Origin of the sequence: Alistipes sp. ZOR0009, assembly GCF_000798815.1 — a bacterium.
Lineage (GTDB): Bacteria > Bacteroidota > Bacteroidia > Bacteroidales > ZOR0009 > Acetobacteroides.
The window spans coordinates 1-48641 of the sequence record NZ_JTLD01000048.1 but is presented as its reverse complement, the minus strand read 5'-3'; the positions used below and the strand labels follow the sequence as shown (position 1 = coordinate 48641).

The following is a 48641-nucleotide window of genomic DNA, read 5'->3' as shown; positions in this document are numbered from 1 at the left end:
TGTAGTCCATAGGGGAATCGAACCCCTGTTACAAGAATGAAAATCTTGCGTCCTAACCCCTAGACGAATGGACCGTCGTTGAATTCGGGTGCAAAAGTACAAACAATTTCTAGATCTGCAATAGCTGCCACAAAAACATTCCGATGCAAAAGCCTACCACAAGGCTCCAAACCGCGAATATTTCAATAGTCATCCCTGTTTATCAAACCATTGCCAAAAAGCATTCTCACCTCTAAAAAAAGCACAAAATCTAGATCACAGGCTTTACGACGGCTTCTGCCAACACGCCAACGGCCCCATTCGCCTTTATTTTTCACAAAAAAGAACGTTACATCCCCAAAAAGATTTGAATGTAAAAAGCAAAACATGCATTTTTGTCCTATAAATGTTTAACCCTTAAAAAGGAAGATACCATGGATAGCAAAGAAAAGATCGTTAGCGCATTTAAGAATGCAGGAAAGCCTTTAAAGGCTGGCGAAGTAGCTGATGCTGCACAGGTTGACAAGAAAGAGGTTGATAAAATCATTAAGGAACTTGTAGGAACAGGTGAAGTTATTTCTCCTAAAAGATGCTTCTACGAGCTTAAAAAGTAATTCACAACAAATAAAACGACGGATTACTGCATGTCACTAGCTCTTGAAAATATTGATTTTACAAAAGTATCTCTGGTTGGTGATCGTATTCTTGTAAAACCCAAGAGCGAACAAGAACGAACCAAAACAGGTCTATTTCTTCCACCGGGAGTGCAAGAAAAGGAGGTTATTCAGGTTGGCTACGTTGTGAAAGCAGGGCCTGGCTACCCTATTCCAGCCATTACCGATAGCGAAGAACCTTGGAAAGATAATAAGGAGGAGGTGAAGTACGTTCCTCTTCAACCAAAAGAGGGCGACTTGGTTGTCTACCTACAAAATAGCGCTTGGGAGCTTAAAATTAACGATCAAAAGTTGTTTATTTTACCGAATAACGCTGTTTTGCTAATTGTTAGCAACCAAGATCTGTTTAAGTAATGAACGCTCCTTTAGTAGATTTACACACCCACAACAGGGATAAGGGAGATCACCTCAAGGTGGTTTCCCTATTCTTGGGTGATAGTAAACCTAAGGAACTTCCGTTTTCGGTTGGCATCCACCCCTACCACGCCAACACCTCTTTAGACGATCTACCTCTGCGCTTCGAAATGTACCAGGAGATGGTGGCCGTTGGCGAAATTGGGCTAGATAGAACAATCGACATCCCCATAGATGTGCAGCACCGTACATTTACGAAGCAGATAGAAATAGCGATTGCCCGCAACCTTCCGGTTATACTGCATTGCGTAAAAGCATATGCAGATATGCTTAGCATACTAAAGCGCTACCCCAACCATCCTTTTATATTTCATGCCTTCGATGCAAAGGGAAACATCCTTGAGTCATTACTAAAATACAACTGCTACTTCTCGGTAGGAATGCGAGAACTTACACGCCCAAAGGCGGCCGAACGAATAAAAAAAATACCAATCGACAGGCTCTTCTTAGAAACTGACGATGGAAATTCTCCCATACTTACCGTGTACGAATGCGCCTCGAGCCTGCTTGACACGGAAGTTGAACCCCTCGCAAAACAACTTTACATCAACTATAAACGACTTTTTAAATGAGCAACTGGACCGAAAGAACGCTACTACTAGTGGGAGAAGGAAACTTCGAAACGCTTAAAAATGCCCACGTGCTTGTTGTTGGGCTTGGTGGCGTTGGCGCATATGCTGCCGAAATGATTTGCCGCGCTGGCGTTGGGGAAATGACCATTGTTGATGCAGATGTTGTGATGCCCTCCAACCGAAACAGGCAGCTCCCTGCACTAACCTCCACCCATGGGCTGCTTAAGGCAAACGTTATGGGCGATAGGCTGCTGGATATCAACCCAAACCTTAAGCTGCACGTTGTAGCCAAATACATTAAGGAGGAAGAAACCGACCAGGTGCTAGACTCGGCCAAATTCGATTTCGTGGTAGACTGCATAGACACCCTGGCCCCAAAAGTAAACCTCATTAAAAAGACGCTAGAACGAAAAATCCCGCTTGTAAGCAGCATGGGAGCAGGTGCCAAAACCGATCCTTCGAAGGTGGAGGTAAAGGATATCTCCAAGTCGCACCATTGCCCATTAGCGCATATGCTGCGTAAGAGGCTAAGCAAGCAGGGCATAAAAAAGGGATTTCAGGTCGTATTTTCGTCCGAAATAACCCGCCCCGAAGCCGTAATTCTTGTGGAGAACGAGCAAAACAAAAAAACTACGGTAGGAACCATCTCCTACATGCCGCCAATATTTGGATGCTTCTGCGCATCTGTAGCCATACGAACATTGCTTGGCGAGGTAGAAGTAAAAAAGGAGGGTTAGCCCTCTTTTTTGTAAAGTATCTCAAACGAGCCATTAGCCAAGCGCTTTATCTTACCTTTGCCCTATGGAAAACCGTAATCAAATAATTGCCGATGGGCTACAAAGCATGGGAATAGCGCACCTTACCCCCATGCAAAACGAAGTTATTGCCACCATCGAAGGAAGCAACCAGGTAGTTGTGCTCTCCCCTACTGGATCGGGCAAAACGCTGGCCTTTCTAATCCCCATCATACATCAGCTTAAAAGCAATGCTGGCTTCATTCAGGCCATCATCATCACCCCAACGCGCGAGCTTGCGCTTCAAATCGAGCAGGTTTTTCGCCATCTTAAAACGGGATTCAAGGTGGTTTGCTGCTACGGAGGTCACCCCTTTTGGATTGAGGCCAACAGCCTCAAAGAGCCACCTGCAGTTCTTGTAGGTACCCCAGGCCGCATTGCCGACCACATCCGAAGAGGCACCGTAGTCCCCGAGTCTATTACCTTTTTGGTACTCGACGAATTTGACAAATGCCTCGAGCTGGGCTACTCGGAGGAGATGGAGCAGGTAATAGGGAGCTTAGAATCGCTACATAAAATGGTGCTTACCTCGGCTACCGATGCGGTAAACATCCCCCCATACGTACCTATCGATAACCCTACCCGCATATCATACCTCAAGGAGACCGACCAGGAAGAGCGGCTATCCATCAAAATAGCTAGGGCAAAGCACCACGATAAGTATGGCGCGCTAGTTGACCTCATAGCCCAGCTGGGCGACACCACCATGCTCATCTTTGTAAACCATCGCGACGCGGCCGATAGGCTTAGCGCCCTACTTCTCGAAGACGAAATTATCTCCGACGTATTCCACGGTGGACTAGAGCAAAGCGAGCGAGAACGGTCGCTCATCAAATTCAGAAATGGCAGCATCAAGATCCTAGCCGCTACCGATCTCGCGGCTCGTGGGCTAGACATCCCCGAAATTGAGTACGTGGTACACTACCAGCTGCCCGAACAGGAGGATGCCTTTATCCACCGAAATGGACGAACAGCCCGCATGAAAGCCAACGGCTGCGCCATCCTGCTGCTAGCCGAAGACGAGGAAATCCCCCGCTACATAGACTCCGACTACGAAACCATCGAAATCGTAGAAAACATGGAGCTACCACCTGCCCCTGAGTGGATGACCATCTACATTGGCGCAGGCCGAAAGGATAAGATTAGCAAGGTGGATATTGTTGGATTCCTTATCCAGAAAGGCGAAATTGAAAAAGCGGATATTGGCAGAATTGACGTGCTAGATAAAACGTCGTTTGTTGCCGTAAAGCGCCATTTAGCCAACGACGTTGTTAAAAAAATTAGGCGCGAAAAGATAAAGAAGCAGACCCCACAAATAAACCTCTCGTGGTAAAGCAGCCTGCAATACTGGTCTAGCCAATGCAGCACCTCGACATTACAGCATACGCATTCCATCTTTTCGGAAGATAGGAATGCGTTTTTGCTTTAGGGGAAATCAGGGAGAAGCGTACTCACCAAAACACCTCCAGCCTCATTCCGACCACCTCAGAACCTCATCGACCCGGTTCCGAACCCCGTCGGATACGTTGCACAACCACTCCAGATACGTTATGCAACCCCAACGGATACGTTGCTCAACCCCGTCGGATACGTTCCGAACCCCGACCGACCACCTCAGAACCCCTCCGACCCGGTTCCGAACTCCGTCGGATACGTTATACAACCACTCCAGATACGTTATGCAACCCCAACGGATACGTTCCGAACCACCCCAGATACGTTGTATAACCCCAACGGATACGTTGCACACCCCCGTCGGATACGTTCCGAACCCCGACCGACCACCTCAGAACCCCTCCGACCCGGTTCCGAACTCCGTCGGATACGTTATACAACCACTCCAGATACGTTATGCAACCCCAACGGATACGTTCCGAACCACCCCAGATACGTTGTATAACCCCAACGGATACGTTGTATAACCCCAACGGATACGTTGCACAACCCCGTCGGATACGTTCCGAACCCCGACCGACCACCTCCGAACCCCTCTGACCCGGTTCCGAACCCCGTCGGATACGTTATACAACCACCCCAGATACGTTATGCAACCCCAACGGATACGTTCCGAACCACCTCGGATACGTTGTATAACCCCAACGGATACGTTGCTCAACCCCGTCGGATACGTTCTGAACCCCGACCAACCACCCCTATAGGTGGTAGCAACCACCTCTGAGGTGCATTGAACCACCTTGGTGGGTGTTCTCGACCACCCTTGCTGGTATTCCGTACCACCTTAGAGGCCCAACCGACCACCCTATAGGTGGTAGCGACCACCTCTGAGGTGCATTGAACCACCTTGGTAGGTGTTCCCGACCACCCTTACAGGTATTCCGTACCACCTTAGAGACCCAACCTACCACCCCTATAGGTGGTAGCGACCACCTCTGAGGTGCATTGAACCACCTTGGTAGGTGTTCCCGACCACCCTTGCTGGTATTCCGTACCACCTTAGAGAGCAACTGCGACTCATGCAGTTCGAATTCGAGGTCTAACTCCCTTTATTGTAGCTATCGAAGATGGGAAACGCCAGCAGAGAATATGCTGGCATAGCTGTGACATTGGTGCTAAACCGAAAAGAAAGGAGGATTGAGATCCTATAGCCATCAAAAGAAGATAGAGAAACGGAGATGCAAGTGTCGCAAAATAGGATCAAATCCCCCTGCTTATCGCAAGCTGTGATGCCAATGGTTTTGCGGTTGCCTAACCTCCGTTTCTCTATGCCGAATCATTCAGGGAAAGGGAATATCTTTTCCTAAAAAGGGATTAAAAAGAACCGTCGTAGTCGCAACGAAAGTTCTTTTGTCCCTAAACTTACACTTTATCTACTTTACCGCTTTTTTCAAAGCATCGGCTAAGGCAGCCTTAAATATGTTATACGACCAGGTTGCCCCCGATATGGCATCAACCTTATCAATATCTTTAACCTTTACGAGCATGCGTGGGTACTTTTTCACTCCAGCAAGGTCGTTTCGGCACTGCTTTATGTACTCGTCGTTTCCCTTATAGTACTTCTCGTAATCCTTATCGAAGTCTACCTTTTTCTCCTTATCCACAATCTTGTAGGCAACCTCGGCTATTTCGCCCTTCGCAATGGTAACCTTAACCTGCCCAAAGTAGGGTTCGGAGGTGTACTTGCCTCTCGATTCGCCAAAGTAAACCCCATTCTTAAGGCCCTTTTGAGGAGCGGTACCCAAGGAACCAAGCGCCACGATAAGCGCCATTAGAAGTAGTGCTGTTTTTTTCATTTATAAGCGAGCATTTGTTTTATGTGTAGATACGTAAAGGGCATTTTACCCTACGATAATTTGCTATTTTTTTCAAAAAAAATGTGGCGAGCCTCCTAAAACGAGACACCCGCCACAGCTATTCCGCGATTACCCTGCTGCTCTAAGAGGTTGGAAAGGCCATACTAGCCGTTCCTTACCAGATAGCGCAGGGTGCAGCTTTCTAAACGTCCTTCCGCTTTCGTTTTTTATGATGCTTATACACCAGCACCTTGTCAATCCGATTGCCGTCCATATCCATAACCTCGAAGGTAAAGCCCCTCCACACCATCTTGTCGGTAGCCTTCGGAATTACCTTAAGGTGATGCAGCATAAAGCCAGCAATGGTGTTGTACTCGAGCTGTATTGGCTCATAGTCGTCAATCTCCATCGTCTCTATCATATCCGAGAAAAGCGCCTTTCCATCCATCAGGTAGCTCCCATCTTCCCGCTTTATGATGGAAGGTTCCTGCTCGTTGGTGATATCGCCCACCAGCTCGTCGAGAATATCGTTAATGGTAACAATACCCTCCACCTCGCCGTACTCGTTTACCACAAAGCCAAAGTGGATTTTGGTCTCCTTAAATTTTTCGAGCACCTTGTAAGCCTTTTGGTTGGCTGGCAGAAAAAGAGCAGCTCTAACGCACTCCCTCAAGTCGATTGGTTCTTGCGCCGCAATCTTCTTAAACAGATCCTTCGTAAAAACAACGCCTAAAACATTATCCACCGATTTATCGCAAAGCGGATAGATGGAGTGCTCGTTGTCTACCATCTTCTTTAGGTTATCGCTAAGAGGATCGTTCACATCCAGCCAGGCGACATCGCTGCGCACGGTCATCAGCTTTTCGATGCGCAGATCGCCAATAAAGAAGACATTCTCCACAATATCCTGCTCTATTTCGTCAATAGTTCCGTACGATGCACCCTCCTCTACCAGCGCCTTAATCTCCTCCTCGGTTACCTGCGAGGCCTCCGATTTTTTGACCCCAAATAGGCGGATAAAAAAATCGGTGGTGATTCCTAGAAGCCACACAAATGGCGCAGTAATCTTAGAGAGTAGAATCATCGGCTTGGCCGCCAGCAGCGCAATGGATTCGGGGTTGGTCATTCCGATACGCTTAGGAAGAAGCTCCCCTATAACGATGGACAGGAAGGTGATGATAACCACCACCAAGGTTATGGCCAAATCGTTGGCGTACCTAACGCTCACGCCCATATCAATAAGAAAGCCACCAATCATTTGAGAGATGCTTGCACCTCCAAATACCCCGGTCAAAATACCTATAGAGGTTATTCCGATCTGCACGGTAGACAGAAACTTGTTGGGATGCTCCGCCAGGTAAAGCACGTTTTTCGCGTTACGATTTCCCTTTCGTAGCAGCTCCTCCAACCTCGATTTCTTTGCAGATACAATTGATATTTCGGCCATCGAAAACAGCCCATTAAGAACAATAAGAATAACAATAATCAGAATTTCCTCTGCCATTTTACATCAGCTTTTCGTCGTACCTAAGATATGCCGATTTAAGTTAATTTAAAAACGGCTTTGGAATTCCAACTTTCGTTCCAACCTGCAAGGCTACCCTTTTGGCATCTTCGACCACGCTTGCAGGGTAACCGTTCATTTCCAGAATACGGATTGCGTTCCTTGTTTTCAGCACGCCATGCTTAATCTTGTAGTCGAAGTCGATATGGCAGCCATCAACCTGCTCGCAGAAATGGTACAGATCGTAGCCCTCCACCAGCAGCTCTGCCAGCTCAACATCGTGCGTCGAAACGAATACGATATTATCGTTCCGATTGAGCACCTGTAGCACCGCCTTTCCTGCGGCTATACGCTCTACGGTATTGGTACCCTTAAATATTTCGTCCAAAATAAACAGGCAGGATCCGGCCCCCTGAGATGCCTCCAAAAGGCGCTTTACGGAGAGCACCTCCTCAAAATAGTAGCTTTTGCTATTCATCAAATCGTCGGAGACACGCACCAGCGAGTGCAGCCGCATTGGCTGCGCACAAAACCGCCTTGCAAAGCAGGTATTGATCGTTTGAGCCGTAAGCATCCCAATGGCAACAGAGCGTATAAACGTCGTCTTCCCCGACATGTTGGAGCCTGTTAGCAAAACAGACTTACCGCTAATACTTATTGAGTTGTGAACCGCATTTATAACCAAGGGATGATAAATATCTTGAAGATCGAGCTGCTTCGGCTTTGCGGTAAAATCTGGCAGGCAGTAAAAGGGTAAGCTCTCGCGTAAAAAATGAACGGACATCGCGCTGTCCACCTCGCCTACAAAATCAAAAACTACGCTCAAATCCTCCTGCTTATCCTCTATAAGCTTAAAAGTTTGGTAAAGAAAGATGGGCTCCAGCAGCAGCATACTTTTTACAATTTCGAGCGCATACCAAAGCATTGTGGCCAAATCGTTATCCAACCCCACAACCACATTAAAGAAGCTCATTCTTCTCTTTATCCTATCCAGCTGCCGTGTAGCATTCACCACCTGCTCCATCTTTTTATAAGGCACCTTTACGGCTATCAGCTGCTTGGTTACCTTACTTAAATCTAAAAGAAGCGGAAGCGAATGGATGTAGGTAAAAAGCTGCTTCTTATTCCATATATGAATGCACACATTTACAACCGTAATGGCAAGCACCACGTATATCATACTAAAGAAAAAGAAGAAAAGAATAAGGCTAACCACATTACCAATAGCCAGCAGGTAAAGGACAGGCAGCCACCGAGGCTGCTCTACAATCTTATCGTAAATTAGCGAAACCAGATGATAGGCATCGTTATTCTTTATCTTGGCAAGCTGGTACTGAATCTGAAGTCGGCGCTGCTCCGACTCCTGGTAGTAACGAATAAGCGTCTCCTGCTCCTCAAAATCACCTGCATTGGGCGTTCTCAGCTTCCGATAAAGATGTTGCTGACCTACTACCGAAGTGGTTCTATCGGCAAACATAAAAAGCTCGTCAAAGTCAAAGTCTTCACAAGCCCTATCATCAACTACCTGAGATGTAAACCTTCCTTTGGTTTTATCGAATAGAGATCTTATTTTATCTATATTGCAATAGGTTGTCTTTATAAGTCCAGACGATTCTCTTAAAGATTCGATCGCCTGCTGTTTTTTATTGAACATTTTATTGAATAGTTAGTATTACGGCAGCAAATGTGTCAAAAAAATCGTGCCCTTCATACAAATCACCTCCCTTTTTTCCGTCGTTCCAGCATTTTTCATCCACCAGCAAGCCCTTCTTTTTCAGAGAAATTAAATCCTCGAAACAGCACATTATGCAACTAGGCACGTTTATTGTTATATGTAACTCAGGCAATATTGCTAAAAGATATAACCCAAAACATTACAGCAATGAAAGTAAAAGGTTATTTAGCAGCTAGCATCGCAGCGATAGCGCTAATTTCAGTAGGTTTTACCGGATGTGCACCATCAAAAGAAATGGTAAAACAAAAAAACGAAAAGGTTGCAAAGCAAGTCGAAGATCAGAGCTACACCTTCGAAGCAGCCACCATGTTTCCGGCAAGAGGAACAATGAAATCCCTAACTGGAGGATACTCGCTCAAAGTTTCTAAAGATACCGTTGAGGCCTACCTGCCCTTCTTTGGAAGAGCCTATCGGGCACCAATGTCGCCAGACGACTCTGGGATTAAATTCACCAGCACCAAGTTCGAATATAGCGTCCAACCAGCCAAAAAGGATGGATGGAATGTTACCATCAAGACAAAGGATGTGGCTAACGAATATGTGCTCAACCTTTACATTTCGAGCAGCGGACGCAGCAACCTACAGGTAACCTCGACAGATAAGGAAGGAATAAGCTTTTCGGGCAACCTGAAAGAGTGAAAATAGCGATACTTAGAAGTAGGCTGCCTTGCGTGCAGCCTATTTTTTTATGCATAGTTGAACAACAAACCGCAAATACGGCCGCCATTTAACCGTAAATATATCTTTTTATTTAATTTTTGTTTTATACCTTTGTGCCCCATTTTTCAAATTGAAACTATGCAAAATATAGATTTACTCACATGGTTTGGCTACTTAGCCTCTGTTGTTACCGCGATTTCGCTTTTAATGAGCCGCCCGCTAAAGCTGCGCTGGCTTAACCTCGCAGGGTCGTCGCTTTTTGCCGTATATGGTATTTTAATTGGAGCCTACCCCGTTGGCGTATTTAACGGGCTAATTGTGCTCATTGATGCCTACTACATCATCCAGATCTACCGATCAACCTCCTCTTTCCGTACGCTTATTGTCGAAAATCACAGTCAAGTGCTACAAATGTTTGTAAAGGAGTACGGAGATGACATAAACCAGAGCTTTCCTCGATTTAAAAACGAGTTCAACTCGAACAACTTTTTCGCCCTTCAAATCCGCGATATGGAAATTGCTGGTGTCATAGCCGGCAAGCTAGTCAACAAAAATGAGATTGAAATTGCGGTAGACTACACCTCACCTCGTAACAGGGACTACAAACCGGGCAAGTACTTTTTCACAAAGTCGAACGTTCTAAAAGAGCAGGGAATAAAAAAAGTATGGGCCAAAGCGCATACTCCAGCCCACGAGAATTACCTAAATAAAATGGGATTCACCAAGGAAGGTGAAGCATACAGCCTTGCTATTGCCTAATCCTTAAAACTTACTGGAGACCGATAGCGCCAACTTTTCGAGGAAGAGCCTATCGGTCTCATCAAACGTAGCTAGCTCTTCGCTATCCACATCCAAAATCATCACCACCTCGTCTCCTTTAAAAATAGGAACAACAATCTCCGATTTTGAAAGTGAGCTGCAGGCAATGTGACCAGGAAATAAATCTACATCTTCCACAACAATTGTCTTACGTTCGGTATAGCACGCCCCACAAACTCCTTTAGAAAAAGGAATACGGGTGCAGGCAACAGGCCCTTGAAATGGACCTAAAACGAGCTCTCCCTTTTTGGCAAAATAGAAGCCAACCCAAAAGAAATCCATCCCATATTTTAAGGCTGCAGCAACATTTGCAAGGTTGGCAATAAGGTCCTCTTCATAGCCAATCAGCGCATCAATTTGAGGGAGCAGCTCCTTGTACCGTTCCTCTTTCGAGGCCGATTTCGAAATCAAAATATCTTCTGCCATAATTATTTAACTTTTTATTAACAACTCCAGTAAGCTACTAGCATTCAAAAAGTAGGAAACAAATATAGCACCATTTTTGACAGCACAATGTGTTAGAAATATCACATAAAATTAGATTTTCTCGACTATTCTTCTATTTTTGCAAAACCTATGAAGAGGCTTATGTTTAAATCATCGATAATTGTGCTGGTTGTTGCGCTTCTTTCGCTAGCTGCTACAGACGTAGCTTCGGCGAATAGACGTCACCGCAAGCATACACCCAGAAAGGCGGACTCAACCGTCATTAAAAAAGAGACATTCTTACTTGAAAATGCAATCACCAACGTGGCAGATACCGTTGTTGAAAATCTTCTATCCTTCTCTAAGCAGTTTTTAGGAACTCCTTACAGGTATAGCGGAACATCAGCATCTGGCTTCGACTGCTCGGGATTTGTTGGTCACCTATTTAAGTCTAAAGGTGTTGATTTGCCAAGAAACAGTTCGGCAATGGCCAAAGTTGGCGAAGCCGTTGAAAAGACAGATTTGCAACCCGGCGACCTTGTATTCTTTAAAGGACGAGGACGCAGAAGCGGAGTTGGCCATGTGGGCATGGTTGTTCAAGCAAATGATAGCGGAGTATACATGGTTCACTCGTCAACCTCGAGAGGCGTAGTTGTAGAAGATTTCACCAAATCGCCCTACTTTAGAAATCGCTTTATAAAAGCAAAGCGAGTGGTTCAAAATCCTTCGACGATAAAGAATTAGCAAGATATAAGGTCGATAGAAATATCGGCCTTTTTTTTAATCGTATTCAAATCACCTTAGGCTTTATTTAATGAATGTAGTCATTGTTGAGGATGAGTATTTGTTGGCAGAGGAGTTGTCTGATCTTCTTTTTGAGATTGACCCTACAATTAATGTACTAGCAACTCTTGACTGCATATCGGAAAGCGTAAGGTGGCTTTCTGAGAATACTTGCGATCTTATTTTCCTAGACGTTAACCTCTCCGACGGCCTTTCCTTCTCCATTTTTGAACAAGTAAACGTCTCCACCCCGATTATATTTACAACCGCATTTGACAGCTACGCAATTAAGGCGTTTGAGGTAAATAGCGTAGACTACCTGCTTAAACCAATAGAAAAAGAGCGGCTAGAGAAAGCCATTCAAAAATATAGGCAGATGGCTCCTCAAACACCGAACCTGAGCGAGCTATACGACATGCTTACTTCGCGCTACAAAGCATTGAATCACAAAAAACGATTTATACTTACGTTAGGAGCCATACAAAAACCGGTAGAATCGAGCCAGGTTGCCTACTTCATGTCGGACAATAAGCATCTCTTTGCAATTACCAACGATAGTAAACGCTACTTTTACGACTCGACCCTTGCTAAACTCGAAGAAGAACTTGATCCTAAGGAGTTTTTTAGATTAAGCAGAAAGTACTACGCCAATATAAACAGCGTTAAAGAGCTTGTATCGTACTCCAAAAGTAGAATTAAGGTAAAGCTTTGTCCAGAAACAGAGGATGACGTTATTATTAGCCATGCACGCGCAAACGAGTTTAAAAAGTGGCTAAACGATTAAACATCAATAAGCGTATTACCATAATAATCGTTTGTGGCATATCTATGCTACTACTCTTCTTTGCAGGGCTATTTATCCTACAACGAATTATAAAAGAGGCCGAAAGTAATTCGGATAACCTAGGTGAGTACATCAACAAAAGTAACCTGAACCTAATACTAGGAAAACTAAACCGATATACAGTTTACATTGATAATGCAGAATACCTAACCACACAAACAAACATCGAGGATGAAAACATTCTACGAATTTGCGAGAAACAAATCTCTAAGGATTCGACTGTAAGAAGCCTTTTGATTAGACCGATACAGAAGAAAGACTCAACCCTACAGCCGTTAGACGTCATTAAAATCGGCAACATACCATACTTAAGCATCAACATACCAAGTTATAGACCCAATAAAAAAAAATATACTATTAGGCTGCTCATAAACCTCACAAAATTTCATAACGAAATTGCGCTTGAAAAAAACATAAAGGGGGCTTACATTACCATCTCGACAGCTAACCGAAAAACAATATACCATCCAGAGGAACACCGGATTGCAACTCACAATTCTGACATTTCTAAAAGAAACTTCAGAGATAAATACAACCTACTCTCTTCAAAAGAAAAAAATGTATACTCCAATTTTCTTGGACTAAAAGTCGACCGCTACACCATTCCTACACCTCTGGCTCATTCTCAAGTTTTTATTTCAATTAATGTTGTTCGATTTGAACTTGTAGATTTTACAGAAAAGATAAGGAAAAACATCTGGCTTTTAATCGTTATGCCGCTAGTTCTTTTTATTTCCTTTCTGATGTGGGGAATTAAAATATGGCAAGGCGAAACCCAGAGAAGAAGAAATGCAGAGCAAAAAATGCTCAACCTAAAGCTGATAAATGAGATTCAGTCAACGCAGATGATTGCCTCCGATTTGGAAATACTAAAGAGTGGCATCAACCCACACTTTCTATTTAACTCACTCGGCTCTCTCAAAACTTTAATCAAAAAACATCCAGAACAGGCCGTTGAGTTTACTCAGCTGCTATCGAACCAGTACAGATACCTTCTTGATACCGAGAAAAAAACGTCAGTCATCCTACGTGAAGAACTTGAATTTACCAAGCACTATATCAACATTCAGAAAATAAGGTTCAAGGATTCGATTACGATTGACCTTGCTATTGAAGAGCAGTGGATGGACAAGTTCGTTCCACCTCTTTCGGTACAGACACTAGTAGAAAACAGCATAAAGCATAACTCAGCAAGTACAAGCAATCCGTTGAGGATATCCATTACATGCAAAGACGGTTATGTTACCATAGAAAATACGCTTAACAAGCGGTCAAGCGTAGTAGAGAGCACAGGAAAAGGTCAGGTAAACCTAATTAGAAGGTATAGCTACCTCACTGAGCGTCCCTGCATTTTTAAAATCGTAGATGGAAAGTATTTAGCAAGCATCCCGTTACTTCAAAAATAGCGGTTTACTTCAGAGGGAACACCAACACCACCCTCCTTTTCACTCTCTTTTTTTCCCATTTCGGTAGCGAATTTAACCAGTTCGCTCCATATATTTTTAAAGAAGCATTACTCGCCAATACCTTGTTGGCGAAATTATGCTAGCCTAAAAACATGAAGAAAATTAAGAGGACAGCGTTATCCCTTGCGATAGCATTGAGTTTTACATTTGTTTGTATTCCTACCTCCTATGCAGGATGGTTTATTTTTGGAAAAAAGAAAAAGTCAGACTCCTCCGTCGTTGACAAAAATAAGTTCGACGACATTGTAAAAGGAGCCGCTGCCGATAGCGGTCTATTTGCTGTTTACAAGAAGGATAAAGACTACTATTTTGCCATTCCCAGCAAACTTCTAAACCGCGATATGCTTATTGTAAATAAGATATCACAGGTCTCTGCTGCGCTAAACGAAGCGGGCATAAATAAGGGAATGAACTTTGAAAATCTGGTTATTAGATTTTCTCTCAACAAGGAGCTTAAGCGCGTATTTGCCCTTAACTACAAGCCGTTTATCGATACGGTAGCAGGAGACAAGATCAGCAGAAGCGTTGCAGATAACTACGCCATGAACATTCTGGAGTACTTCGACATCGAAGCCTACTCTAAAGATAGCAGCACCGTTCTAATTAAAGTGAACAAGGTGTACGATGGCGATAAGAAAAGCTTCAACAACGTATTTGGGATGGTAGGCATAGGTACTAGCCCCCTTTCTGAATTCTCTTTTATTAACAGCATTAAAAGTTTCCCAGAAAACATTGTTGTTAAAACAACCCAAACCACAACAATCCCAGGTGCCGAAACGCTAGCCAAACTTACAGTTGAGGTAACGTCTAACCTCGTTTTGCTTCCAGAAAAACCAATGGTTCCTCGTTTTGAAGACTCGCGCGTAGGCTACTTTGCTACTAAGCGCTGGTACTTTAACGACGATCAGCACCAGCTGGACAAGCGAGACCTTGTAACCCGATGGAGGCTGGAACCAAAGGATAAAGAGGCATATTTCCGCGGTGAACTTGTAGAACCCATTAAGCCAATCGTTTTCTACATCGACCCATCTACACCTGCAAAATGGCGTAAGCACATCATTCAAGGTATTCACGACTGGCAAGTAGCTTTCGAAAAGGCTGGATTCAAGAATGCCATTATAGCCAAAGAAGTTGCCGATAACGACAAGGACTTTGACATCGACGATGTTCGCTATTCAGCCGTAACCTACGCCGCCTCCGATAAGGCTAACGCCATGGGACCATCAGTATTCGACCCTCGTTCGGGCGAAATTATTGAATCAGACATCGTATGGTGGCATAACGTAATGACCGCTGTTCAGTCTTGGATGCGCGTTCAAACAGGCGCTATCGACAGCAAGTCGCGTAGCAACCGTTTTGATGACGAGCATATGGGCGAAGCGATTCGCTTTATCTCATCGCACGAGGTTGGCCACACGCTAGGTCTAAAGCACAACATGGGAGCTTCATCTTTCTACCCTACAGACTCTCTCCGCAATCCAGCTTTTGCACTAAAAAATGCAACGGCACCATCAATCATGGACTATGCCCGCTTTAACTACGTGGCACAACCCGAAGATGGCGTAAAGTATATAACTCCACGTATTGGCGTATATGATAAGTTTGCCATCGAATGGGCCTACCGTTACTACGGCAAAAGTTCGCCATTCGAAGAGATGCCAGAGAGCAAAAAAATGCTAGAAGAGGCAAGTAAAAACCCGTTCCTCACGTACCTGCCTCAGCAAGACATGCGCGAAGGAATAGATCCAAGAGCGCAAATTGAAGATTTGGGAGATAACTCTGTAAAGGCAAGCGAATACGGTTTAAATAACCTAAAAAGGTTGATGCCGAACATCCTCACTTGGACAACCCAAAAGGGTGATGACTATCGCGAAGCAGGGATGCTTGCCAATGCAATCATTGGTCAGTGGCACATGTACTCATACCACGTATTAACCAATGTTGGCGGAGTACACATCAACAATACCGTTCTAGGGGATGGAAAAACAACCTACAACCACGTTGAGAAGTTACGCCAGAAGGAGGCCGTTTCTTACCTTGTAAAGAACGTATTTACCTATCCCGAATGGCTTTTCAAGTCAGATCTCTACAAGCTGGTATTCCCTATTAAGCAGGCTCCAGATTACGACAACGAGTACACCCCTTTTGCATCGTACAAAGGTGCGGTATCGTACGTAATGTGGGATTTGCTGGCCAACGAACGTATTGCTCGCATGATTGACAACGAAGCAACCAACGGGAAAAATGCCTATACAGCTGCAGAGTTAGTTGCAGACCTACATAATGCTTTTTTTGCCAAAACCCTTAAAGGCGAAAACCTGAACGTGTACGAACGCTCCATCCAAAAAGCATTTATCGATGCGCTAATAATTGCTGCCGACAGAAATGCTGCCGCAAAAGAGAAGAAAAAGCTGCATGACGAAGAAAATAGCAACGCCCTTTTTGGAAATAGAAACTTCTGCTCACACGCCAGCTGCAACCACGATCACTCTTTGGAGTCAGAACGAATATTCACTGGTCCAGAGCGTATATCAGAAGCAATATCGTTGAAACGAGGCGAGCTGCTAAAGATTGAAAAGCTACTAAAATCGAAAGTCAACACAGGAGATATAAACACCCAGTATCACTACGAAGATTTACTTCTTCGCATCAACCAGTCTTTGCGTAACTAAAACAAATTTTTATTATGAGAAAACTACGATTACAAACAAAGCTGTTGTTCCTAGTTTTACTACTTGCAACCGTACCTTCGGCAATTTTTGCCCAAGGTACCCGAGTAGTAAAAGGGAAAGTACTGAGCAGCACCGACGGGAAGCCGCTGCCTGGCGCATCAATTTTTATAGATCAAACCATTGGAGCAGAGTCTGATCAAAAAGGAGTTATCACCAACTATGGTTTAGGTACCGTTTCGGATGTTAACGGAAACTTTTCGATAACCATTCCCAAGAATGTAAAGGTGCTAACCTGCAGCTTTATCAGCTTCGAAACCCAGAAGGTAAGCGTCGATGGAAAGGACTTTATAGAAATCAAGCTCGCTGAAGCCAACACCGCAATCGACGAGGTGGTGGTTACAGGATACCAAAACATCAAGCAACGCAAAAACACCTCGTCGGTAGCCAAAATAGAAGCTAAAGACTTTAAGCAGGCTGGTGTTGCCAGCGTAGACCAAATGCTGATGGGACAAGTAGCTGGTGTTCAAATATCCAATGTTTCAGGTGCACCTGGAGCCCCTTCTAAAATTAGAATCAGGGGTACTGCGTCTCTTGAAGGAAATCAAGACCCCTTGTGGGTATTGGATGGCATGCCTCTAGAAGGAACCATGCCTAATTTGAAAGAACAAAATATCGGAGATTTATTCAACTCATCTATTGCAGGTTTAAATCCCAATGATATTGCAGATATTACTATCTTAAAAGATGCTGCTGCAACAGCTATTTATGGAACCCGTGCAGCCAATGGGGTTATTGTCATCACAACCAAAAAGGGTAAAAGAGGAAAATTAGATATCAATCTAAATACAAACCTTTCTGTTACCATGCGTCCTGATTTTGACAAATTAAACCTACTCAATACAGATCAAAAAGTAAACTGGGAGCTTGATCTTGCAAAAAGAACAGACCTAACCTACCGTTCAAATGTTGGGAGTGTTGCCCAAATATTAGAAAAAACAGGAGAGCTTGCCGCTTACCAGCAAAATGGTTTTAGCGGGCTATCAGCAACAACTCAACAGATGATTAATGATCTCAGAAAAGTTAACACAGATTGGGGAAAAGAAATATACAGACAAGCCGTTAACCAAGACTACAGCTTAAGCATCTCTGGTGGTAATGAAAAGGCAAACTACTACTTTTCTGCAGGTTATTTTGATGAAAAAGGATCAACAAAAGGAACGGGTCTTAATCGATTTAACTTAACACTGAAAACAGACTACAACTTAACAGAAAAATTTAATGTTGGAGTTTCAATTTACACCTCACAGAAAGAGCAAAACTCCTACCTATCTGGAATTGGAAATTCGGCAACACCTTCGAGGTATGCTAGAATAGCCAACCCCTATTTAGGAATCTACGATTCGAAAGGGAACTATGTTTATGATCCAAATATAAATCCCGTTAATGACAACATTATTCCTTTCAACATCATAGAGGATAGGGAAAATACATCAAATACAATGAAGGCACAAAGCCTTAATACCATTTTTGATGCAAGATGGGAAATATTAAAAGACATTAGGCTAACCTCTCAATTCGGAATGCAATACGACCTAGCCAATACAGAGAAAATTGGTCTAGAAAACTCTTATCAAGCCAGATACTATAAAAATGCATCATATTATAGTGATCCAAATACAGGAGAGACCCTTCATTACATAAAAAAAGGAGGCGTTATCGAAACGTTAAACGAGCGTTCTAATCAATGGAACTGGAAGAATATGCTCGAGATGAACAAGCAGCTCGGGGACTTACATGAAGTTGACTTCATGTTAGGAAATGAGCTAAGAAGGACTTACAATAATAGGTTAAAAACCTTAGGGCTCGAATACAATCCTCAAACACTGGAAACCAATCCGTCTATTTTTCCTAGTACATACGAGATCGGTCCTACATCCATTTTTAATCCTCATTCCAAAACAAAAGTAGAAAATGCCTTTGTTTCTTTTTTCTCAACACTATCGTACACGTACAATAGACGATACACTCTATTTGGTAGCATCAGATACGACGGATCTGACTTATATGGTGTAGACCCCAAATATAAATATCTTCCCCTTTGGTCGGCTGGTGGAACATGGAATGTAACACAAGAAGAATTTATGAAAAACACTCCATGGATAACCACCCTTAAGGCTCGTCTATCTTATGGACTTCAAGGTAATATTGATAAAAGCACTTCCCCTTTTGTTATCGGAAAATACGGTACTACAACCATCCTACCAGGCAATCGAGTGACATACTTGAATGTTGAGAATGCTCCAAACGAATTCTTAAGATGGGAAAAAACCGCAACTTGGAATGGAGGTTTAGACCTTGGTTTCTTAAGAAACCGCATTTTAGTTGGAATCGATCTATACCATAGAGTATCAAGCGATTTAATAGGACTACGTTCACTTCCCCTTGAAACAGGGTTTGACTATTCTAACCAAAACTGGGCACAGGTAACCAACAAAGGCTTTGAGATAAGTTTAACAACCAAAAACATTCAAAAGTCAAACTTCTCTTGGACTACTAATTTCAACATCTCAAAGAATATCAACAATGTTGATAAGTTTCAGATTAAAGTAAATGACATAACTCCGTCTATCCAAGGACACCCTGTAAATGGAGTATTTGGCTATAAAACAGCAGGATTAGATGATCAAGGCTATCCTTTGCTATGGAAAGATGGCAAAAAGGTATCAATAATGGATGCGTTTCAACTGTACGATATTGGTGGTTGGTCCTACCCTTCTCTTTCAGAAAAGGAACAGCGCGATATGTACAGCTATTTGGGAGATAAAGACCCTAAACTAAGTGGTGGTATAACGAATAACTTTTCATACAAAGGTCTTTCTCTTTACATCTCCATGAATTTTAATATAAAACAACTTATTCAGGAGACTCCATTTTACAGCATGTCGGAATATGATCGAGGAATCAACACCTCTACCAAAATTTACGATATCTGGTCAGAAAATAACAAGAACGGAAAATACCCTGCGATTATTGAGGCCAACAGCTACGGAGGAAGCCGTGCTGTAGAGGCAAACTATATGAGCACGATATTTAGCAAACTAGATATTTGGTACAAAGAGGTAAGCTACCTACGCGTTAGCAATATTCGCCTAAGTTATGATTTGCCTGCATCTATCGTAAAGAAAATACGTGTAGAAAAGGTTAGATTCAATCTTGAATGCAGAAATCCGTTTGTTTTTGGTACAAATTACAACGGCTTCTTTGATCCTGAAACTTATGGAAACATTTATTCCCAACCCATACCTCGCTCCATTAGTTTTGGTGTTAATGTAAACTTTTAATAAGCAGAAAAATGAAGTTAAGGAACATCATACTACTTGCAATCATCACCATTCAATGTATTGCTTGTGAAAGTTTTTTAGATATAAAACCCGTAGGAAAAGCGATTCCGACTACCTATTCAGAATACAAAGCGCTTTTAAGCGGAGGCTATTCGACTCAATACGACAGATCTTACTCCGCTCTATTAAGCGATGAGGCATCGTTTACTTCGACGAATATATACTACAAGGATATTTACATCTGGAATACAAAATCTCCAGATCAAAGTACCCAAGCAACCCCTTGGGTTGAATTGTACAAATCCATTTTTTATGCAAATCATGTCATAAAAAACAGAAACGACATCAAGAATGGTACAAAAGAGGCAATAGAGCAACTTGTTGGTGAAGCTTTCATTATGAGAGCCTATATGCATTTCAATCTGGCAAACCTGTATGCAAACCAGTATGGCGCTGCTGATCCTGCAACACAAAAAGGAATTCCAATCGAAATATCTACAGCTATTGATGTCAACAAGTTTCCAAAACGCAACACCCTAAAAGAAGTGTACGATCAAGTAGTCAATGATATTGAAGATGGAATTAAACTTTTAAATATCAACGAATTTGAAAAAGGTGAAAACTTCCGCTTCTCAAAAGTATCAGCCTTCGGGTTTGCTGCAAGGGTGTACCTTTCTATGGGAAACTACGAAAAAGCAAAAGAGTATGCACAAAAGGCATTAGACTTAAACAGCAAACTCGAAGATTTAAACAGTTCTACTGCAATAATGCCGTACAAGTATAAATCAGTGGAAAATGTACTTGCTTTTGAAAATACATTTAAATTCCCTTATGATTTGGCGGTATCACCTAAACTTCTTGGATTGTATAACCTTGACAACGATTTAAGAATAAAAGCATATTACACCCTTTCAAATGGAATATACAAAATTAAACTGGGAGGTTCTTCGGTAGAAAACAAGGTTAGCATGCGCACCTCAGAATTCTACCTAATCAAAGCAGAGTCAATAGCTCGCAGTAATGGAAATCTTGATGATGCTAAAGCGGCACTAAAAGAACTTCTAAAAAACAGGTTGAAACCAGATTACTACACTCAACGTGCCGCTGAAATCAATGCAATGGACAAATCTGCTTTCATCCAAGCTGTGTTTGATGAGCGTGCTCGTGAATTAGCATTCCAAGGATTCCGCTGGTTTGACCTAAAGCGCAACGGAAAACCAAAGCTTATAAAAGAATACAAAGGGGTTACCTATACATTAGAAGAGAATGATCCTCGCTATATCGTGAGAATCCCTAAAGATGCTGTCACAAATAACCCAAATCTGGCAGAGTAATTATTCACACACACACGAAAGGCACCTTCCCCCAAGGTGCCTTTCAACTTTTATAGTGGTAGTAAATCCTAAGTAATAAAATTTTTGTTAGAGAATGCTACTCCCAGCTAGCCTGCACCAGGCTACCGCTTTCTTCGTGGTTTACCACCTTTAGGTAGGTTTCTATCTCCTGCTGCATTTCATCGACATGCGAAATTACGCCAACAATACGATTCTCTTTACGCAAAGATTTCAGCGTATCGAAAACAACCCCGAGCGAGTCCTTGTCGAGCGTACCAAAACCTTCGTCGAGAAAGAAGAAATTTTGATCGGCACTCTGCATCTTTTGTATGTTGTCGGATAGCGCCAATGCTAACGCCAACGATGCTTGGAAGGTTTGCCCCCCCGATAGCGTTTTAACGTTGCGAGTTCTGCCCCCATTCATGTAATCACGAACCTGAAAGTTGTTATCGTCATTGAGCTCTAAGCTCAACCGTTGGCGCGTCATTCTATAGAAACGATCGTTAGCTGCCGCACATAGGTTTTGTAGGTAGGTTGTGCTAATAAAATTGACAAAGCCGCTGCGATAAAAAAGGTTCTTAAGAAGCGTCAACTCCTCTCCTCTTACCTTTACGATATTCAAATCGGCGACCAGCTGCTTTTGCGCAGCCAGCGAACGCTCAATCTGTTCAATGCGGCTTCCTATACGCCCAATCTCCTGATTAAACTCTGTAATGGAAACTTTGATTGCTGCAAGCACCTGTACCAACTGTAAATGCTCCTGAGCATTGTAGCTACGATCGCCTATTTCGCTGGCCAGCTGTGTAATTCGATCAGAAAGCGTTTGGAGTTCCTTGCGGTAGGTTTCAATACGTCTACGTTCATGTTCTACATCCATAGGGAGAGAAAGAATAGCAGCTACCTCATCTACCGAAGCATATCCCATAGCCTCCAGCTTATCGGCTATTTGTTTGGCCAATGTTTCCGCCATCTCCTGTTCCTTTTGGAGCATCACTCCATTAGCATGTATTCTACCATCGATATTCCCTAACTCCTGTTGCTGCTTTGCAATAAGCGCAAGGGCCTCTTCGAGAAGTTTGGAGGTTTGCGCTACCTCCATTCTAATTGCTACTGCTTGTTTTTTCAACGTATCCACATTATCAGCCGTAGGAACTTCCCTGTTGGTAAGCTGACTAAGTAGTGTTTGCTTGGCCGACTCCTTTTCGGAATGCTCCCGCCTAATTGTCTCTAACAGATTACGAAAAGTAGTTCCATCTTCAAGTGCCTTTTTAAGCAACTTATCTTCGACATCTCGCCTGAGTTCCTGCTCCTCGACCTGCTTATCAAGTTGTAAAACAAGTTGCTGTGCTGAATTCAATGCTTCTAACTGCCTATAATCATCCCATTTAAACTCGCGTTGGTGCTCAAGCAGCATCTTTTTTAACTCCAACTCATTTGCAGCAAGTTCCTGCGAGCGTCGGCTTACAGCCAGCAGCTGCTGCTCTACAGCCACAAGTAGCAACTCGGCCTTCTGGATCTGGCTTAAACGTTCCTCCTGTAATTGCTCGGTCGCCTGCGCCTGCTGCAACTCATAATCTACATTGTTTATGCTGATAATTGAAGGATGTTCCGTTGAGCCACAAAGCGGACATGGTTCACCCTGTATGAGAGACGCAGCGTACTCTTTTAGCTTAGCATGAACCTCAAGTTGCCGCAGCTGTTCCTTTAGATTATTTCTGGACTCTTTTTCACGGCTGATGATATTGGCAATCCACAAACGGATGGAGGAGAAACTTTCATCCCCCGAATATCCCTTTAAGACGTCTTTTTCTAGTATTGACCTTACTGAAGAAGCAACCGTCTTCGACTCCTCCAAAATATTAGCCATTTCTTTTTGAAGAACCTCCTGCTGTTTAAGCAGCAAGTCGTTTTTTGTATGCCAAGCACTGGCTAAAGCCAAAACATTCCGATCTGGAAGCTGCCCTCTATGCTGTTTTACTCTTTCCGAAACATCTGCAATTGCTTTTTGGTGCAGCTCCACCTTCGCCACATTATTGGCTACCATCTTTTCGCCCTTTTCTAAACGGGCTCTGAGATTCAGAAGATCGGTCGTAAGCTGAGCGATCTGAATTCTCTTTTCCAAATCGTCGGCCTCCTTTAGCAGGCTATCTCTCCCTTCATTTTTTACCTTCAGCAACTCTATCTCCACCTCCTTAGCCTTCAATTCGGCCTGTAGCGCCTGTTTCTGGGCTTTATCAGCCTCTAGCTGCTCAGATAGAGAACGTATCGAAATTTTAAACTTTTGCTGCGACTCCAGATCCCCCTTAAAATGGATAAGGCAAGATTCGTAATGCTTTAACTGCTGTTCCAACTGTTGCATCCCAGCACCTTGCGCCAAACATACAGCATATGCCTTTTGAACCTCAAGCTGTTGCTCAAAAAGATCTTTAAGCATAGCCATTGTAGCCTCTTGCTTCTGCGCCTCCTCAAACTTCTCAACGGCTCGAGCCAGTTCAAGCCGCTTTGCTTCTATCAGCAATTTTTGTTCAGCAACTTTTTCGGCTGAGATCTCACCAAGCTGTAACAGCTGCCCCTCTATGTTTTCCTTTCTTAAATCGTTAGCTTTAGACAAACGAGCAGCCTTGTCGGCTAAATCGTACTTTTCTAAGCCAAAAAGTTCCTTCATCATTTTAGTACGATCGGTAGCGCCTAGTTCCAAAAAGTCTTTAAACTTTCCCTGAGGAATAATAATCGTACGCTTAAAGTTGGCGTAACTTAAACCAACTGCCTCTTCTAGCACAGCCAACTCTACAGGAAGCCATCTCCCGCCGCTATCCACAAATGCCTTGCGCTCTATCGTTCCTACATCCTCAAAACGCTTAGAGTTACGCCTTGCTGTTGCTGTAGCCAAGTATCGCCTATGGCTTATCCCCGACTCAAAAACAAACTCAATAAGCAGGTTATCCGATTTAAGGTTCATCATGTTATACCCTCGGCTATCGCGAGTATTTAACCGCTCCGTTTCGCCATAGATAGCAAAGCTAATAGCCTCTAGCACCGAAGACTTTCCGCTACCGACCTGCCCGAATATACCAAACAGATGAGCCTGTGTTAATCGTTCAAAATCGATGATTTGCCTCTTTTGATAGGAGTACAATCCCTCTATAGTTAATCGAATTGGTATCATTCTTCCTCCTCTGCCAAAATTTCTCGAAATAACATCATTAGCGACTCACTAGGCTCCTGCCCTTTTGCATGCATAAAGTAATCGCGAAATAGCGCCTCTGGATTTTTTGTCAAATCCACCTGCCCCTCATCCTTCCTATTTTGAGCTGCAATAGTTACCTCTGGATAAATATTTATAATATTTGGATGAACCTCATTAAGCAGTTTGCGCTCTTGTGCAGTAATGTAGGTGTCAGAAACTAACGTTACCTCCACTAAGGCATCCTTATTTGCAGCGAGCCACTCTACCGCCTTGTCTACACCTTCTGCCCGATAACGTAGCAGGCGCCTTCCTTTTGATAAAGGGATCTCGGTAATAGCAGCTTCTTGACCAGGCTCCAAGTCGATCAGCATCACATATTTTTGTTGATTGGTTTCTGCAAACGAGTATGATAAGGGACTTCCCGAATAAATAATAGGACAAGGCTGCACATCAATAGTCTGTTTTCGATGCAAATGCCCAAGAGCCACATACTGCAATCCATTGGGTACATTTCCCGAATAAATAGCCTGCGCTCCTCCAACATGCAAAATAGGCTTTTCATCATCAGGCTCATCGGGAATATCCGCTCCCTCTTTAATAAAAAAAAGATGGCTTACCAGCAAGTTGCATCCGTTTGCGTCGCAATACTGCAGCACCTGCTCCTGCCATCGGTTTGCCAGTAGCATACGTAGCTCCTGCTCATTATTTTCCGAACCCAAGAAGGTTTTCATTCTAAACTCATTGGCATAGGACGTATGCAAAATACGCAACGGAACATTACATCGGGGCAACCTGACCTCCAAAAAACCTTCCGATGCATGTAGCACCTCGAATCCAGAATCAAGTCTAAATGGAGGTACTACCGTATTAGGGTAGCCAACGAAAATAATTCCACACTCCCTTGCAAGCGGGTCGGGAGACTCTATTCTATCCGGAGAATCGTGATTACCTGCAATGGCAATCACTGGCCTTTTACCATCGTTGGTTAATTTTTTCAGGCTCCTATAAAATAACTCTACAGCTTCCGTAGATGGGTTAAAAGTATCGAACAGATCGCCAGCAATAAGCACTGCATCAACATTATGCTCATTTGCAATGTGGATAATTTCATCGAGCACCTCAACCTGCTCTGGCAACCTCGAAAAATCATCGAGCCGCTTACCTAAGTGCCAATCCGACGTATGTAGTATTCGCATAAATGTTAATATTGAAGTAGATCTAAAAGACAAACTAAAGATGCCAATTTTTATGAATAAATCGGCTAAAATGACTAATTCCATTGATCTTTTTTACCAAAAGATCTTTAGCATGCAAGTATCAATTTAAGTAAGAAGAACGATTTTATGCACAACCAGCAAACAAACTGTCGCCCCAATGCTACAACAATCTATTTCACCTTACAAATACACCGAAAAATTCCATTTTTAACATCACATCCAAAGGATATCAAAAACTTTAAAACCAATCAGCTATAAAACGGCTGTTTTAACACAAAACATTTGGCGGCTACGCGTCAGATCCTAATTTTGACACAGACAAAATGCCTATTTAACTCCTAATATTAGGTAAAAAACAGGAAAAATAAGGAGCCGCAATTACAAACGAAGCAAACAAAAGAGAGCATGAAGAGCATAGCAAAACAAGTGGGCAGCAAAGCATCTGAAATCCATCAAAAATCGGTTGATTACTTAGGAAATATCCAAATCGACCTCACAAGATATGTACACAAGTTAGAGCCACTATGGATCTATGGGCTTGTTGATATAGAAGAAGCAGCCTCATTCGAGTTTGTTGTATTAGAAGACTTATAGAGGAATCAGTAGTAGTTAGTTAAGTGTGTAAGGTCAACGAAAATTTCGTTGACCTTTTTTATTTACATAGAATCATCGCTATTTAAGCCATTTCAGTAAACAATTTATGGTACTAAAACGTACTATATACATACTAAAAATTCACGGCTATGATGAACAGTAAAGTACTTGAGGCTTTTAATAATCAAATTAACGCCGAATTTTGGTCGGCCTACCTATATCTATCCATGTCAGCCGATTTTGACAACAAAGGATTAGAAGGTTTTGCACACTGGTTTAAGCTACAGTACCATGAGGAGGCAGCCCACGCCCTCAAATTTTTTGACCACATCAACGAAAGAGGTGGTACGGTAAGGCTTCAGCCAATTAAAGAAGTTCCCCTAACTTGGGCTACCCCTGTTGATGTCTTTGAAGAGGTGGTAAAGCACGAGCAAAAAGTAACCCATTTTATTTATGGCGTAATGGATATTGCCGTACAAGAAAAGGATTATGCATCTCAAAACTTTTTACGCTGGTTCATCGACGAACAGGTTGAAGAGGAGCGTATTGCAACCACCATTCTGGAAAAGCTCAAAAGGGTTGGAGATAGAGGCGGCTTGCTGTACCTTGACAAGGAACTAAAGAAGAGAGTATAGAATAGTACGAAAGGCTGAACATTGTTCAGCCTTTCGTACTATTTAGCAGCGGGCATTGTTCCTGGTAAAACGCCATAAGCGGTATAAAAAAGATACATAAGCAGCGCTGTAAGAACAATCCCTATGGCAAGGGGCAGCCAAGGCGAGCGCTTCACAACTGGTAAACCCTTAGGGTACTCTTTTTCCCAAATCATTCGTTGAATAAGAATAACACCAAGCATGCTCGTTGGTATTGAAATAAATGGAGCGATAGCCCCAGTCGAAACCAGCAAAACGCCCTGTATAATTATAAAAGAGAAGCTGAATAGGACAGCAAATACAGCCTGCTGCCTACGGTTTATCTGCAATAGATTCATGGCAATTAGAATTCCAGAACCTACAACAGAAAATAAAACGCCAAAAATAATTAGGAATAGCTCGCTATAAACCTTTGGAGGAGCTTCTGACTTCGTTTTACCAATTGCCTCCTGCTCTTCTTTTATTCTTTCCTCTACGACTTCCAAAACAACACGTTCACGACGCTCTATTTCCCATTGCGCAGCCATAACAGCTTCGCGACTATACTCGTTCTCCGATCCAACAATTGCTTTAAGCTCCTCATCGCTTTTGTCCATCATTGTTCTCGAAAAGTGATTTTCCATAGCCATATCAATCTCTAGTTTTGGTCAAATATAGCACCTTAACGGCTCCACGCGGCATTCAATAAGCAACGTTAACAAAAAAGAGAGGCCTTCGCCTCTCTTCTCCATAAACCTATTCTTTAGTAGCTGAATTTTTCAACCTTTACATCCAGCGCCAGCTTTCGCAGCTGAGGTGACTTACTAACGTAGTGAGACGTTTGCTGATGCATCTTTAAAAACTCCTCATTTTCCCACGTTTCAAAAATAAACAACTTCTCCTCCGTCGAAACATTCTCATAAACATCATAGGCTAAGCAACCTGCTTCGATGCGAGAATTTGTTGCCAACACGTTGAGAACTTCAAGCAATTCTGCTCTATTCTCCTCCTTCACAATAATCTGAACATTTACTCGTATCATATCATAATGGTTTTGGATTGGGGCAATATAGGGATTATAGCCTCAAAACCCAGCCGCCAAATCTACAAATAGGGCTAATATCTATTAAGCAAACTTCACCAAAAAGAGACAATGCTGTAATCGAACTAAAAATCAAGAAAATATGTTCCTAATATTTCTACATCTTGCATTAAACCTTTTTGGGATTTATAAAAACGTGAACTTAGCGCCAAAAGATAAGTTTACAATATCCTTTAAACCAATATACCTATTGCCAATAGCGCTTATTACGTATAAATCGTTAGTATTAAATTCGTAAAATAGGGAGATACTATCACCTTTAAGCAATTTGGGGCAATAAAACGTCAAACTCTGCCCAAGAAAAACATTAAAACGCGTGTTTAGCATCCAGAAATAGTAATTTCGGGGATACCTATCGGGCAACTTACTCCAGAAGTACTGTCCAAAAACCTTATTCATGTAGAATCCTCCTGTAATAGGCTGAATTGAAAGATCTCTCCCTAATCTAACTCGAAATGGCGCATAAGTTTGCTTAAGCGTTGCTGTAACATGCACGGGACTACTCCCCGAAGCGCTTAGGTAGCCTACAAAAAAATTCGTCTCCCACTGCCTCCTTCTACCATAATCCCAACCAGCCCCTATAGACATTGTGCCCATATCACCAGCATATTGCCATTTTACTTGAGTTGGAATTAGCTTGTTCCATGCCGATTTATATTTTTCCTTAAGTAAGCTGTCAATCTGAGAATAAGAAGGAATAGAAATCAGAAAAAACAGGAACAACGCTAAGTTTTTACCTAATAAAACGTATCTAGAAATAAACCACCTCATACGAATACTTATTCTTTGTTACTGTAAAAACCAAGTAGTTTCTGTCGTGTATATCATCGCAACCGATGTAGATGAAACCATCCTTAAAAAAATCGTTTTGCATACGCACATGGGCATGGGCATGAATCGCAAATAGCGGATTATTAAATTGCCTAATCAAATCTTGAAAATAGTGAGCCGTATTGTTATTAAATTCCAAATCAAAAGGCTGAACATGCATTGCAACAATTGTTTGGTTATACAGACTTCTATCCTGATCCAGTTCAGCACGGATGTATCCAAAATCAGGGATTGGCGTGGAGTAGTCAAACTCCAGAGCATTCGTATTTAGGAATAGAAACTTGGTTTGATTGTAGATAAACGAGAAGTTATAATCGCCATAAATCGACTTATACACCTCTTTACCATGTCCCAAAATATCATGGTTGCCTATAATAGCAACATAGGGAACTTTCAGCTTAGCCATGATATCATGAATCCAAATATACTCCTTGGTCATTCCAAAGTCCGTAATATCGCCTCCATGGATAACAAAGTCGACATCACGTCTCCGATTTACTGATCTCACAAAATCAACGGTTTCGTCGTACGATCGCTGCGTATCCCCCATAAATACAAAGCGAATAGTATCGTTTGTAGGACTTTTAGCCAATATCCTACTTATGCTCTTTTGATTTAAATCTGAATACTTTCGGCTAAGCGACACATCGTAGGGATGATATTCGATTAATTCGCAGCTCGATAATACGAGTAATAAAAATGCCAACGGCAATAAAAACCTTTTCATACAAAGGGCTCCTTTCATCTTCACTAAAAACTTGTGTGCAAAGGAAGACAAACAAGCATCAGAACCAGATAACGGCTTATTAATTAACTAAAAAGACGAAGATTATGGCTTCACTTTAAAAATGGTTAGTATAGGACAGATACAAAAAGATAGGGACTTCATCCCGAAGTCCCTACCCTTACAAACTACTACAAACAAATCTATTATGAATAACTCACAGTATTTCTACTGCGTCGATTGAAAATCTTCTATATCGTAAATGCTACACCTCTGGTTTCAAAATCCAAGGTGCTCTAGATCCATTTTTTACAAAAATCTTTTCAACGTTCTTTTTCCCGTTGATATTAAGTTTTACGGTTGCAACCAAAACGCCACCTTCATTTTCTAGATTTACCTTGTTTACTACAACAAAGTTTTCTTCTGTAGGATAAAAAGCCTGAAACGAACCGACTACCTCATTTTGGTATACAATTCTAACAGGGAGTGCATCCCCTGCTACCGAACTCTCCATAAGAGATTTAACCTCTTCCGTGATTAAACTCTTACGCACTAGCAGTCCATCTAGCGCATTGCTGCTGGCAGATACAGATCCTACCAAACCTAAAGCAATAATTCCTAAACACAATGCCTTTCTCATTCCGTCCTTATTATAACAAGGTTTCAAAAAAACACCTTAACCGTGATTTAAATGCTTCAAAACTCAAAACAACACGATTACACATTGTAAGTTTATAAGCCTATTTTGGTTTTGTTTTGCAATGCAAAGGAATACTTTTTATTTCAATCCAACACTCACCCAAAAGCACAATTAGGATTCTTTAATACACATAAAACGATAATTATCATTGTATTCCCTATTGCATCATCCTAATTAAACACTTACTATCAACCCATTACAAAACTAGACTAACAAAGCATTTTTGTTCAAAACAATTCCTGCTGAGCTAATACAACAAAATTCATTTAACAGTAAATAGAACAGTATAAAGCTGTTTCTCTGAAAAAGATTAAAAAATGAAAGGTAAAACACCTTATATAATTAAAAACAAACAACAGAATAGGTAAATAAGCATGTCTAACCAAGTATAAGAACAACGAGAAACTCTAAAATAGATTACAAGTAAAAACAGAGCGTAACAAATAAATCATTAATTTGGTAAAAATAAAAGATAACCAATTAAACCGCATATGAGATTTAGAAAACCGTTAGAGACTCTGATAAAGGAGTCGCAAGAAACGGGAGAGCACTCGCTCAAACGTAGCCTTGGAAGTATTAATTTGGTCGCTCTAGGAATTGGGGCAATTATTGGAGCCGGGTTATTTTCGCTCACCGGCATTGCTGCTGCAGATAATGCAGGAGCAGCAGTTACGCTTTCATTTGTCATTGCCGCTGTTGGGTGCGCATTTGCAGGTCTTTGCTATGCAGAGTTTGCATCAATGATACCAGTAGCAGGAAGTGCGTACACCTACTCCTATGCAACGATGGGAGAACTCGTAGCCTGGATTATAGGCTGGGACTTGGTGCTAGAGTATGCCTTAGGGGCAGCAACCGTTTCTGTAAGTTGGTCTTCGTATCTTTCGAAATTTCTTGGAAATTTTGGAATTTCACTCCCATACGAGCTAACCCATGCGCCTATGGATTCAATGACATTAGCAGACGGTAGCGTTGTATCTGGATTTATCAATCTTCCGGCTATTTTTATTGTATTTGCCCTCTCCATGCTACTTATAAAAGGAACAAAAGAGTCTGCGTTCCTAAATGGGCTGCTTGTAGCGCTTAAAGTAACTGTAGTTTTAGTTTTTATTGCTATTGGGTGGCATTTTATAAATCCAGCCAACCACACTCCTTTCATTCCCGAAAATACTGGCGTATGGGGAGAATACGGCTGGTCTGGGGTATTCAGAGGTGCAGCAGTAGTTTTCTTTGCCTACATTGGGTTCGATGCGGTATCAACCGCGGCACAAGAGAGTAAAAATCCAAGGGTGGGAATGCCCATCGGGATACTAGGCTCACTCGTGATAAGCACAATACTATACCTCCTTTTCTCATACGTTATGACAGGAATGGCAAACTATACCGAGTTTAAAGGGAGTGCCGCGCCTGTTGCTGTAGCTATTGCCAAAACGCCCTATGCTTGGCTTCAACAATTTATCATACTGGCAATTCTCGCAGGGTACACGTCTGTGATATTGGTAATGCTTTTAGGTCAATCTCGCATTTTTTACTCTATGTCCAAAGACGGACTTCTTCCCTCTATTTTCTCGAAGATCCACCCTAAATTTAAAACGCCCTACAAGAACAACCTACTATTTGCAATTTTCACCTCACTACTAGCAGGGTTTGTTAACATATCAGACCTCGGACATATGGTAAGCATAGGAACCCTATTTGCCTTTGTTCTCGTTGCTATTGGGGTAATGATAATGCGGAAGACGCAACCCGATGCGCCAAGAGCATTCAAAACTCCACTTGTTCCTCTAGTTCCTATACTGGGAATTGTTGTTTGCCTAGCAATGATGCTCTCTCTTCCGATAGTTACTTGGATTCGCCTTTTCATCTGGATGGCAATTGGATTTACCATATACTTCACATACGGGAAAAACCATTCGCTCATTAGGAATGCGAAGAATTTTTCAGAAAAATAAAAAGAAAGGATGCTGTAGCATCCATTCTTTTTTATTTCATCATTTCTCCTGAAGAAAAGCTCTATTGTAACTGCTTCAGCGCATCCAAAATGGTATGCTTAGGCTGCAACCCCGTTTGGCGCCACCTTATCTGCCCCCTTTGAAATATCATCATGGTAGGGACACTCCGTACTTGATAGCGCGACGCGACTTGAGGATTTTTGTCCACATCAACCTTCAGAATACGAACAGATTCTCCTAAAGCCGCCGCAAGTTCCTTTAGTATTGGTGCCTGCATTTTACAAGGAGAACACCATTCTGCAAAAAAGTCCACAATGACGGGCTTATCAGATTCTATCAGCGCTTCAAAATTCCCCTTCATTTGCCATTGTATTTAGGTGAAAAATATAAAAGAAACAAAAAATACAGCCATCAGCTCTGTGCAATTGCGTCATTCCCTTTCTGCCAATTACGTTTAACGTCATTCACGTATGCAGCGGCCGAAAGTGCAGCAATAGTCCCATCTGCTACGGCTGTTGTAATTTGGCGGTAGCGCTTAGCTGTTGAATCTCCCGCAGCAAAAACGCCTGCAATAGAAGTTTGCATATCTGCATCAACAACAATCTCGCCCTTGCTGTTCAAACTTACAGTATCCTCCAAAAACTCCGTATTAGGAACATAGCCAATAAAAACAAAAGCACCATCAGTCCTGTACCTCGTTTTTGCCCCTGTTTTCAAATTACGAATGACAACTCCCTCCAACCTCTCGTTCCCGAAATACTCCTCGATGGTCGACTCCAAGATTGTGCTGATTTTAGGATTAGCCTCTACCTCCTCAATGGCATGCTCGAAAGCCTGAAAATGATCAAATTGGTGTACAACAGTTACCTTTGTTGCATACTTTGTAAGCGAAACGGCCTCCTCTAAGGCTGAGTTACCTCCACCAACTACAACAATTTCTTTTCCTGCAAAAAAATCACCATCACAGGTTGCACAATAGGATATACCGCGCCCCTTAAACTCCTCCTCTCCGGCAACTCCCAGCGTACGAGAACGGCCACCTGGAGATAGTATTACCGCATGAGCAAAAAAGGTTTTACCACCAATTAGGCTCACCATCTTTTCTGAGCCATCCAGTTTTATATCAACAATCTGAGTATTGGATATAATGTCGCATCCGAAACTCTTGGCCTGCTTACGCATAATACCAGACAGCTGGTAGCCGCTTATGCTCTCAACTCCTAGATAGTTGGCAATTTCGTGCGTTAAAATCATCTGCCCACCAACCATCCCTTCGCTAATTATTAGCGTTCGTAGCTTAGCCCTCGAAAGGTAAATGCCCGCCGTTAAACCGGCAGGCCCTGCACCTAAAACAATGGCATCATACTTATTGCTAGTTTCCATTGTCCTACTTTTTTACGCCACCAAATTCGATATCAAGGATGCTTCTTACCTGCACCATATTTTGAATGCTAGTAGTTGCCTTAACAATTTTTCCCTTTTTATAGTACACAACATAGGGGAGCCCCATAAAGCCTCGGCACTCAGGAGCATTGCGAATAATGTGAGCCTCCGGATTATCAAATTCCATGTCAAAAAACTTCGCATGAGCATACTCCTCTTCAAGTTCCTCCATTATTCCGTAAACAGGAATACACATAGGCCCCATGCGACCACAACAAACCATTACATTCTCGTTTTCGTTGATAATCCTCACTAGCTCATCGGCTGTGGTGATGTGATTTAAATTTGTGTAAAGCATACTATTTGATTTTGTTTTTATTCAAAAGAATAGGAACGTTTAGTCCATAAACACGATTCAAATGTAGCCTACCACGCATCCTTCTACAATAAAAACGAGAGTATCCAAACCAACTTCAATATTGATTTTCATCAAGATTATTGTTGATTTGTTTTTACCTTTACGTTGCAATGAGTCATGCTATGAAAACAATACTAGAAAACGACAACGATTTTTTTTGCGACATACAGGCGCCATGCTTTCAGCAGCTAAGTCCCGAAGAAATAGAGTTTATAGGCAACAGCAAAACCCAGGTGCTATTCCGGAAAGGTGAAAACCTAACCAAGCAAGGAGCCTTTGCTTCGTACGTTCTTTTCTTGGTGAGCGGAATTGCCAAGCAGTACGTAGAGGGCGATGCAGGCAAGAGCTACAACCTACGAATGGTTATTCCAGGAGAATTCGTTGGGCTAACCTCCGTTTTTACCCACAAACCATACAACTACTCCACCATTGCGCTTACCGACGTGCAAGCCTTTTTGGTTGACAACAATTCACTACTTAAGGTAGCCCAAAACAACGGGAATTTTGCTATAGGTATTATTAAAAGATACAGCTTGCAAAACAATGGCCTTTTTGACAATATACGCACTTTAATGTACAAGCAGATGAACGGGCGCATGGCTGAAGTACTGCTTTATATTGATGGCATTAAAGTTGAAGGTATTGATATTTTTGCTCAGCTATCGCGCAAAGAAATTGCAGAATTTGCCGGAATATCCACCGAAAATGCGGTAAAGATTTTAAAATCGTTCGAAAAAGATAACCTTATCAAACTCGAGGACAAAACCATTACCATCTTAAACAGCAACCATCTTGCCGAAATATCAAAACACGGGTAGTAATCCTGCTATATAAAAAATTGGAGCCTAAAAAATACACTCTAGGCTCCATTCGATAGTCACATTTCACTTCATTGTAAGGAATTCAATCTCCTCGCTTTCGCTACTCCTTCGGCTTATACTCCTTCACTTTAATAAGTGGTGCATCAAATCGTCTCCTCGACTGAGAAACACCGCAGCCACCAGCACCACAAAGGGATATATTAAATATCGCTTGCACCAAAAAGAGAATCCCCACCAAGTTGTACATGGCATCCTTTTGGTACAAACCAAAACCTAGTGAGGTTAACCCCATAACCAAGTAAAGTATCCGAGCAAAGTGCCAATCCGACAATATGCGCCTTAGCTTATCTCTCATTACTAACAGATATTTCTAATTTAAGCGCTATTGAACATTAAAGATATCCTTAAAAGCTTCCTTAAACGTATTCTTAGGAAGCGCTCCGGCCGACATCTGAGGCTGTCCTTCAACCGGAATGAACAGTATCGATGGAATGCTACGGATGCCGAAAGCCCCTGAGAGCTCCTGCTCCACTTCTGTATTAACCTTGTAGAAATCAATTTTCCCTTCAAACTCGCTGCTCAGCTCTTCAATAATCGGAGCAACCATCTTACACGGAGCACACCAATCGGCATAAAAATCGATCACCGCTGGCTTATCTCCTTTAAACTTCCATTCCTTAGACTCGTCGTAGTTAAAAACTAAATCTTTAAACTCCTGTGTTGTAATGTTCTTTGCCATATTCTGTTTTATTTAATTATTCATCTCAAAGCGCCATATTTTATGGCCTTGCTTACAGTAGCAAAGGTAAAAACACTGACAACCACATTTAGCAAAGCCTTATTGACATGCATCAACTTTTGAGATGATATAAAACCACCCGCAAAAGGTAGGGCTTGGCTATACGTACTAATTAACACAAACCAGATCCATTCGCCCCACAAATTCAGACATTACAGACAGACAACCTCTTTAACGAGCTACACAACCTTCTAAAAGCTATAATATACTCCTTACCCGCCTCCATTCTCACCCCATTTCAATGCGACAAAATTGATGCTAAGAAATATTGGCAAGACTTTTGCAATATTTGGACAGCTATACAAAGCGCTTATTGGGGCATTCCTCTTTACGGAATTGCCATGCACGACTAAAAAAACTAAAATAACACAGGTATGAAGAAACTTTTTGTAATCATTGCGGCCGTTGTGCTATCATTTGGAATGGCGAATGCTCAAAATCCAATTCCGCAGGGACAAAGATTCCTTAACGCTGGACTTGGTTTTTCTAACCACGGGATTCCTGTAAATGTAGGCATGGACTTTGGCGTTGGGAGCGACATCTCCTTAGGCTTTGATGTAACCCACCGCTTTGACTACGAAGATGCCAACTGGGGCGCTGCCGGTAATGCAAACTACCATTTTAACCGTTTGCTAAATATCCCTAGCAGCTTCGACCTATATGCAGGACTAAACATTGGAGCTAAATTTGGAAACGATAATTCGGGGCTAGACTTAGGAGCCCAAATTGGTGGACGTTACTTCTTCACCAACAATTTTGGCCTTAACTTACAGTTCGGAGGAGGCAACAACTTCTCGGGAGGTAGAATTGGGGTAACCTTTAAGCTATAGTAACAATTAATTGCGATAGGAAGGGGATGCATCAACGGCATCCCCTTCTTATTTTAGTGGAGCCTTAATTCTTTCGGATAGATGGGCATAGCCCCTTTTTGAGTACAAACAAAAGCGGAAAGGGTTACGGCCTGGCGGTGGATCTCCGCGAGCTTCTGTTCGCGTAAAACACCATCAACCAAAGCTGCCGTAAAAGCATCTCCAGCACCAACTGTATCAGCAACAGCAACCTTCGGTGCCGCTAAAAACGATTTTTCCTTACCAGCAAACAGGAAGCTGCCATTGGCCCCCAGCGTAAGAACAACCATCGCCAAGCCAAAGCCTGTTAGTAGTGCATTACATCGGTCGGTAGGCGAGCCTGCTAGCCCGAACATCTCCGAAAGCACCTCCAACTCGTCCTCATTTACTTTAAGTATGTTGGCATAAAAAAGCGATTCCTCAATTATCTCGCGGCTGTAGAAATGCTGCCTCAGGTTGATGTCAAAAACCAGCAGGCAGTCCACAGGAGCCATTTCGAGCAACACCCTAATCGAATTGCGAGACATATCGCCACGCTGTGCCAACGTGCCAAAACAAATAGCATCGGCAGCAGCAACGGCAGCTGCCATTTGAGGAATTATCACCAGATCGTCCCAAGCCACGTTGGCTTTAATATCATAAAATGGGATGCCCTCTTTAAGGGTTACCTCAACGGTACCTGTTGGCTTAGACGAAGCGTATAAAAGATGGTTAACCCTTTTTTGCTTAAGCAGGGCTGCAGCCTCCTGCCCCAACTTATCGTTCCCAATAGCGCTAATTAGGGTAGCATCAGCGCCAAGTTGCGCCGCATGGTAGGTGAAGTTAGCGGGAGCGCCCCCCAACTCTCGTCCAGAAGGAAGCATATCCCATAGCACCTCACCCAATCCAACTACCTTAAACACCTTCTTTTTTACCATTATTTTCAATTTTAAGGAGAGTTCTTCATAAAATTTCGAGCAAGTAGCGACCCGCTGGCACACCCTCAACCACCCTTCCATCATCAAAATAGAAACTTGTCACCTGCCATTGAGGGCATCTAACGTCCTACTTGTCGAGTTAAAAATTTGCGTTGCCTCGAAAATAAAGCTTCATGCTATCAGTAATTTTAGAGATAAACAGCCGCTACCCACCCAAATAGCTACGGTTTAAGCAACCTACGCAAAGGCAACAGCCCCCATTTTTTCCCAAAAGCAAAGAAACGACAATATAAGCAAAACTTTAATAGAGTTTTAACACAACGCCTCACAACCAAGCATGCGAATCTGTTGTTTCTTATTCTGATGTCAAACCATAATTAAAAAGGATTGATTATGAGCACAGGAAAAATTGTTGCAGGAGTACTTGCCGGATTGGCAGTTGGCGTTACAGTAGGAATTCTTTTTGCACCAGACAAAGGGTCCGAAACTCGTCGTAAGATTGTAAAGAAAGGGCATGACAGTATCGACGGCATAAAAGAAAAACTACATGACATTGCCGACGAAATTTCCAACAAGTTCGGGAAAAAGGCTGCAGCCGAAGAAACAGAGGAAGCATAGCGCACCGAATTAGAAACACCCACTCGCAAACCGTAGAATCATGGAAGAAAAAAATACGCAAGTTGAGCTACTTGTCGAAAAGACCGAACGATTTACCAAAACAAGCCTAGAGCTTTTTAGGTTAAAGGCAATCGACAAATCGACAGACGTCATTTCGTTGGCAACCGCGATTATATTGGCAACCTGCTTTTTTCTTCTGTTTTTCTCCTTTGCGAGCATTGGGTTGGCTCTTTGGGTTGGCGATTTGCTAGGAAAGAACAGCTACGGCTTCTTTGCCGTAGCTCTCTTTTACGGTCTTATTGGGTTGATTCTATTCCTATTCCGCAAGAAGATCATCGTTAGCCCTCTTAAAAACATCCTGATAAACCTATTCGACAAAAAATAGCCCTATGAATACTCCAAATCCATCAATGCTACTAAAGCAGCGCATCGCCGAACTCGAGACTCAACAAAAACAGGAAGGAAAAGAGCTGAAGGAGCAACTTATAGCCACCTACCAAAGCATGCGGTTGGTGAATGTCATCAAGAATTCGCTACGCGAGGTGGTCGAATCGCAGGAAATAAGAGAAGATTTGCTTTCGCTAACCATCATTCAAACCCAGAACTGGATCGGAAGGCTGCTCCAAAAGATGCTTAACGCCAACGAGGATACTCCTATAAAAACAGTAATTATCACCTTGGTACAGGCAGGTATTAGCAACCTGATTGCAAACGGCTTTGAACGATTTAAATGCTACATCGAAAGCTTATTTAACGCGAAAGATGCAGCCCCCAATACCCCAACACCCAATAGCGAAAATGCGGAATAAAAAAGCGGGACCTCCAAAATCCCGCTTTAATTATATTTTTACTTATACAGCACCATGTAGCTCCACGGTCCAAGCGTAAGCTTATCATCCCCCTTTAGCTCAAAGGCTACCTTTGAGAATAGCTCGGAGTATTTCCCCGCATAGTCTTTATCCTTTAGCGTAACACTTACCTGCCTGTCGCTAAAGTTAATGATTGGAATAACGACATTCCCATTCTTCTCTCGTACAAAAGAGATCACCTTATCCTCCATATCGTTGTAGATGCGAACCATTTCGCCACCCCATGCGCCATTCCACAGCGCCTGATTTTTATGCTTAAGATCGAATAACTCCCTGTACATGCTGTAAAAAGGATGCTGCTTCCACTCTATTTCATCCTTATCAAAGAATTTAAGCGAGCGATCGAGCCCCGCTTCCTGTCCGCTGTACACCAACGGCATACCGTTAACGGTACAAGCAAATACCATACAGGCCTGTAACCCTTCACCAAAGTTCGAGAACTGCGTACCCTCCCACGAATTCTTGTCGTGGTTGTCGGTAAATGTCATACGGAAGGCATCGTGAGGAAAGGCATTAACATCGTGCGACATATAGACCACCAATCCTCCGATGCCCTTCTTACCGGTGGTTGCCTTCTTCATCTCGTCCCACAACGACCACGCGTAGGTCATGTCGAAGGCACGCCGATGCATATCGCGCGACTCCCATTCGGCCAGCATAAACACCGGCTTAATGGCATCAAGCTCCGCGCGCACGTTATCCCAAAAGTCAACCGGAATAAAGCCCGCCACATCGCAACGATAGCCGTCGATATCGGCCTCCTTAACCCAGAATTTCATGGCATCGGTCATATACTTGCGCATGGCAGGAACCGTGTAGTCAAAATCTATCACATCGCTCCAATCGTACCAAGGGGTGGGCTGAAATTTCCCCTCGCGGGTTTTGGTGTACCAATCGGGATGGTCGGTGGCCAGCTTGTTATCCCACGCAGAGTGGTTGGCCACCCAGTCGACGATAACATACATCCCCATGCTATGAATCCGCTTAACAAGCGCCTTAAAATCGTCCATAGTGCCGTACTCCGGATTTACCGCCAGGTAGTCTTTTACCGAATACTCGCTGCCCAAGGTTCCCTTTCGGTTCTTCTCTCCTATTGGGTTGATGGGCATCAACCAAATGATATCCACCCCCATCTCCTTAAGCCGCTGCAAATGGCCTTCGAAGGCCTTAAACGTCCCTTCGGGGGTAAACTGACGAAGGTTGACCTCGTAGATGGTGGCATTTTTACTCCATGATGGATGCTTTAGCTCCACGTACTGCTTTGGCTGATAGCGCGCCATCCCATCGCCAGTGGCCTTTTTCTGTCCATCCTTAGTGCCACAGCCTGCCATAAGCAGCAGTAGCAGGATACCCCATAGTACTACCTGTTTTTGAGCCTTCATTTCCTGTTGTGTTTGTAGCCTACGCCATGTATGCTAGCGTTATTTTTTAATGGTGATGATTGCTGCCGCAACGAAGCTAATCGCGAACCGACTGCCCCGTTAGGGATGCTCTTCCGACTCCATTAATGGAATTGTACGGTGCACCAATGTTGAGACCATATCAATATTTAGCTTGTAAACCTCGATCCCGACCACCGGAGCGTGCTGAATCTGCTCGATGCTCGGCTCGTCGTAGCTAAAGGTGCATACGATGCAGGTACAGCGAACGGCGTCGAGCCCTGGCTCCCATAAGCACAAGCTATTAAACCGATCTGCAACCGTAGAGAGGTAGCTCGCCAAGTCTCCTTCGACATGTATGAATACGCCAAGGGTTTCCCGCTGATTAGGCGCGTAAAGCATTAGGGGGATAGAGGACTCGCCGGCCATAACCTTTCGCCCGTAAAAGGTTTCGAGCGAGAGCACTTCGAGCTCGCGGCCAAATAGCTTTTCTCCGTTTTTGATTGCAGCGGTAAAGCGATCAATCAGCTGCACTGCCATCGCATTCTCGTAGTCGCTGGCAAATATCCGAACAAACTCCGAACCGGAAAAGGAGAGCAGCTTGTAGCCTAATCGGTACTCGTAGCCCATATCGTCGGTATCCTCAAACTGGTCGTAATCTTCGGGCTTGTGGCGGATGTACTCGTTAATGAGCTCCATTCTATAGCCCCGGCTTTCGAGCATTGCACGCTGCTTTTCAACCGGAATGCGTAGGCGGAAGCAGGCAAACTTGAACGAATCGTACACATCAACCTTGATATCGGGAAAGTATTCGAGCATATCGCTGCCCACCACCTCCTGCAAATGCGTTACAACCTCCTCGTACTCGTCGTCCTTTACCGCAAAAACGCCCTTGAAGACCTTCGCCCAGAAATACTCCTGCAACTTGGGGTTGGCGAGCATGCTTTCGAGGTGCGCATCAAGCTCCTCCTTTCTTGCGCGAATAAAAAATTTATGCGTCTTAAGCGCCCAGTTTTCGCCAATAGTGCGCTCGGCATAGGCCGCAATGCGAGCTTTCTGCTCGGCATTATCCGTGGCGGCAATCAGCTCGGCAATCCGCGTTTTAAGCAGAACGGTAGACTTTTCGAAGTTACGCTGGGCGTTTTCCTCGTTCATCGCCTCGGTGTAAGCGAGAGCGCGTATACGGTAGGCCAGCCACGAGTTGTAGTTGCTAACAATGCGCATCAGCGACACCCAATCAATGGTGCGAAGCCAAAAAATATTCTTTATCACGCGCATCCAGTGCACAAAAACCTTTCGGATATTGAAGCAGCGCTCGTTATTTACGATGTGCATCAGCAGCTCCTTAAACAGCTCCTCGCCAAGAATAAATTTCAGGGGAAGCACCTCGAAGCAAATAAAGAAGTCGATATCGTCGTGCCCTTCGGTTATCCCCTCGCCAAACTTAAGAATTCGATCTTCGAACATCTCCATTGCCTTGTAGGAATGATCGCTAAAGATACGGTTAAGCAGGCGCAGCTCGTGAGGCTCGAGCGGATACTGCAGCTTCTCGTAGTTGAAGAATGCATACTTAATATAGGCTGAATTACCTTCTGCCAAGTAGAGGTCGACATGCTCCTCTATTTCCCTAATTATTTCGGTATTGCCCATTATCTACTATATTGGTTAATACGCTTGTTTTCTTCCTCATGGTGCCCCAAATTGGGTGGCCAACCAGCACCGCTGCTCCAATTTACGCCTTCTCGGGCACTGCAGCCGGTAAGCCGCCCTGTTTACATGCACACCTGCGTCATATCGGACCGTCAAATACGAATACAAAATACTTAAACATAGACGCAAATACAAATATCATAAATATTTTCCATTAACACTATAACTATTATTTAACTTATTTTGTTTATATTCGCTTTTAATTAATATAGTTACCAATATTCAAGTTTTTGGAGGCGATGAATTCCATTCTACCATTGCTTACAGACATTATCCAGCACGCTTGGGAGCGGCCACTCCATACCGGCCATGCCCCCGCGGTGCTTTTACCCATACCTCAAGGCACCCTTTCAGGATTTAACTTCGCCGAAGAGTTCCGGAATCAAACGCCATCGGCAGCCAATGGCTCCGATTTACGCATAGGAGCCATTGCGGATGAAACAAGGCGCACCGCATCCGGCTTACAGCCCACCCCATTAGCTTTAGCTCGCATCCATTTTGTTTTAGCGCCCATTGCGTTAGCTTTAGCAGCCACCAACTTCATTTTAGAGCTCACCAATTTAGCTTTAGCTCGCATTCCTTTTACGCTAGAGGACACCAAATTAGCTTTAGCGGGCACCGCATTGCGCTCCAAAGGCACCAATTTCGCCTCCCACCCCTTCGCATGTCGCCCAGAAGGCATCGCAGCCAGCTCCGGATACAGCGCGCTCGCTTTAGCGAACACCCCATTCGTACCAGAGGGCAGCCTCCGTACTGCCGATGGCTCCCCATCGGCAGCGCAGGCAAGCGCCCACCCCATAAAAACCTTTCAAATGCTACTAATTAGTAACTAAAACCTTTTTTTGATCATGAAAAAATCAACAAACAACTTCTTAAGGACCTTGCAGGCTGTTAACGCCGTTTTGAAAAAGAACCAAGGTAAGATCGAGAGCTTAGCGGCTCTAGTTGCGGTGTGTACGCTCTTCGACCAATCGCTCGAAGAGGTGGAGGACCTGCTAAAGGTTGCTCCGAGCGACCCCGAACTGGCAACCGAGAGCAAGAATTTGACCCGCACTGCGCTGGAGGTAGAAACGCTAGAGATGGCCCTTGCGCTGCTAGCCATTGCCAACGGTAACAAGAACATGGAGCTTCACCGCTTTAGCAATACTAACGAATCGAAGCTGAGCCACTGCAAAGAGCAGGAGCTGGTAACCTACTGCAAGCAGCTGGCCACTGAAGCGAAAAAGCATCTGGAGAAGCTCGCAGGCTTCAACCTCAAAATGGAAAACATCCAAAAGCTGGAGCAGCTCACCACCGAATTTAACAACCAGATTAGCGTACCTCGAATAAAGATTGGGGAGCGAAAGGCAGCCAACCAAAACCTCGAGCAGGCCATAAATAGAACAATGGACATTCTACGAGATCAGCTAGACATACAGATGGAGGTGATAAAGAGGTCGGAGCCCGAACTCTACAGCGAGTATAAGACCGCCCGCCAGGTGGTTAGCTTGGGTACACGCCACAAGAAAGACGAAGACAACAAGGATAAGTAGCCGATGCTGCCAACAAAAGGTGGAGCCCCATCCCTCCACCTTTTGCCGCCCAAGGCAAGCCCTGCCGAAGGCATCCGCACAAAAAAGAAAGACTTCCGGAATACGCTACTCGAGAAGTCTTATCAACACGTAAATACATAACCTTACCGTTCTCCCCCTGCTGACCACTGCCAGGGGAGCAATTATGAACACCCATACTAACCTAACGCCACAAATGTAAAGGCGCAATATTTCGTTATGATTACCAAAGCATTACCAATTGCTTAAGTTTAAAATTGCAGCATCCACCACATTAATTAAGAAACCAAAACGGCGCTAGCCAAGGTTCCTCGTCACAATATTCGTTATAAGTTGTATCTTTGCATCAACCAAGAAAATAGAACAGTGACTTTCGACGATCTTAATCTGAACGCCCCGCTGAGGAATGCCCTCGAAGAGCTGGGCTATATCTACCCAACACCAATCCAAGCAAGCACATATCCGGCAGCCCTGTCGGGTAAAGATATTGTGGGGATTGCACAAACAGGTACCGGCAAAACGTTTGCCTACCTGCTGCCCATCCTCAAGCAGCTAACCTACTCGGACCAGCGACAGCCCCGAGTGCTTATTGTGGTGCCCACCCGCGAGCTGGTGCTACAGGTTATTAAGGAGATAGAGTCGCTCACCACCTTCATGACCGTGCGCGTTGCGGGCGTGTACGGCGGTGCCAACATGAATACACAGAGGAAAACCATTCACGAGGGGCTAGATATCCTGGTTGCCACGCCCGGTAGGCTGGTAGACCTCACCCTAACGGGAGTACTCCGCCTTAAGTCGATCCAAAAGTTCGTTATCGACGAGGTGGACGAGATGCTGAACCTAGGCTTCCGCCCGCAGGTTATGAGCATGATGGACATGCTGCCCCCCAAGCGCCAAAACTTGATGTTCTCGGCCACCCTAACTCCCGACGTGGAGGAGATTATCACCAGCTTCTTCGACAAACCCGAACGCATAGAGGAGGCGCCCCACGGGACACCGCTCGATAAGATAGACCAGATGTCGTACCTGGTTCCGAACTACAATACGAAGCAGAACCTGCTGGAGCACCTGCTAAACACCGACACCGAGATGAGCCGCGTGCTGATCTTTGTGCGCAACAAGCGCATTGCCGACAGGCTACACGAGCGCCTAAGCGAACGCTACCCCGGCCTGGTGGGGGTAATCCACTCCAACAAGGCGCCCAACACCCGCGTAAACGCCCTTAGGCGCTTCAACGACGGCGAGTCGAAGGTGCTTATCGCCACAGATATCATCTCGCGCGGGTTGGACATCTCCGACGTGTCGCACGTTATCAACTTCGACGCGCCCATGGAGGCCCCAGACTACATCCACCGCATTGGGCGTACCGGCCGTGCCGACAAGAATGGGGTGGCCATCAACCTGGTGGTAGATGCTGATATGGATTACATGGCCGATATCGAGGAGCTGATGGAGATGCAAATCCACGTAGAGCCGATACCTGCCGAGGTGAAGATATCCACCGTCCTAACCGAAGACGAGAAGCAGGCACCCGCCTACGACAAGCACTACCTCAAGGCGCCCTCCATCAAGCAATCGCAGGGTAGCTTCCACGAGAAAAAGGCCAAGAACAAGAAGGTAAACCTAGGTGGCCCAAGCAAGCGCAACAACAAGCACGCCAAGGTGCGCCGCGCCGCGCCTGCCCCATCTAAGAAAACAGGCCGAATGATTGACTAACCGCATCACCTACATACCAAAAAAGCAGCGACTACCATCGCTGCTTTTATATTTTATGCTAGGAGCTGCTAAAAAAGGAACACCCCAACCGTAAAGATAAACTGCTGCGGATGGCTACCAAAGTTGACATTGCTGCCGGCAAGCGTATTGTACGACGAGCCAAGCTTCGAAAGGCTTCCCTCGTAGCGCGCATCAAAGGTCAGAGTCTTTAGAATATCCACACCAACGCCCGCCTGGAATCCCCAGTTGGCCGTTTTCATGCTCTGCCTAACGCCCGTGATATCCTCGATAATATTGCTATTGCCTACAACAATATTAGCTACAGGGCCTGCATTTACGCGTAGCGGACCAAACTTGTAGCCTACAAGAATAGGAATATTCAGGGTATTAAGCTTGTTGATTTCGTTCTTTACCGTAGTTTGCCCAGCGGTAACCTGCGAGAGGGTAATCTCGGTTCTAGACTGAGAGTAGTAGAACTCGGGCTGCACGTAAAAGCCTAGCAGCTTTACGCGAGCAAAGGCACCCGCCTGAAAACCAACCTTAGCGTTATTCTTTACAATTTGCCAGTTGTCGCTCGCACCATTGTTGATGGTTACGTTCTTAAAAACATCCGTAGTGGTGTTAATACCCGCCTTTAAACCGAAGGTAAAGAGCTGAGCATTGGCAAGGGTTGCGCCGCCTAAAAGGGCCAGCATTAATACGAACTTTCTCATAGTATCTAGTTTGAATGATTGCAAAACCAAACCTAAAGCAGCGGACTAAACAATCGGGCGACCCCTTCCTTTAAGCTGTTGATAAACGGGCGTCGCTCCCAGTAGTGTAACGTAATCAGCCTGCAATTTAGTAAATCTGCATGAAACTGTCGCTCCAACTCCTGCGTTACGGCATCATCGTAGATAAACGCAGAGACTTCGAAGTTGTCCTCGAACGATCGAATATCGAGGTTTGCCGTACCCACGCTGGCAAAAGAGCCATCCACCATCATTATTTTGGAGTGATTAAAGCCCTTTTCGTAAAAGTAAAACTTTACGCCAGCCTCAAGCATCTCCGCCAAATACGAAAGGGTACTCCAGTAAACAATGGCCGAGTCGGACTTATGGGGTATCATTATACGCACATCCACGCCGCTAAGCGCGGCCGTCTTTATGGCCGTAAGGATGCTCTCGTTAGGCATAAAGTAGGGTGTAGAGATGTAAATATGCTTTTTAGCCTTGGTTATTGCCGAAAAGTAGGCCTGCATAATGCTTGCCCAGTCGGAGTCGGGCCCAGCACTACAGATTTGAACAGCAGTATCCCCCACCTTACCGAAAGGCGGCAAGTACCGATCTAGCGGCTCGAACGTTTTCCCGCTCACAAAATACCAGTCCATCTGAAAAACCAAGGCCAGCAGGCGTACGGCATCGCCCACCATCTCGAGGTGTGTATCGCGCCAAAATCCAAGCTTGGGATCTCCCTCAATGTAACGATCGGCCACATTAACGCCTCCCACAAACCCCACCTTACCATCTACCACCACAATCTTACGGTGGTTCCGAAAGTTTACCTTACGGGTAAACCACGGAAAGCTAACCTCCATAAAAGGGTACACCTGTATTCCAGCCTGGCGCATCTCCTGTACAAAGGTTGACTTCAGGTACCAGCTTCCCACATCGTCGTAAATAAGGCATACCTCCACCCCTTTGGCCGCCTTTTCGATAAGCAGCTGCTGAATGCGGGTACCAATTTTGTCGTCGGAAAAGATGTAATACTCCAGATGAATGTACACCTCGGCCTTACTAATTGCATCTACAATATGGTCGAAGGTCTCCCCCCCATTATTGAGTATCTTTACGCTATTATTCTCGGTATAAAGCGACTTACTGTTATTCAACAATAAGCCAATTATTGAACGGAAATCAGAACGAACATGCTTACCTAGCTTGTTTTTCGAAAAACTCAGCAGCTGCTCCTCCTGTATTTTATCTATAAAGGCAATATCCTTTAGCCCTTTGCGGCTAAACATCTTCTGCTTCCGATAATTCTGTCCAAAGACAAAATAAAAGATAACCCCAACAATGGGCAATAGGATTATTACCAGCACCCACGAGATGGTTTTAACGGGGTCCCTCTTCTCGTGTATCACCAACCCTACGACAAAAAAGATGGTAAACAGGTAAATCCCCTGAAAGAGGTAGGATAAGTTAATTTGCAACAGGTAATGTAAAATATTCTGCATCATCCATTCATTATTCAGTTAAAAATACTGAATAAACCCCACTCTAGCAAACCTGTTCACCTTTTTCTCAATTTACGTTGGGCAAACAAAAAAATAGCATTGGCTTTAATAGCCAATGCTACGAAACTTATGCAATTTTTATCAAATCTACCTTAACGGAGAATTAGGCTCCTTAGCCATTTCGGCGTACGATAGCTTATCTAGCATTTTGGGAGCTATCCTTTTTAGAAAAACGGTAACCTTACCCATTAGCGTCATTATTAACGTACGGTTGCGATTTACTACACCGTTGGCAATACGGCGTGCAACCTCCTCCGACGTCATCATCTTCCCTTCGTCGCGTGGAGTTTCGCCCTGTTTAACCCCAGCCTCATTGAGCGCGTTTAAACGCACGTTAGAAGCAGTGAAACCAGGAGCCGCAATCATAACATGCAAACCTTTCTTTTGGTTTTCGACACGCAGCGTCTCCAAAAAACCGTGCATGGCAAACTTCGAGGAGGAGTAGCCAGTACGTCCAGGCAGCCCCATAAAGCCAGCAATAGAGCTTACGCCAACAACGCTCCCCCTATTTTCCAAAAGCGAAGGCAACGCATACTTCGTACAGTACACCGTTCCCCAAAAGTTAACATCCATCAGGCGTTTTAAAACGGCCAAGTCGACATCCTCAAATATGGCCCGCATCGATATGCCTGCATTGTTGATGAGAACATCTATTTTTCCGTAAGTCGAGATGCCTAGTTCGACGAAAGACTTGCAGGAAGCTTCATCGGCCACATCCAAAAAAGAGGCAACCGCACTACCTCCGTTTGAAGTAATCTGGGCAACAACTTCATTTAGTTCCTCTGTAGAGCGTGCACCTAGCACCACTTTAGCACCACGGGCGGCAAATTCTAAAGCGCAAGCCCTTCCAATCCCCGATGACGCTCCTGTAATCAGTATTATTTTGTCCTCCATCTGAATATTTCGCATAGTTGCATTGTGTTTGTAATCAAATGAGTAATGTTAATTATTTGAGATATTGCTGCTTGCAGAATTGCAAAAATAGTCAAAAAAGGCGTTTAGGGTGTTGCATGTCCAATAAAAAAACGTACTTTTGCATCCGCATTTGAGAAACAAATGATTCAGTAGCTCAGCTGGTAGAGCACATCCCTTTTAAGGATGGGGTCCTGGGTTCGAGCCCCAGCTGGATCACTT

Annotated in this window: 47 protein-coding genes and 2 tRNA genes; 25 read left to right on the top strand and 24 right to left on the bottom strand. The window is 43.8% G+C overall.

Features of this window, described 5'->3' with window-relative positions; translation table 11 throughout:
- Window positions 1–2: 2 nt before the first annotated feature.
- Window positions 3–74 (bottom strand) — tRNA-Glu (locus tag L990_RS13630).
- A gap of 339 nt (window positions 75–413) precedes the next feature.
- Between L990_RS13630 and L990_RS13620 the strand changes: the two genes are divergently transcribed.
- The 5 genes from L990_RS13620 (at window position 414) to L990_RS13600 (ending at window position 3766) form a co-directional block, all read left to right on the top strand.
- A complete protein-coding gene (locus tag L990_RS13620; protein WP_047450460.1) occupies window positions 414–593 on the top strand; it encodes a hypothetical protein in 180 nt (59 codons plus the stop codon).
- Window positions 594–623: 30 nt separating this feature from the next.
- On the top strand, window positions 624–1007 hold the full coding sequence (locus L990_RS13615) for a co-chaperone GroES family protein (protein WP_047450425.1): 384 nt from the start codon (window positions 624–626) through the stop codon (window positions 1005–1007).
- The gene (locus L990_RS13610; protein WP_047450422.1) at window positions 1007–1639 is read left to right on the top strand and encodes a TatD family hydrolase; all 633 of its coding nucleotides are present in this window, start codon (window positions 1007–1009) and stop codon (window positions 1637–1639) included. Before L990_RS13615 ends, L990_RS13610 begins: the two co-directional genes overlap by 1 nt.
- Window positions 1636–2376 carry a ThiF family adenylyltransferase gene (locus tag L990_RS13605; RefSeq protein WP_047450419.1) on the top strand — a complete coding sequence of 247 codons (741 nt, stop codon included), beginning with the start codon at window positions 1636–1638 and terminating at the stop codon, window positions 2374–2376. The genes L990_RS13610 and L990_RS13605 overlap by 4 nt, the downstream gene beginning before the upstream one ends.
- A 64-nt stretch (window positions 2377–2440) precedes the next feature.
- On the top strand, window positions 2441–3766 hold the full coding sequence (locus L990_RS13600; RefSeq protein WP_047450416.1) for a DEAD/DEAH box helicase: 1326 nt from the start codon (window positions 2441–2443) through the stop codon (window positions 3764–3766).
- Window positions 3767–5261: 1495 nt separating this feature from the next.
- Here L990_RS13600 and L990_RS19355 read toward each other — a convergent pair.
- The 4 genes from L990_RS19355 to L990_RS20070 all read right to left on the bottom strand — a co-directional run bounded on the left by L990_RS19355 (window position 5262) and on the right by L990_RS20070 (window position 8993).
- The gene (locus tag L990_RS19355; protein ID WP_052181021.1) at window positions 5262–5684 is read right to left on the bottom strand and encodes an FMN-binding protein; all 423 of its coding nucleotides are present in this window, start codon (window positions 5682–5684) and stop codon (window positions 5262–5264) included.
- A 202-nt stretch (window positions 5685–5886) separates the two neighbouring features.
- Window positions 5887–7188, bottom strand: a complete 1302-nt coding sequence (locus tag L990_RS13590) for a hemolysin family protein (RefSeq protein WP_047450410.1) — start codon at window positions 7186–7188, stop codon at window positions 5887–5889.
- A 43-nt stretch (window positions 7189–7231) separates the two neighbouring features.
- Window positions 7232–8842, bottom strand: coding sequence for a MutS-related protein (locus tag L990_RS13585; RefSeq protein WP_052181020.1), 1611 nt, complete (start codon window positions 8840–8842; stop codon window positions 7232–7234).
- Window position 8843: 1 nt separating this feature from the next.
- A complete protein-coding gene (locus L990_RS20070; RefSeq protein WP_156121591.1) occupies window positions 8844–8993 on the bottom strand; it encodes a hypothetical protein in 150 nt (49 codons plus the stop codon).
- 77 nt (window positions 8994–9070) lie between these two features.
- Here L990_RS20070 and L990_RS13580 point away from each other — a divergent pair, with 77 nt between their 5' ends.
- A complete protein-coding gene (locus L990_RS13580) occupies window positions 9071–9562 on the top strand; it encodes a DUF4251 domain-containing protein (protein ID WP_047450407.1) in 492 nt (163 codons plus the stop codon).
- A 57-nt stretch (window positions 9563–9619) separates the two neighbouring features.
- The gene (locus tag L990_RS13575; protein ID WP_081981714.1) at window positions 9620–10342 is read left to right on the top strand and encodes a YgjV family protein; all 723 of its coding nucleotides are present in this window, start codon (window positions 9620–9622) and stop codon (window positions 10340–10342) included.
- Between the two features lie 3 nt (window positions 10343–10345).
- On the opposite strand, the gene L990_RS13570 is transcribed toward L990_RS13575, so the two are convergent.
- Window positions 10346–10828, bottom strand: coding sequence for a GAF domain-containing protein (locus tag L990_RS13570; RefSeq protein WP_047450401.1), 483 nt, complete (start codon window positions 10826–10828; stop codon window positions 10346–10348).
- A 162-nt stretch (window positions 10829–10990) separates the two neighbouring features.
- Here L990_RS13570 and L990_RS13565 point away from each other — a divergent pair, with 162 nt between their 5' ends.
- The 6 genes from L990_RS13565 (at window position 10991) to L990_RS13540 (ending at window position 21268) form a co-directional block, all read left to right on the top strand.
- On the top strand, window positions 10991–11572 hold the full coding sequence (locus tag L990_RS13565; protein WP_052181019.1) for a C40 family peptidase: 582 nt from the start codon (window positions 10991–10993) through the stop codon (window positions 11570–11572).
- Between the two features lie 70 nt (window positions 11573–11642).
- On the top strand, window positions 11643–12395 hold the full coding sequence (locus tag L990_RS13560; RefSeq protein ID WP_047450399.1) for a LytR/AlgR family response regulator transcription factor: 753 nt from the start codon (window positions 11643–11645) through the stop codon (window positions 12393–12395).
- On the top strand, window positions 12380–13861 hold the full coding sequence (locus tag L990_RS19350) for a sensor histidine kinase (protein ID WP_156121589.1): 1482 nt from the start codon (window positions 12380–12382) through the stop codon (window positions 13859–13861). The genes L990_RS13560 and L990_RS19350 overlap by 16 nt, the downstream gene beginning before the upstream one ends.
- 152 nt (window positions 13862–14013) lie before the next feature.
- Window positions 14014–16593, top strand: a complete 2580-nt coding sequence (locus tag L990_RS13550) for a zinc-dependent metalloprotease (RefSeq protein WP_047450397.1) — start codon at window positions 14014–14016, stop codon at window positions 16591–16593.
- A gap of 14 nt (window positions 16594–16607) precedes the next feature.
- Window positions 16608–19934 carry a SusC/RagA family TonB-linked outer membrane protein gene (locus L990_RS13545; RefSeq protein ID WP_047450393.1) on the top strand — a complete coding sequence of 1109 codons (3327 nt, stop codon included), beginning with the start codon at window positions 16608–16610 and terminating at the stop codon, window positions 19932–19934.
- A gap of 11 nt (window positions 19935–19945) precedes the next feature.
- Window positions 19946–21268, top strand: coding sequence for a RagB/SusD family nutrient uptake outer membrane protein (locus L990_RS13540; protein WP_047450391.1), 1323 nt, complete (start codon window positions 19946–19948; stop codon window positions 21266–21268).
- A 97-nt stretch (window positions 21269–21365) separates the two neighbouring features.
- Here the strand turns inward: L990_RS13540 and L990_RS13535 are convergent, their stop codons facing one another.
- Both L990_RS13535 and L990_RS13530 read right to left on the bottom strand, forming a co-directional pair.
- Window positions 21366–24434 carry an AAA family ATPase gene (locus L990_RS13535; RefSeq protein ID WP_047450389.1) on the bottom strand — a complete coding sequence of 1023 codons (3069 nt, stop codon included), beginning with the start codon at window positions 24432–24434 and terminating at the stop codon, window positions 21366–21368.
- Window positions 24431–25651, bottom strand: a complete 1221-nt coding sequence (locus L990_RS13530; protein ID WP_047450386.1) for an exonuclease SbcCD subunit D — start codon at window positions 25649–25651, stop codon at window positions 24431–24433. Before L990_RS13530 ends, L990_RS13535 begins: the two co-directional genes overlap by 4 nt.
- A gap of 426 nt (window positions 25652–26077) precedes the next feature.
- Between L990_RS13530 and L990_RS13525 the strand changes: the two genes are divergently transcribed.
- On the top strand, window positions 26078–26266 hold the full coding sequence (locus L990_RS13525; protein WP_047450383.1) for a hypothetical protein: 189 nt from the start codon (window positions 26078–26080) through the stop codon (window positions 26264–26266).
- Between the two features lie 149 nt (window positions 26267–26415).
- Window positions 26416–26901, top strand: a complete 486-nt coding sequence (locus L990_RS13520) for a ferritin (protein ID WP_047450380.1) — start codon at window positions 26416–26418, stop codon at window positions 26899–26901.
- Window positions 26902–26939: 38 nt separating this feature from the next.
- Here L990_RS13520 and L990_RS13515 read toward each other — a convergent pair whose 3' ends face one another.
- The 5 genes from L990_RS13515 to L990_RS13495 all read right to left on the bottom strand — a co-directional run bounded on the left by L990_RS13515 (window position 26940) and on the right by L990_RS13495 (window position 30195).
- A complete protein-coding gene (locus L990_RS13515; RefSeq protein ID WP_047450377.1) occupies window positions 26940–27548 on the bottom strand; it encodes a hypothetical protein in 609 nt (202 codons plus the stop codon).
- A 113-nt stretch (window positions 27549–27661) separates the two neighbouring features.
- Entirely contained in the window at window positions 27662–27940 is a 279-nt protein-coding gene (locus L990_RS13510) for a putative quinol monooxygenase (protein ID WP_047450375.1), read from the bottom strand.
- Between the two features lie 186 nt (window positions 27941–28126).
- Window positions 28127–28771 (bottom strand): hypothetical protein, encoded by a 645-nt coding sequence (locus L990_RS13505; RefSeq protein WP_047450372.1) that lies wholly within the window; start codon window positions 28769–28771, stop codon window positions 28127–28129.
- Window positions 28752–29558 (bottom strand): metallophosphoesterase family protein, encoded by an 807-nt coding sequence (locus tag L990_RS13500; protein ID WP_047450445.1) that lies wholly within the window; start codon window positions 29556–29558, stop codon window positions 28752–28754. Before L990_RS13500 ends, L990_RS13505 begins: the two co-directional genes overlap by 20 nt.
- Before the next feature lie 262 nt (window positions 29559–29820).
- Entirely contained in the window at window positions 29821–30195 is a 375-nt protein-coding gene (locus tag L990_RS13495; RefSeq protein WP_047450368.1) for a hypothetical protein, read from the bottom strand.
- A 551-nt stretch (window positions 30196–30746) separates the two neighbouring features.
- On the opposite strand from L990_RS13495, the gene L990_RS13490 reads away from it, so the two are divergent.
- Window positions 30747–32204: an amino acid permease gene (locus L990_RS13490; protein WP_047450366.1), complete on the top strand. Its 1458-nt coding sequence runs from the start codon at window positions 30747–30749 to the stop codon at window positions 32202–32204.
- Window positions 32205–32265: 61 nt separating this feature from the next.
- On the opposite strand, the gene trxA (L990_RS13485) is transcribed toward L990_RS13490, so the two are convergent.
- Genes trxA (L990_RS13485) through L990_RS13475 form a run of 3 tightly spaced genes read right to left on the bottom strand, consistent with a single transcriptional unit; the run spans window position 32266 to window position 33945 of the window.
- Window positions 32266–32565, bottom strand: a complete 300-nt coding sequence (gene trxA, locus L990_RS13485; RefSeq protein WP_047450363.1) for a thioredoxin — start codon at window positions 32563–32565, stop codon at window positions 32266–32268.
- A gap of 50 nt (window positions 32566–32615) precedes the next feature.
- On the bottom strand, window positions 32616–33587 hold the full coding sequence (locus tag L990_RS13480; RefSeq protein ID WP_047450360.1) for an NAD(P)/FAD-dependent oxidoreductase: 972 nt from the start codon (window positions 33585–33587) through the stop codon (window positions 32616–32618).
- Window positions 33588–33591: 4 nt separating this feature from the next.
- Window positions 33592–33945 (bottom strand): hypothetical protein, encoded by a 354-nt coding sequence (locus tag L990_RS13475; RefSeq protein ID WP_047450357.1) that lies wholly within the window; start codon window positions 33943–33945, stop codon window positions 33592–33594.
- A 182-nt stretch (window positions 33946–34127) separates the two neighbouring features.
- Here L990_RS13475 and L990_RS13470 point away from each other — a divergent pair, with 182 nt between their 5' ends.
- Window positions 34128–34823 carry a Crp/Fnr family transcriptional regulator gene (locus L990_RS13470; RefSeq protein WP_052181017.1) on the top strand — a complete coding sequence of 232 codons (696 nt, stop codon included), beginning with the start codon at window positions 34128–34130 and terminating at the stop codon, window positions 34821–34823.
- A gap of 103 nt (window positions 34824–34926) precedes the next feature.
- Here the strand turns inward: L990_RS13470 and L990_RS13465 are convergent, their stop codons facing one another.
- Complete coding sequence (locus L990_RS13465; RefSeq protein WP_156121585.1) at window positions 34927–35181, bottom strand: hypothetical protein; 255 nt, start codon at window positions 35179–35181, stop codon at window positions 34927–34929.
- Window positions 35182–35208: 27 nt separating this feature from the next.
- Window positions 35209–35565, bottom strand: coding sequence for a thioredoxin (trxA, locus tag L990_RS13460; RefSeq protein ID WP_047450350.1), 357 nt, complete (start codon window positions 35563–35565; stop codon window positions 35209–35211).
- A gap of 434 nt (window positions 35566–35999) precedes the next feature.
- Between trxA (L990_RS13460) and L990_RS13455 the strand changes: the two genes are divergently transcribed.
- Window positions 36000–36455, top strand: coding sequence for a hypothetical protein (locus L990_RS13455; RefSeq protein WP_047450347.1), 456 nt, complete (start codon window positions 36000–36002; stop codon window positions 36453–36455).
- A gap of 53 nt (window positions 36456–36508) precedes the next feature.
- On the opposite strand, the gene L990_RS13450 is transcribed toward L990_RS13455, so the two are convergent.
- Window positions 36509–37390: a carbohydrate kinase family protein gene (locus L990_RS13450; RefSeq protein WP_047450345.1), complete on the bottom strand. Its 882-nt coding sequence runs from the start codon at window positions 37388–37390 to the stop codon at window positions 36509–36511.
- Window positions 37391–37783: 393 nt separating this feature from the next.
- Here L990_RS13450 and L990_RS13445 point away from each other — a divergent pair, with 393 nt between their 5' ends.
- The 3 genes from L990_RS13445 to L990_RS13435 are packed head-to-tail and all read left to right on the top strand — an operon-like array spanning window position 37784 to window position 38817.
- The gene (locus L990_RS13445; protein WP_081981711.1) at window positions 37784–38008 is read left to right on the top strand and encodes a YtxH domain-containing protein; all 225 of its coding nucleotides are present in this window, start codon (window positions 37784–37786) and stop codon (window positions 38006–38008) included.
- 40 nt (window positions 38009–38048) lie between these two features.
- Window positions 38049–38393 carry a hypothetical protein gene (locus tag L990_RS13440; RefSeq protein ID WP_047450342.1) on the top strand — a complete coding sequence of 115 codons (345 nt, stop codon included), beginning with the start codon at window positions 38049–38051 and terminating at the stop codon, window positions 38391–38393.
- Window positions 38394–38397: 4 nt separating this feature from the next.
- The gene (locus tag L990_RS13435) at window positions 38398–38817 is read left to right on the top strand and encodes a hypothetical protein (RefSeq protein ID WP_156121584.1); all 420 of its coding nucleotides are present in this window, start codon (window positions 38398–38400) and stop codon (window positions 38815–38817) included.
- A 38-nt stretch (window positions 38818–38855) separates the two neighbouring features.
- Here L990_RS13435 and L990_RS13430 read toward each other — a convergent pair whose 3' ends face one another.
- Both L990_RS13430 and L990_RS13425 read right to left on the bottom strand, forming a co-directional pair.
- Window positions 38856–40259: an alpha-amylase family glycosyl hydrolase gene (locus L990_RS13430; RefSeq protein ID WP_197057296.1), complete on the bottom strand. Its 1404-nt coding sequence runs from the start codon at window positions 40257–40259 to the stop codon at window positions 38856–38858.
- A 99-nt stretch (window positions 40260–40358) separates the two neighbouring features.
- Entirely contained in the window at window positions 40359–41906 is a 1548-nt protein-coding gene (locus L990_RS13425; RefSeq protein WP_047450336.1) for a hypothetical protein, read from the bottom strand.
- 299 nt (window positions 41907–42205) lie between these two features.
- Between L990_RS13425 and L990_RS20065 the strand changes: the two genes are divergently transcribed.
- From L990_RS20065 to L990_RS13410, 3 genes are all read left to right on the top strand, one after another.
- A complete protein-coding gene (locus L990_RS20065; RefSeq protein WP_156121582.1) occupies window positions 42206–42799 on the top strand; it encodes a hypothetical protein in 594 nt (197 codons plus the stop codon).
- Between the two features lie 15 nt (window positions 42800–42814).
- Complete coding sequence (locus L990_RS13415) at window positions 42815–43498, top strand: hypothetical protein (RefSeq protein ID WP_047450331.1); 684 nt, start codon at window positions 42815–42817, stop codon at window positions 43496–43498.
- Between the two features lie 384 nt (window positions 43499–43882).
- Window positions 43883–45232 carry a DEAD/DEAH box helicase gene (locus tag L990_RS13410; protein ID WP_047450327.1) on the top strand — a complete coding sequence of 450 codons (1350 nt, stop codon included), beginning with the start codon at window positions 43883–43885 and terminating at the stop codon, window positions 45230–45232.
- A gap of 68 nt (window positions 45233–45300) precedes the next feature.
- Here the strand turns inward: L990_RS13410 and L990_RS13405 are convergent, their stop codons facing one another.
- The 3 genes from L990_RS13405 to L990_RS13395 all read right to left on the bottom strand — a co-directional run bounded on the left by L990_RS13405 (window position 45301) and on the right by L990_RS13395 (window position 48416).
- The gene (locus tag L990_RS13405; protein WP_047450324.1) at window positions 45301–45945 is read right to left on the bottom strand and encodes a porin family protein; all 645 of its coding nucleotides are present in this window, start codon (window positions 45943–45945) and stop codon (window positions 45301–45303) included.
- A gap of 32 nt (window positions 45946–45977) precedes the next feature.
- On the bottom strand, window positions 45978–47450 hold the full coding sequence (cls, locus tag L990_RS13400; protein WP_052181016.1) for a cardiolipin synthase: 1473 nt from the start codon (window positions 47448–47450) through the stop codon (window positions 45978–45980).
- 144 nt (window positions 47451–47594) lie between these two features.
- A complete protein-coding gene (locus L990_RS13395) occupies window positions 47595–48416 on the bottom strand; it encodes an SDR family oxidoreductase (RefSeq protein WP_047450321.1) in 822 nt (273 codons plus the stop codon).
- A 149-nt stretch (window positions 48417–48565) separates the two neighbouring features.
- On the opposite strand from L990_RS13395, the gene L990_RS13390 reads away from it, so the two are divergent.
- Window positions 48566–48638: transfer RNA gene (locus tag L990_RS13390), tRNA-Lys, on the top strand.
- Window positions 48639–48641: the final 3 nt, after the last annotated feature.

Excerpts from the sequence above, each read along its gene's own strand:
- L990_RS13590 (WP_047450410.1), bottom strand. The coding sequence starts at position 7,188 with ATGGCAGAGGAAATTCTGATTATTGTTATTCTTATTGTTCTTAATGGG.
- L990_RS13430 (WP_197057296.1), bottom strand. The coding sequence starts at position 40,259 with ATGAAGGCTCAAAAACAGGTAGTACTATGGGGTATCCTGCTACTGCTG.
- L990_RS20070 (WP_156121591.1), bottom strand. The coding sequence starts at position 8,993 with ATGTGCTGTTTCGAGGATTTAATTTCTCTGAAAAAGAAGGGCTTGCTG.
- L990_RS13615 (WP_047450425.1), top strand. The coding sequence starts at position 624 with ATGTCACTAGCTCTTGAAAATATTGATTTTACAAAAGTATCTCTGGTT.
- L990_RS13395 (WP_047450321.1), bottom strand. The coding sequence starts at position 48,416 with ATGCGAAATATTCAGATGGAGGACAAAATAATACTGATTACAGGAGCG.
- L990_RS13445 (WP_081981711.1), top strand. The coding sequence starts at position 37,784 with ATGAGCACAGGAAAAATTGTTGCAGGAGTACTTGCCGGATTGGCAGTT.
- L990_RS13580 (WP_047450407.1), top strand. The coding sequence starts at position 9,071 with ATGAAAGTAAAAGGTTATTTAGCAGCTAGCATCGCAGCGATAGCGCTA.
- L990_RS13465 (WP_156121585.1), bottom strand. The coding sequence starts at position 35,181 with ATGAGAGATAAGCTAAGGCGCATATTGTCGGATTGGCACTTTGCTCGG.
- L990_RS13435 (WP_156121584.1), top strand. The coding sequence starts at position 38,398 with ATGAATACTCCAAATCCATCAATGCTACTAAAGCAGCGCATCGCCGAA.
- L990_RS13545 (WP_047450393.1), top strand. The coding sequence starts at position 16,608 with ATGAGAAAACTACGATTACAAACAAAGCTGTTGTTCCTAGTTTTACTA.
- L990_RS13530 (WP_047450386.1), bottom strand. The coding sequence starts at position 25,651 with ATGCGAATACTACATACGTCGGATTGGCACTTAGGTAAGCGGCTCGAT.
- trxA (WP_047450350.1), bottom strand. The coding sequence starts at position 35,565 with ATGGCAAAGAACATTACAACACAGGAGTTTAAAGATTTAGTTTTTAAC.
- L990_RS13535 (WP_047450389.1), bottom strand. The coding sequence starts at position 24,434 with ATGATACCAATTCGATTAACTATAGAGGGATTGTACTCCTATCAAAAG.
- L990_RS13405 (WP_047450324.1), bottom strand. The coding sequence starts at position 45,945 with ATGAGAAAGTTCGTATTAATGCTGGCCCTTTTAGGCGGCGCAACCCTT.
- L990_RS13520 (WP_047450380.1), top strand. The coding sequence starts at position 26,416 with ATGATGAACAGTAAAGTACTTGAGGCTTTTAATAATCAAATTAACGCC.
- L990_RS13560 (WP_047450399.1), top strand. The coding sequence starts at position 11,643 with ATGAATGTAGTCATTGTTGAGGATGAGTATTTGTTGGCAGAGGAGTTG.
- L990_RS13550 (WP_047450397.1), top strand. The coding sequence starts at position 14,014 with ATGAAGAAAATTAAGAGGACAGCGTTATCCCTTGCGATAGCATTGAGT.
- L990_RS13525 (WP_047450383.1), top strand. The coding sequence starts at position 26,078 with ATGAAGAGCATAGCAAAACAAGTGGGCAGCAAAGCATCTGAAATCCAT.
- trxA (WP_047450363.1), bottom strand. The coding sequence starts at position 32,565 with ATGAAGGGGAATTTTGAAGCGCTGATAGAATCTGATAAGCCCGTCATT.
- L990_RS13475 (WP_047450357.1), bottom strand. The coding sequence starts at position 33,945 with ATGCTTTACACAAATTTAAATCACATCACCACAGCCGATGAGCTAGTG.
- L990_RS19355 (WP_052181021.1), bottom strand. The coding sequence starts at position 5,684 with ATGAAAAAAACAGCACTACTTCTAATGGCGCTTATCGTGGCGCTTGGT.
- L990_RS13585 (WP_052181020.1), bottom strand. The coding sequence starts at position 8,842 with ATGTTCAATAAAAAACAGCAGGCGATCGAATCTTTAAGAGAATCGTCT.
- L990_RS13500 (WP_047450445.1), bottom strand. The coding sequence starts at position 29,558 with ATGAAAAGGTTTTTATTGCCGTTGGCATTTTTATTACTCGTATTATCG.
- L990_RS13440 (WP_047450342.1), top strand. The coding sequence starts at position 38,049 with ATGGAAGAAAAAAATACGCAAGTTGAGCTACTTGTCGAAAAGACCGAA.
- L990_RS13600 (WP_047450416.1), top strand. The coding sequence starts at position 2,441 with ATGGAAAACCGTAATCAAATAATTGCCGATGGGCTACAAAGCATGGGA.
- L990_RS13505 (WP_047450372.1), bottom strand. The coding sequence starts at position 28,771 with ATGAGGTGGTTTATTTCTAGATACGTTTTATTAGGTAAAAACTTAGCG.
- cls (WP_052181016.1), bottom strand. The coding sequence starts at position 47,450 with ATGATGCAGAATATTTTACATTACCTGTTGCAAATTAACTTATCCTAC.
- L990_RS13540 (WP_047450391.1), top strand. The coding sequence starts at position 19,946 with ATGAAGTTAAGGAACATCATACTACTTGCAATCATCACCATTCAATGT.
- L990_RS13415 (WP_047450331.1), top strand. The coding sequence starts at position 42,815 with ATGAAAAAATCAACAAACAACTTCTTAAGGACCTTGCAGGCTGTTAAC.
- L990_RS13480 (WP_047450360.1), bottom strand. The coding sequence starts at position 33,587 with ATGGAAACTAGCAATAAGTATGATGCCATTGTTTTAGGTGCAGGGCCT.
- L990_RS13570 (WP_047450401.1), bottom strand. The coding sequence starts at position 10,828 with ATGGCAGAAGATATTTTGATTTCGAAATCGGCCTCGAAAGAGGAACGG.
- L990_RS13470 (WP_052181017.1), top strand. The coding sequence starts at position 34,128 with ATGAAAACAATACTAGAAAACGACAACGATTTTTTTTGCGACATACAG.
- L990_RS13610 (WP_047450422.1), top strand. The coding sequence starts at position 1,007 with ATGAACGCTCCTTTAGTAGATTTACACACCCACAACAGGGATAAGGGA.
- L990_RS20065 (WP_156121582.1), top strand. The coding sequence starts at position 42,206 with ATGAATTCCATTCTACCATTGCTTACAGACATTATCCAGCACGCTTGG.
- L990_RS13450 (WP_047450345.1), bottom strand. The coding sequence starts at position 37,390 with ATGGTAAAAAAGAAGGTGTTTAAGGTAGTTGGATTGGGTGAGGTGCTA.
- L990_RS13605 (WP_047450419.1), top strand. The coding sequence starts at position 1,636 with ATGAGCAACTGGACCGAAAGAACGCTACTACTAGTGGGAGAAGGAAAC.
- L990_RS13455 (WP_047450347.1), top strand. The coding sequence starts at position 36,000 with ATGAAGAAACTTTTTGTAATCATTGCGGCCGTTGTGCTATCATTTGGA.
- L990_RS13490 (WP_047450366.1), top strand. The coding sequence starts at position 30,747 with ATGAGATTTAGAAAACCGTTAGAGACTCTGATAAAGGAGTCGCAAGAA.
- L990_RS13620 (WP_047450460.1), top strand. The coding sequence starts at position 414 with ATGGATAGCAAAGAAAAGATCGTTAGCGCATTTAAGAATGCAGGAAAG.
- L990_RS13425 (WP_047450336.1), bottom strand. The coding sequence starts at position 41,906 with ATGGGCAATACCGAAATAATTAGGGAAATAGAGGAGCATGTCGACCTC.
- L990_RS13510 (WP_047450375.1), bottom strand. The coding sequence starts at position 27,940 with ATGATACGAGTAAATGTTCAGATTATTGTGAAGGAGGAGAATAGAGCA.
- L990_RS13515 (WP_047450377.1), bottom strand. The coding sequence starts at position 27,548 with ATGGCTATGGAAAATCACTTTTCGAGAACAATGATGGACAAAAGCGAT.
- L990_RS13565 (WP_052181019.1), top strand. The coding sequence starts at position 10,991 with ATGTTTAAATCATCGATAATTGTGCTGGTTGTTGCGCTTCTTTCGCTA.
- L990_RS13495 (WP_047450368.1), bottom strand. The coding sequence starts at position 30,195 with ATGAGAAAGGCATTGTGTTTAGGAATTATTGCTTTAGGTTTGGTAGGA.